This is a genomic window from Pseudomonas sp. MLB6B (assembly GCF_054508135.1).
Genome location: NZ_CP199313.1, coordinates 1372640 through 1428941 on the forward strand (window position 1 = coordinate 1372640; position 56302 = coordinate 1428941).

General features: G+C 64.9%; 52 protein-coding genes (2 of these 52 cut by a window edge). 22 read left to right on the forward strand and 30 right to left on the reverse strand.

The annotated features are described in order from the left end of the window. The 6 genes from ACSMEV_RS05955 to ACSMEV_RS05980 form a co-directional block, all read left to right on the forward strand. Positions 1–1000 carry the 3' portion of a septal ring lytic transglycosylase RlpA family protein gene (locus tag ACSMEV_RS05955; protein WP_459207618.1) on the forward strand. The gene continues 14 nt to the left of window position 1, outside the view, so only the last 1000 of its 1014 coding nucleotides appear in the window; its start codon lies off the left edge, out of view; its stop codon occupies positions 998–1000. Between the two features lie 176 nt (positions 1001–1176). Next, positions 1177–2337, forward strand: a complete 1161-nt coding sequence (locus tag ACSMEV_RS05960) for a D-alanyl-D-alanine carboxypeptidase family protein (RefSeq protein WP_314494329.1) — start codon at positions 1177–1179, stop codon at positions 2335–2337. Positions 2338–2410: 73 nt separating this feature from the next. Next, complete coding sequence (locus ACSMEV_RS05965; protein WP_028695514.1) at positions 2411–2686, forward strand: DUF493 domain-containing protein; 276 nt, start codon at positions 2411–2413, stop codon at positions 2684–2686. After that, positions 2686–3333, forward strand: a complete 648-nt coding sequence (gene lipB / locus ACSMEV_RS05970) for a lipoyl(octanoyl) transferase LipB (protein WP_459207619.1) — start codon at positions 2686–2688, stop codon at positions 3331–3333. The genes ACSMEV_RS05965 and lipB overlap by 1 nt, the downstream gene beginning before the upstream one ends. A gap of 2 nt (positions 3334–3335) precedes the next feature. Next, on the forward strand, positions 3336–4349 hold the full coding sequence (gene lipA / locus ACSMEV_RS05975) for a lipoyl synthase (RefSeq protein ID WP_296269293.1): 1014 nt from the start codon (positions 3336–3338) through the stop codon (positions 4347–4349). An 86-nt stretch (positions 4350–4435) separates the two neighbouring features. After that, the gene (locus ACSMEV_RS05980) at positions 4436–5377 is read left to right on the forward strand and encodes a S66 peptidase family protein (RefSeq protein WP_459207620.1); all 942 of its coding nucleotides are present in this window, start codon (positions 4436–4438) and stop codon (positions 5375–5377) included. A 187-nt stretch (positions 5378–5564) separates the two neighbouring features. On the opposite strand, the gene ACSMEV_RS05985 is transcribed toward ACSMEV_RS05980, so the two are convergent. The 5 genes from ACSMEV_RS05985 to leuS all read right to left on the reverse strand — a co-directional run bounded on the left by ACSMEV_RS05985 (position 5565) and on the right by leuS (position 11542). Beyond that, entirely contained in the window at positions 5565–6881 is a 1317-nt protein-coding gene (locus ACSMEV_RS05985) for a lytic murein transglycosylase (protein ID WP_459207621.1), read from the reverse strand. A gap of 61 nt (positions 6882–6942) precedes the next feature. Beyond that, complete coding sequence (arfA, locus tag ACSMEV_RS05990) at positions 6943–7107, reverse strand: alternative ribosome rescue factor ArfA (protein WP_296269297.1); 165 nt, start codon at positions 7105–7107, stop codon at positions 6943–6945. An 89-nt stretch (positions 7108–7196) separates the two neighbouring features. Beyond that, the gene (gene holA, locus ACSMEV_RS05995) at positions 7197–8234 is read right to left on the reverse strand and encodes a DNA polymerase III subunit delta (protein ID WP_459207622.1); all 1038 of its coding nucleotides are present in this window, start codon (positions 8232–8234) and stop codon (positions 7197–7199) included. A 36-nt stretch (positions 8235–8270) separates the two neighbouring features. Continuing rightward, positions 8271–8876 carry an LPS-assembly lipoprotein LptE gene (locus tag ACSMEV_RS06000; RefSeq protein WP_459207623.1) on the reverse strand — a complete coding sequence of 202 codons (606 nt, stop codon included), beginning with the start codon at positions 8874–8876 and terminating at the stop codon, positions 8271–8273. Between the two features lie 59 nt (positions 8877–8935). After that, positions 8936–11542, reverse strand: a complete 2607-nt coding sequence (gene leuS / locus ACSMEV_RS06005) for a leucine--tRNA ligase (RefSeq protein WP_459207624.1) — start codon at positions 11540–11542, stop codon at positions 8936–8938. A gap of 226 nt (positions 11543–11768) precedes the next feature. Between leuS and ACSMEV_RS06010 the strand changes: the two genes are divergently transcribed. Next, the gene (locus ACSMEV_RS06010; protein ID WP_459207625.1) at positions 11769–12083 is read left to right on the forward strand and encodes a hypothetical protein; all 315 of its coding nucleotides are present in this window, start codon (positions 11769–11771) and stop codon (positions 12081–12083) included. A 133-nt stretch (positions 12084–12216) separates the two neighbouring features. After that, on the forward strand, positions 12217–12978 hold the full coding sequence (locus ACSMEV_RS06015; protein WP_459207626.1) for a YdcF family protein: 762 nt from the start codon (positions 12217–12219) through the stop codon (positions 12976–12978). Between the two features lie 54 nt (positions 12979–13032). Here ACSMEV_RS06015 and lnt read toward each other — a convergent pair whose 3' ends face one another. Genes lnt through ACSMEV_RS06035 form a run of 4 tightly spaced genes read right to left on the reverse strand, consistent with a single transcriptional unit; the run spans position 13033 to position 16880 of the window. Continuing rightward, on the reverse strand, positions 13033–14550 hold the full coding sequence (gene lnt, locus ACSMEV_RS06020) for an apolipoprotein N-acyltransferase (protein WP_459207627.1): 1518 nt from the start codon (positions 14548–14550) through the stop codon (positions 13033–13035). Positions 14551–14558: 8 nt separating this feature from the next. Beyond that, entirely contained in the window at positions 14559–15398 is an 840-nt protein-coding gene (locus ACSMEV_RS06025) for an HlyC/CorC family transporter (RefSeq protein WP_296269304.1), read from the reverse strand. A gap of 5 nt (positions 15399–15403) precedes the next feature. Beyond that, on the reverse strand, positions 15404–15892 hold the full coding sequence (gene ybeY / locus ACSMEV_RS06030) for an rRNA maturation RNase YbeY (RefSeq protein WP_459207628.1): 489 nt from the start codon (positions 15890–15892) through the stop codon (positions 15404–15406). Continuing rightward, positions 15885–16880, reverse strand: a complete 996-nt coding sequence (locus ACSMEV_RS06035; protein WP_459207629.1) for a PhoH family protein — start codon at positions 16878–16880, stop codon at positions 15885–15887. Before ACSMEV_RS06035 ends, ybeY begins: the two co-directional genes overlap by 8 nt. A 239-nt stretch (positions 16881–17119) precedes the next feature. Between ACSMEV_RS06035 and ACSMEV_RS06040 the strand changes: the two genes are divergently transcribed. Further along, the gene (locus ACSMEV_RS06040; RefSeq protein WP_313740780.1) at positions 17120–17446 is read left to right on the forward strand and encodes a DUF1820 family protein; all 327 of its coding nucleotides are present in this window, start codon (positions 17120–17122) and stop codon (positions 17444–17446) included. Between the two features lie 7 nt (positions 17447–17453). Here ACSMEV_RS06040 and ACSMEV_RS06045 read toward each other — a convergent pair whose 3' ends face one another. The 4 genes from ACSMEV_RS06045 to ACSMEV_RS06060 all read right to left on the reverse strand — a co-directional run bounded on the left by ACSMEV_RS06045 (position 17454) and on the right by ACSMEV_RS06060 (position 20880). Then, the gene (locus tag ACSMEV_RS06045) at positions 17454–17999 is read right to left on the reverse strand and encodes a tetratricopeptide repeat protein (protein ID WP_459207630.1); all 546 of its coding nucleotides are present in this window, start codon (positions 17997–17999) and stop codon (positions 17454–17456) included. A gap of 141 nt (positions 18000–18140) precedes the next feature. Beyond that, entirely contained in the window at positions 18141–19424 is a 1284-nt protein-coding gene (hemL, locus tag ACSMEV_RS06050; RefSeq protein WP_459207631.1) for a glutamate-1-semialdehyde 2,1-aminomutase, read from the reverse strand. Positions 19425–19441: 17 nt separating this feature from the next. Then, on the reverse strand, positions 19442–20065 hold the full coding sequence (gene thiE, locus ACSMEV_RS06055; RefSeq protein WP_459207632.1) for a thiamine phosphate synthase: 624 nt from the start codon (positions 20063–20065) through the stop codon (positions 19442–19444). A gap of 17 nt (positions 20066–20082) precedes the next feature. Then, the gene (locus ACSMEV_RS06060) at positions 20083–20880 is read right to left on the reverse strand and encodes a hydroxymethylpyrimidine/phosphomethylpyrimidine kinase (protein ID WP_459207633.1); all 798 of its coding nucleotides are present in this window, start codon (positions 20878–20880) and stop codon (positions 20083–20085) included. Between the two features lie 340 nt (positions 20881–21220). Between ACSMEV_RS06060 and amn the strand changes: the two genes are divergently transcribed. Then, complete coding sequence (gene amn / locus ACSMEV_RS06065) at positions 21221–22684, forward strand: AMP nucleosidase (RefSeq protein WP_459207634.1); 1464 nt, start codon at positions 21221–21223, stop codon at positions 22682–22684. Positions 22685–22690: 6 nt separating this feature from the next. Further along, entirely contained in the window at positions 22691–23320 is a 630-nt protein-coding gene (locus tag ACSMEV_RS06070; RefSeq protein WP_459207635.1) for a pseudouridine synthase, read from the forward strand. A 25-nt stretch (positions 23321–23345) separates the two neighbouring features. On the opposite strand, the gene ACSMEV_RS06075 is transcribed toward ACSMEV_RS06070, so the two are convergent. Together ACSMEV_RS06075 and ACSMEV_RS06080 are read right to left on the reverse strand one after the other, a co-directional pair. Then, positions 23346–23549: a DUF2788 domain-containing protein gene (locus ACSMEV_RS06075; protein ID WP_314494292.1), complete on the reverse strand. Its 204-nt coding sequence runs from the start codon at positions 23547–23549 to the stop codon at positions 23346–23348. 58 nt (positions 23550–23607) lie between these two features. Further along, entirely contained in the window at positions 23608–24084 is a 477-nt protein-coding gene (locus ACSMEV_RS06080; RefSeq protein ID WP_296269314.1) for an Lrp/AsnC family transcriptional regulator, read from the reverse strand. A gap of 396 nt (positions 24085–24480) precedes the next feature. Here ACSMEV_RS06080 and ACSMEV_RS06085 point away from each other — a divergent pair, with 396 nt between their 5' ends. Continuing rightward, a complete protein-coding gene (locus ACSMEV_RS06085; RefSeq protein ID WP_459207636.1) occupies positions 24481–25392 on the forward strand; it encodes a DUF6515 family protein in 912 nt (303 codons plus the stop codon). A gap of 310 nt (positions 25393–25702) precedes the next feature. Here the strand turns inward: ACSMEV_RS06085 and ACSMEV_RS06090 are convergent, their stop codons facing one another. Beyond that, a complete protein-coding gene (locus ACSMEV_RS06090) occupies positions 25703–26974 on the reverse strand; it encodes an Hsp70 family protein (RefSeq protein ID WP_459207637.1) in 1272 nt (423 codons plus the stop codon). Positions 26975–27137: 163 nt separating this feature from the next. Between ACSMEV_RS06090 and cbpA the strand changes: the two genes are divergently transcribed. The 3 genes from cbpA to ACSMEV_RS06105 all read left to right on the forward strand — a co-directional run bounded on the left by cbpA (position 27138) and on the right by ACSMEV_RS06105 (position 28862). Then, complete coding sequence (cbpA, locus tag ACSMEV_RS06095) at positions 27138–28094, forward strand: curved DNA-binding protein (protein WP_459207638.1); 957 nt, start codon at positions 27138–27140, stop codon at positions 28092–28094. A gap of 2 nt (positions 28095–28096) precedes the next feature. Further along, positions 28097–28402 carry a chaperone modulator CbpM gene (locus ACSMEV_RS06100; RefSeq protein ID WP_459207639.1) on the forward strand — a complete coding sequence of 102 codons (306 nt, stop codon included), beginning with the start codon at positions 28097–28099 and terminating at the stop codon, positions 28400–28402. A gap of 97 nt (positions 28403–28499) precedes the next feature. Further along, complete coding sequence (locus ACSMEV_RS06105) at positions 28500–28862, forward strand: hypothetical protein (protein ID WP_459207640.1); 363 nt, start codon at positions 28500–28502, stop codon at positions 28860–28862. Positions 28863–28869: 7 nt separating this feature from the next. Here ACSMEV_RS06105 and ACSMEV_RS06110 read toward each other — a convergent pair whose 3' ends face one another. Further along, on the reverse strand, positions 28870–29388 hold the full coding sequence (locus tag ACSMEV_RS06110; protein WP_459207641.1) for a GNAT family N-acetyltransferase: 519 nt from the start codon (positions 29386–29388) through the stop codon (positions 28870–28872). Positions 29389–29596: 208 nt separating this feature from the next. Beyond that, positions 29597–36622 carry a Tc toxin subunit A-related protein gene (locus ACSMEV_RS06115; RefSeq protein ID WP_459207642.1) on the reverse strand — a complete coding sequence of 2342 codons (7026 nt, stop codon included), beginning with the start codon at positions 36620–36622 and terminating at the stop codon, positions 29597–29599. A 545-nt stretch (positions 36623–37167) separates the two neighbouring features. Here ACSMEV_RS06115 and ACSMEV_RS06120 point away from each other — a divergent pair. Continuing rightward, the gene (locus ACSMEV_RS06120) at positions 37168–37368 is read left to right on the forward strand and encodes a hypothetical protein (protein WP_459207643.1); all 201 of its coding nucleotides are present in this window, start codon (positions 37168–37170) and stop codon (positions 37366–37368) included. 51 nt (positions 37369–37419) lie between these two features. Here the strand turns inward: ACSMEV_RS06120 and cycA are convergent, their stop codons facing one another. The 11 genes from cycA to cbiE all read right to left on the reverse strand — a co-directional run bounded on the left by cycA (position 37420) and on the right by cbiE (position 48649). Further along, positions 37420–38811 carry a D-serine/D-alanine/glycine transporter gene (cycA, locus tag ACSMEV_RS06125; RefSeq protein ID WP_296269324.1) on the reverse strand — a complete coding sequence of 464 codons (1392 nt, stop codon included), beginning with the start codon at positions 38809–38811 and terminating at the stop codon, positions 37420–37422. A 216-nt stretch (positions 38812–39027) separates the two neighbouring features. Next, positions 39028–40389 (reverse strand): PepSY-associated TM helix domain-containing protein, encoded by a 1362-nt coding sequence (locus ACSMEV_RS06130; RefSeq protein ID WP_459207644.1) that lies wholly within the window; start codon positions 40387–40389, stop codon positions 39028–39030. A gap of 138 nt (positions 40390–40527) precedes the next feature. Continuing rightward, positions 40528–42585 (reverse strand): TonB-dependent copper receptor, encoded by a 2058-nt coding sequence (locus tag ACSMEV_RS06135; protein WP_459207645.1) that lies wholly within the window; start codon positions 42583–42585, stop codon positions 40528–40530. A 61-nt stretch (positions 42586–42646) separates the two neighbouring features. Continuing rightward, positions 42647–43111 (reverse strand): DUF2946 domain-containing protein, encoded by a 465-nt coding sequence (locus tag ACSMEV_RS06140; protein WP_459207646.1) that lies wholly within the window; start codon positions 43109–43111, stop codon positions 42647–42649. A 19-nt stretch (positions 43112–43130) separates the two neighbouring features. Then, a complete protein-coding gene (locus tag ACSMEV_RS06145) occupies positions 43131–43613 on the reverse strand; it encodes a copper chaperone PCu(A)C (protein WP_459207647.1) in 483 nt (160 codons plus the stop codon). Between the two features lie 47 nt (positions 43614–43660). Beyond that, complete coding sequence (locus ACSMEV_RS06150) at positions 43661–44047, reverse strand: DUF2946 domain-containing protein (protein ID WP_314493888.1); 387 nt, start codon at positions 44045–44047, stop codon at positions 43661–43663. A 128-nt stretch (positions 44048–44175) separates the two neighbouring features. Further along, a complete protein-coding gene (locus ACSMEV_RS06155) occupies positions 44176–45027 on the reverse strand; it encodes an SPFH domain-containing protein (RefSeq protein WP_459207648.1) in 852 nt (283 codons plus the stop codon). A gap of 25 nt (positions 45028–45052) precedes the next feature. Beyond that, positions 45053–45490, reverse strand: a complete 438-nt coding sequence (locus tag ACSMEV_RS06160; RefSeq protein ID WP_314493885.1) for an NfeD family protein — start codon at positions 45488–45490, stop codon at positions 45053–45055. A 144-nt stretch (positions 45491–45634) separates the two neighbouring features. Then, complete coding sequence (locus ACSMEV_RS06165; protein WP_459207649.1) at positions 45635–46354, reverse strand: cobalt-precorrin-6A reductase; 720 nt, start codon at positions 46352–46354, stop codon at positions 45635–45637. Continuing rightward, complete coding sequence (locus tag ACSMEV_RS06170) at positions 46351–47445, reverse strand: cobalt-precorrin-5B (C(1))-methyltransferase (RefSeq protein WP_459207650.1); 1095 nt, start codon at positions 47443–47445, stop codon at positions 46351–46353. The genes ACSMEV_RS06165 and ACSMEV_RS06170 overlap by 4 nt, the downstream gene beginning before the upstream one ends. Beyond that, positions 47438–48649, reverse strand: a complete 1212-nt coding sequence (gene cbiE, locus ACSMEV_RS06175) for a precorrin-6y C5,15-methyltransferase (decarboxylating) subunit CbiE (protein WP_459207651.1) — start codon at positions 48647–48649, stop codon at positions 47438–47440. Before cbiE ends, ACSMEV_RS06170 begins: the two co-directional genes overlap by 8 nt. 132 nt (positions 48650–48781) lie before the next feature. On the opposite strand from cbiE, the gene cobG reads away from it, so the two are divergent. The 6 genes from cobG to ACSMEV_RS06205 all read left to right on the forward strand — a co-directional run bounded on the left by cobG (position 48782) and on the right by ACSMEV_RS06205 (position 54682). Continuing rightward, the gene (gene cobG / locus ACSMEV_RS06180; RefSeq protein WP_459207652.1) at positions 48782–50113 is read left to right on the forward strand and encodes a precorrin-3B synthase; all 1332 of its coding nucleotides are present in this window, start codon (positions 48782–48784) and stop codon (positions 50111–50113) included. After that, positions 50106–50732 carry a precorrin-8X methylmutase gene (locus ACSMEV_RS06185; protein WP_459207653.1) on the forward strand — a complete coding sequence of 209 codons (627 nt, stop codon included), beginning with the start codon at positions 50106–50108 and terminating at the stop codon, positions 50730–50732. Before cobG ends, ACSMEV_RS06185 begins: the two co-directional genes overlap by 8 nt. Next, on the forward strand, positions 50729–51463 hold the full coding sequence (locus tag ACSMEV_RS06190; protein ID WP_459207654.1) for a precorrin-2 C(20)-methyltransferase: 735 nt from the start codon (positions 50729–50731) through the stop codon (positions 51461–51463). The genes ACSMEV_RS06185 and ACSMEV_RS06190 overlap by 4 nt, the downstream gene beginning before the upstream one ends. Continuing rightward, complete coding sequence (gene cobJ, locus ACSMEV_RS06195; RefSeq protein ID WP_459207655.1) at positions 51451–53154, forward strand: precorrin-3B C(17)-methyltransferase; 1704 nt, start codon at positions 51451–51453, stop codon at positions 53152–53154. Before ACSMEV_RS06190 ends, cobJ begins: the two co-directional genes overlap by 13 nt. 94 nt (positions 53155–53248) lie before the next feature. Then, complete coding sequence (locus ACSMEV_RS06200; protein ID WP_459207656.1) at positions 53249–53947, forward strand: hypothetical protein; 699 nt, start codon at positions 53249–53251, stop codon at positions 53945–53947. A 147-nt stretch (positions 53948–54094) separates the two neighbouring features. Then, positions 54095–54682 carry a hypothetical protein gene (locus ACSMEV_RS06205; RefSeq protein ID WP_459207657.1) on the forward strand — a complete coding sequence of 196 codons (588 nt, stop codon included), beginning with the start codon at positions 54095–54097 and terminating at the stop codon, positions 54680–54682. 44 nt (positions 54683–54726) lie between these two features. On the opposite strand, the gene ACSMEV_RS06210 is transcribed toward ACSMEV_RS06205, so the two are convergent. Then, positions 54727–56302, reverse strand: partial view of a hybrid sensor histidine kinase/response regulator gene (locus ACSMEV_RS06210; RefSeq protein WP_459207658.1) — the 3' portion only. The gene runs 1184 nt beyond the window's last position; 1576 of the gene's 2760 nt are visible here — the last part of the coding sequence; its start codon lies beyond the right edge, outside the window; its stop codon occupies positions 54727–54729.

Genomic DNA, 56302 nt, shown 5'->3' on the forward strand with positions numbered 1-56302 from the left:
CACAGCGAACACTTTGAAAGTCCTGGGCTGCCTGACCGCCGCGCTGGTCTTGGCGAGCTGTTCTTCCAGTCGCCCCAGCACCGCCGCGAAAGCGCCCAAGGGCGGTGCGATCGTCCGCGCCCAGCCGGGCCTGGACATCAACCGCGCGCACAAGGACGGCGCGCCCTGGTGGGACGTGGACGTCAACAAGATTCCCGACGCCACGCCGACCCTGCACACCGGCCCCTACAAGGCCAACCCCTACACGGTGTTGGGCAAGACCTACTACCCGATCCAGCAATTCAGCAACTACCGCGCCGAGGGCACGGCGTCGTGGTACGGCACCAAGTTCCATGGCCAGAACACTGCCAACGGCGAGGTCTACGACCTCTACGGCATGAGCGCGGCGCACAAGACCCTGCCGCTGCCGGCCTATGTGCGGGTGACCAATCTCGACAACCAGCGCAGCGTGATCCTGCGGGTCAACGACCGCGGGCCGTTCTATTCCGACCGCATCATCGACCTGTCCTACGCCGCCGCCAAAAAGCTCGGCTACGCCGAGATCGGCACCGCGCGGGTACGCGTCGAGGGCATCGATCCGCAACAGTGGTGGGCCCAGCGCGGGCGATCGGCACCGCTGGTGCTCAAAGAACCACAGGTCGCGCAAACCCAGCCGCTGCCGGCCAGCACCGGTGGCGTCGAGCAGTGGACGCCACCGCCGCAGCAGCACGCGGCCGCCGTGGTGCCGGTACAGGTGGCGAGCAACCCCGCCCCTGTAGGCAACGGCGCGATGTTCCTGCAGGTCGGCGCCTTCGCCAACCCGGACGCGGCCGAACTGCTGCGCTCCAAGCTGAGCACCATGGTCAGCGCGCCGGTGTTCATCAGCTCCATCGTGCGCAACCAGCAGACGTTGCACCGCGTGCGCCTGGGGCCGATCGGCAGCCAGGGCGAAGTGCAGCAGATGCAGGACAGCGTGCGTCTGGCCAACCTCGGCCAGGCCAAGCTGGTCACGGCAGACTGAGCCGATCGGTCGGTTTTGTCATGAACCGGCGGGCATGGCCATGTACAATGGCCGCTTTTGCCCGCCAGCCCCTCCCAGGGCGCTGAACATTGATGTGGGGGCGTGGCCCGGATAGCCGGCACCTGTGCCGATTGCGGCCGCGAACATCAGACCTTCAAACGATTTACGAGAGACGGATGAACATCACCAAACTAGCCCAACGCCTATGCCTGCCCGTGCTGCTGCTGATCATGCCTGCCGCCTTCGCGGCGGAGCAGATGGTGCCAGCGGCCCCTCAACTGGCGGCCAAATCCTACGTGCTGATGGATGCCGCAAGCGGCAACGTGCTGGTCGAGAACAACGGTGACGAGCGCCTGCCGCCTGCCAGCCTGACCAAGCTGATGACCGCCTACATCGCCACGCTCGACATCCGCCGCGGGCAGATCGGCGAGAACGACCCGGTCACCGTCAGCGAAAACGCCTGGCGCACCGGCGGCTCGCGCATGTTCATCAAGGTCGGCAGCCAAGTCACCGTCAGCGATCTGCTGCACGGCATCATCATCCAGTCGGGCAACGACGCCTCGGTGGCCCTGTCCGAGCACATCGCCGGCAGCGAAGACGCTTTCGCCGACATGATGAACAAGACCGCTGCGGACTTGGGCATGAGCAACAGCCACTTCATGAACCCCACCGGCCTGCCGAACCCCGAGCACTATTCGTCGGCCCACGACATGGCCCTGCTGGCGCGCGCGATCATCAACGAAGATCCGGCCCACTACGCCATCTACTCGCAGAAAGAGTTCTTCTGGAACAACATCAAGCAGCCCAACCGCAACCTGCTGCTGTGGCGCGACAAGACCGTCGACGGTCTGAAAACCGGCCACACCGAAGAGGCCGGCTACTGCATGGTGTCTTCCGCCGTGCGTGACGGCCAGCGCCTGATCGCCGTGGTCTTCGGCACCAACAGCGAACAGGCCCGTGCGGCCGAAACGCAGAAACTGCTGACCTACGGCTTCCGCTTCTTCGAAACCCAGACCTTCTACCAGAAGGGCACCGAGCTGGCGCAGGCGCCGGTATGGAAGGGCGCCACCTCGCAAGTCAAGGCGGGCTTGGCCAACGACCTGACCATGACCATGCCCAAGGGCCAGCTCAAGCGTCTGCAAGCGTCGATGACCCTCAACCCGCAACTGACCGCCCCCATCGCCCAGGGCGATGTGATCGGCAAGGTCGAGGTCAAGCTGGACGACAAGGTGGTGCACAGCGCCGACCTGATCGCCCTGGAAGCCGTCGAGGAAGGTGGCTTCATCCGCCGTATGTGGGATAGCATTCGTCTATTCTTCTATGGCTTGTTCAACTGACACGTGACCCCGGCAAGCCCCCGCCCACGGTGGGGGCTTCGTTGTTGCCACGGCTAACGAGGCCGTTACCGCCATGAGCGAAGCAGACGTCAAGTCGCACAAAATCGAATTTCCCTGCGCCGACTACCCGATCAAGGTCATCGGCGACACCGTGGTCAATTTCCGCGACACGGTCATCGAAATCCTCAAGAAACACGCTGAAGTCGACCTCTCGACCCTGGCCGAGCGCCAGAGCAAGGAAGGCAAGTACACCACCGTGCAGCTGCACATCGTGGCGACCAGCGAAGACCAACTGCACGACATCAACAGCGCTCTGCGTGCCACCGGCATCGTGAAAATGGTGCTGTGATGCCTGCCTGCCTGGGGTTTCGCGTGCTTGGCCTGCAACCGTACGAACCGGTGCTCGAGGCCATGCGGCGTTTCACCGGGCAGCGCACCGACGCCACGCCGGACGAAGTCTGGCTGGTCGAGCACTTGCCGGTGTTCACCCAAGGCCAGGCCGGCAAGCCCGAACACCTGATGTTCACCGGCGACATTCCAGTGGTGCAGACCGAGCGCGGCGGCCAGGTCACCTATCACGGGCCGGGTCAGCTGGTGGCTTACCTGCTGCTGGATGTACGCCGCCTGGGCATCGGCGTGCGCGAGCTGGTCAGCCGCATCGAAGCCAGCCTGGTGGCGCTGCTGGCCAGCTATCAGGTACAGGCCGCCGCCAAGCCCGATGCCCCGGGCGTCTACGTCGATGGCGCGAAGATCGCCTCGCTGGGCCTGCGCATCCGTAACGGCTGCGCCTTTCACGGCCTGGCGCTGAACGTCGACATGGACCTGGCGCCGTTTCGCCGAATCAACCCCTGTGGGTACGCCGGGCTGGCCATGACCCAGCTGCGCGACCACACAGGCCCGATCGAACTCGACGAGGTCAGGACGAGGCTGCGCGAACAGCTGGTCAAGCACCTCGACTACGCAGAGCAGACGACCCTCACGGGCGGAATCGACTGAATATGACTACTGTGCAAGAAGCCGTGCCGAACCTCATCGCCAGCGACGCGCCGCGCCGCCAGGCGCCGAAGAAAGTCGAAGCCGGCGTCAAGCTGCGCGGCGCCGAGAAGGTCGCGCGCATCCCGGTGAAGATCATCCCCACCGAAGAGCTGCCGAAGAAGCCCGACTGGATCCGCGTGCGCATCCCCGTTTCGCCCGAGGTCGACCGCATCAAGCAACTGCTGCGCAAGCACAAGCTGCACAGCGTCTGCGAAGAGGCGTCCTGCCCGAACCTGGGCGAGTGTTTCTCCGGCGGCACCGCGACCTTCATGATCATGGGCGACATCTGCACCCGTCGCTGCCCGTTCTGCGACGTCGGCCACGGTCGTCCGCGCCCGCTGGACGTGGACGAGCCGAAGAACCTCGCCGTGGCCATCGCCGACCTGCGCTTGAAGTACGTGGTGATCACTTCGGTCGACCGCGACGACCTGCGCGACGGCGGCGCCCAGCATTTCGCCGACTGCATCCGCGAGATCCGTGCGCTGTCGCCGGGCGTGCAGCTCGAAACCCTGGTGCCGGACTATCGCGGGCGCATGGACGTCGCGCTGGAAATCACCGCCAACGAGCCGCCGGATGTGTTCAACCACAACCTGGAAACCGTACCGCGCCTGTACAAGGCTGCGCGTCCGGGGTCGGACTACGACTGGTCGCTCGACCTGCTGCAGAAATTCAAGCAACTGGTGCCGCACGTGCCGACCAAGTCCGGCCTGATGCTGGGCCTGGGCGAAACCGATGAGGAAGTCATAGAGGTCATGCACCGCATGCGCGAGCACGACATCGACATGCTCACCCTCGGCCAGTACCTGCAACCTTCGCGCAACCACTTGCCGGTGCAGCGTTTCGTACACCCCGACACCTTCGCCTGGTTCGCCGAGGAAGGCTACAAGATGGGCTTCAAGAACGTTGCCTCCGGGCCGCTGGTGCGTTCGTCCTACCACGCCGACCAGCAAGCGCACGAAGCCAAGATCAAGCTCTGATCGCGACACGTGCCGACAGTGCCGATGTGTATCGCAGGGTACCATCGGCATTTTTCGTTCAGGGCCATGGCCTTTGAGGAGTGAAGATGCGCGGTCTGCAACCCGTTACCCAATTGCCCCGAGCGCTGCGCGCCGATGCCTGTTTCGCCGTGGTGGCCCCGGCCGGGCCTGCGCGACTGGATGTGGACAAGGCCCAACAGTGGTTCGCCGAGCGCGGCTACCGATGCCGTTTGTACCCTAGCGTGACGTCGGCCGAAGGTTATCTCGCCGGCAGTGACGCACAGCGCCTGCAAGACCTGCACGACGCCTTTGCCGACCCGAGCATCGACGCCATCCTGTGCATGCGCGGCGGTTACGGCAGCATGCGCCTGCTCGACGGCCTGGATTTCGAGCTGATCCGTCGCCACCCCAAACCATTGATCGGTTACAGCGACATCACTGCGCTGCACACTGCGCTGCAGCGCCATACCGGGCTGGTCACCTTCCATGGCGCAATGCTCAACGCCGACCTGCTCGGCGCCAAGGCCGAGCCCACCGAGGCCTCGTTGTTCGAGCAGTTGAGCGGGCGGTTGCAGAGCGGTACGGCAATTGCCCATCCCGCCGCGTGGCCGTTGACCGGGATCGTTCCGGGGTCGGCCAGCGGTACATTGCTGGGGGGCAACTTGTCGATGATCGGCGCAACCGTCGGCACGCTGGCGCAGGCCGATCTTACGGGCAGCATCCTGTTCATCGAGGACGTCAACGAACCGCTGTACCGGGTCGACCGGCTGCTGATCCAGTTGCGTCTGGCCGGCATGTTGCAGGGTGTGAAAGGCGTGCTGGTGGGGGATTTCGCCGGTATCACCGTAGCGGCGCTGACGCCATTGTTGCGCGACGTGTTCGAGCCGTTACGGATTCCGGTACTGGCCGGGTGGCGCAGCGGGCATTGCGATCCGAACGTATGTCTGCCGCTGGGTGCACGGGTCAGGTTGGACACTCAGGCACGCACGCTGGTCCTGGAGCAAGCATTGTTCGAGCACCATGTTTGATGCAATAGCGACAGGTGAGGGGGTAAAGCCATGTCCGCAGACCGTGGCCCATCGCTGGCCTGTGCGGCAGCACAAAAGGGTAGCGGGCGCTTCGGTTCGCCCGTGATGGGCTGCGGGGCAGCCCATTAGAGCGGGGGTGCGTCAGGGCTATACGCATGCGCCGCACCAAGTGCGCATTTGCCTCACCTCAACGGCTGCGCAGGCTATCGAGCAGCTTGTGCGTCGGATACCCATCTGCTGGCCAACCCAGCGCCTGTTGCGCGGTGCGAATGGCCTTGCGGGTGTTGGCGCCGATGATGCCGTCGGCATTGCCGGCTGGGTGGCCGCTGGCATTGAGCAGGTTCTGCAATTCCATGCGCTCGCTGCGGCTCAGGGGCGTGTCGTCTTTCGGCCAACTGCCGGCGATGAAACCCCAGCCGGAGAAGCGGTCGCCCAGCAGGCTTACCGCCAAGGCGTAGGAAGAAGAGTTGTTGTATTTGAGTATGGCGCGGAAGTTGTCCAGCACCAGGAACGCTGGGCCACGGGCGCCTGCGGGCAACAGCAGCGCCGCGGACAGCTCGTTGCTGCCGGCCGGTAGCTGGGTGCCGGCGGGCAGGGTGACGCCCATCTGCAACCATTCGCTGACCGGCTTGCGCTGGCTGCCATCGGCCTGCCAGTAGTCGAAACCTGCGGGCACCTGAACCTCGAAGCCCCAGGGCTGGCCGCGCTTCCAACCCGAGCTTTGCAGGTAGTGGGCGGTGGAGGCCAGGGCATCGGGCGTGCTGTTCCAGATGTCGCGGCGGCCATCGCCGTCGAAGTCGACGGCGTGGGTGTTGTAGGTGGTGGGAATGAACTGGGTCTGGCCCATGGCGCCGGCCCAGGAGCCGCGCATGGCGTCGGGCTGGATGTCGCCGTTCTGCAGAATCTGCAAGGCGGCGATCAACTGGTCCTGGGCAAACTGCGGACGCCGGCCTTCGTAGGCCAAGGTGGCCAGCGAGCGGATCACCGACTTGCTGCCCTGGAACTGGCCGAAATTGCTCTCCATGCCCCACACCGAAACCAGTATCTGCCGATCGACGCCGTAGCGCTGTTCGAGCTGGGCCAGCAGGTCAGCGTGCTGTTGCAGCAGGCGCTTGCCGTTGCGTACCCGCAGCGGCGACAGCGCGCCGTCGAGGTATTCCCAGACCGGGCGGCTGAACTCGGGTTGGCTGCGGTCGGCCTTGATCACGTCCATGTCGGGCGTGACACCGGAGAAGGCGCGGTCGAACAGGCTGGCGCTGATACCGGCCTGCAAGGCTTGTTCACGGAAGCCCGCCTGCCATTGCGCGAAGGTCTGTACGGGTTGGATTTCGCTGCCGGCATCCACGTCGGCCGTGGCAAGCCCGACGACGGGCACAGGTTGCGCGGGTGCCAGGGGCACGGCATCGGCGGCAGTGGGTTTTTCCGCACAGGCGACCAGCAGGACGAGGCTGGATGCTGCGATCAATTGGCGGGAATGCCAGCGAGGGAAAAGACTGGGAAGCATGCACAGATCCAGGGATTGCAGGACAGGCGATGACCATATCATGCCTGTGCCGCGATTGCTTTCATGCCGCCAGAAAGGAAGAAGCCTCCCAATCTTTCGATTGGAAGGCTTCGCGTTGATAGCTGCCTTTGCCTTTGCCGGGGCGTTCCTGGCGACAGCGGAACAGCGGCTGGGCGACGATGGATTTGGCTTTGTTCGGGCCGTGCTTTTGGGGCCTTTTGCTCATGGCGATTTCCTCAAGCGATTGGGGGAAAGCGCGCACTTTAGGACCAGGGTGGGACCGGGGCCAATTGAATGTGTCAATCGGCGCACGGCTCACTGCGCCGGCAATGCCAGACGCTGTCCGGCCATCAACAGCGTCAGGCGGCTCAAGCCTACCCAAGGGCAGCCTTCGGCCTGGCCCTTGATCTGCGCATCGATACGCTGGGCATCCTGCAACAGCTGCGCCCAACGTTGCGCACTGAGGCGTTGCAAGGCTTTGCTGACCAAGGGCCGGCGTTTGTCCCAGATCGGTGGTTTGGCCTGGCTGAAGGCCTTGTCCAGCGGCACGCCCTGGCTGAACTGTTGCGCCAGCCCGGCCAGCGAGCGCAGTTCACGGGCCAGCGCCCAGAGAATCACCGGTGGCTCGACGCCCTCACCGCGCAAGCCTTCGAGGACACGCAAAGCATGCCCAGCGTCGCCGTTGAGGATGGCATCGACCAGACCGAACACGTCGAAGCGGGCACTGTCGGCCACGGCAGCCTGAACGGTCTCCAGGGTAATCTGATTGCCCTCGGCCAGCAGCTTGAGCTTCTCGATCTCCTGGGCCGCAGCCAACAGGTTGCCCTCGACCCGTGCGGCAATCAGCTCGACCGCCTCGCGCTGCGCGGACAGCCCTGCTTGGGCCAGGCGTTGATTGATCCAGTTGGGCAGTTGCTGGACATCGACCGGCCAGATCTGCACGAACTGGCACTGCGGCCCTTCGAGCAGGGCTTTGCCCCACTTGCCACGCTGGGCGCTGGCATCGAGCTTGGGCAGGCTGATCAGCAGCACGGTATCTTCGGCAGGTCGGGCACAGTATTCGATCAGCGCGGCAGCGCCTTTGTCGCCGGGCTTGCCCGATGGCAGGCGCAGTTCCAACAGGCGCCGCTGGGCGAACAGCGACAGGCTGGCCCCGGCTTGGAGCAGGGTGCCCCAGTCGAAGTTGGCATCGGCGCTGAACACCTGGCGTTCGTCGAAGCCCTGCCGGCGCGCGGCGGCGCGGATGGCATCGGCGGCTTCCTGGCACAGCAGCGGGTCATCGCCACTGACGATATAGACCGGTGCCAGGTCGCCTTGCAGGTGTTTGTTGAGCTGGGCGGGAGCGAGCTTCATGGGGTAGGGCGGGGCACAGGCGTGCCCCGTTCAGGCTCAGTTGGCCGGGATTTGCATCGGCGATTGCTGGGGCGTGGCGTCTTGCGCACGACGCGCGGCATCCAGGGCTTCGGCTTCGGCCTTGGCGCGCAGGTCGGCTTTGCGCTGCAGCTCATCGAGGCGCGAAGGCGTCAGTTGCTGCAAACGTACCACCAGGCGTTGCACCAGTTCGTTGCGCATTTCCTTGCGCACCTTGGTGGCTTCCTGACTGGAACCGATGACGTTGTTGCCGTCGCGTACGTAGACCTTGTTCACTTCGATCTTGTCTTGCAGCAGCGTGGCGTCGTTCAAGCCTTTCACCGCGTAGTCCACTGTGGTGGTCAGCTCGTATTCGGCCGTGCGCGAGCCGCCGGTGTAGCTGGCCGCACGCTGGTCTTCCCGCTCGTTGAGCAGTACCAAATGGTAAGGCGCGCCGCTGTAAAGCTTCACGCCGCTGTTTTCCAGGGTGTTGCGCAGTTGCTTGACCGTCTCGCCATAGGCGTTGCGCGCCGTGACGTCCAGTTCCTTGATGCTCAGGTCGTTGGTGCCAGTGCCGCGCAACTGGAAACCGCAGGCGCTGAGCATGACGGCCAGGCCCATCACCAGCAGATTGCGTTTGATCATGTTGTAGCTCCCTTGTGGGCCGATTCCGCCTGCCCGCCCTCGGCGCGCAGGCGTTGCCATCAGTTGGCGACGATGTTGACCAGCTTGCCCGGTACCACGATGACCTTGCGAATCGTCAGGCCATCGATGAAGCGCAGGACGTTTTCGTTGCTGCGGGCCGCGGCTTCGACTTCCTCGCGGCTGGCGGCGGCAGGCATTTCCACCTGGCCACGCAGCTTGCCGTTGACCTGCACCACCAGCACGATGCTGTCCTGCACCAGCGCGGATTCGTCCACGACGGGCCAGGCGGCGTCGATCACCGCGCCGTCATGGCCGAGGTGATTCCACAGCACGTGGGAGATGTGCGGGGTGATCGGTGCCAGCAACAGGCTGACGGCCTCCAGGCCTTCGTGCAGCAAGGCACGGTCCTGTTCGCTGGCTTGCGGGGCTTTCTCCAGCACGTTCATCAGGGTCATCACCTGGGCGATGGCGGTGTTGAACTTGTGGAACTGGCCCACGTCGGTGCCGGCCTGGCGGATCGCCGAGTGGATGGCGCGGCGGATGGTCTTCTGCGCATCGTCCAGGGCGGCGATGTCGAGCGCGCCAGGCAGACCCTGGGCGACGTGGGCCTGGGCCAGGCGCCAGACGCGGCGCAGGAAGCGGCTGGCACCTTCGACACCGGAATCGGACCATTCCAGGCTGGCATCGGGTGGCGAGGCGAACATCATGAACAGGCGGCAGGTATCGGCGCCGTAGGCGTCGATCATCGATTGCGGGTCGACGCCGTTGTTCTTGGACTTGGACATCTTCTCGGTGCCGCCGATTTCCACCGGCTGACCGTCGCTTTTCAGGCGTGCGCCGATGATCTTGGCCTTGGCGTCGCGCTCCAGTTCGACATCGGCCGGGTTGAACCAGTCCTTGCCGCCGTTGCTGGCCACGCGGTAGTAGGTCTCGGCGACCACCATGCCCTGGGTCAGCAGGTTCTTGAACGGCTCGTTGGAGGTGACCAGGCCTTCGTCGCGCATCAGCTTGTGGAAGAAGCGCGCGTACAGCAGGTGCAGGATGGCGTGTTCGATGCCGCCGATGTACTGGTCCACCGGCAGCCAGTGGTTGGCCGCTTTCGGATCGACCATGCCGCCTTCGTAGTTGGGCGAGGCATAGCGGGCGAAGTACCAGGACGACTCGACGAAGGTGTCCATGGTGTCGGTTTCGCGCTTGGCCGCGCTGCCGCACTTGGGGCAGACGCATTCGTAGAACTCGGGCATGCGCGCCAAGGGCGAGCCGGCGCCATCGGGCACGACATTTTCCGGCAGGGTGACGGGCAGTTGGTCTTCGGGAACCGGCACGTCGCCACAGGTGGCGCAGTGGATGATCGGGATCGGGCAACCCCAGTAGCGCTGGCGGCTGATGCCCCAATCGCGCAGGCGGAACTGGGTGCGCGACTTGCCGAGGTTCTTGCCGATCAGCACGGCTTCCATGGCGTCGAAGGCGCCAGCGAAGTCCAGGCCGTCGAACTCGCCGGAGTTGATCAGTTGGCCGTGCTCGCCGTAGGCGTCCTGCCACTCGCTGCCGACTTCGTCGCCCAGGCTGGTGCGCACCACGGCCTTGACCGGCAACTGGTACTTGCGGGCGAATTCGAAGTCGCGCTCGTCGTGGGCCGGCACGGCCATCACCGCGCCGTCGCCGTAGTGCATCAGCACGTAGTTGGCGACCCACACCGGCAACTTCTCGCCGGTCAGGGGGTGCTCGACGTGCAGTGCGGTCGGCATGCCTTTCTTTTCCTGGGTGGCCATGTCGGCCTCGGCCACGCTACCGGCCTTGCAGGCGTCGATGAACGCTTGCAGCTCGGGGTCGTTCTGCGCCGCCTGGGTGGCCAGCGGGTGCTCGGCGGCGACGGCCACGTAGGTGGCGCCCATCAGGGTGTCTGGACGGGTGGTGAAGACTTTCAGCGTGCCGTTGTGGCCGATGCTGGCCTGGTCGTACGGGAACTGCACTTCCATACCGCGCGACTTGCCGATCCAGTTGCGCTGCATGGTCTTGACCTGCTCTGGCCAGCCCGGCAGCTCGTCGAGGCTTTCCAGCAGCTCGTCGGCGTAGTCGGTGATGCGGAAGTAGTACATGGGGATTTCGCGCTTCTCGATCAGCGCGCCCGAACGCCAGCCGCGGCCATCGATGACCTGCTCGTTGGCCAGCACGGTCTGATCGGCCGGGTCCCAGTTCACGGTGCCGTTCTTGCGGTAGATCACGCCCTTTTCGAACAGGCGGGTGAACAGCCATTGTTCCCAGCGGTAGTAATCCGGCTTGCAGGTGGTGACTTCGCGCGACCAGTCGATGGCCAGGCCCAGGCTCTTGAGCTGGGTCTTCATGTAGTCGATGTTTTCGTACGTCCACTTGGCCGGTGCGACGTTGTTCTTCATCGCGGCGTTTTCCGCCGGCATGCCGAAGGCGTCCCAGCCCATGGGCTGCAGCACGTTCTTGCCGAGCATGCGCTGGTAGCGGGCGATCACGTCGCCGATGGTGTAGTTGCGCACGTGCCCCATGTGCAGCTTGCCGCTCGGGTACGGGAACATCGATAGGCAGTAGTAGGTGTCTTTGCCTGGCTGTTCGTTGACGGCGAACGACTGTTGCGCGTCCCAGAAAGACTGGGCGGCGGCTTCGATATCACGGGGCGTGTATTGTTCGTGCATGGCTACTTTTTGCTGAGAGAGGAAAGACCCTGTTCCAGGCAGCGCGAGCTCGCTGCGTCCGGTACTCCGGCGTCGATAGAGTGAGCGCCGTAGCATACATGAGCGTCGCCGCCGGTGGCTAACCAATCTATGCCGGGGGCCGTTGGTCGCGGCGGCCTGCTGCTTTGGCGAGTGACGCTAAGCTCAGGGCTGGGGGAGATGCCGTTATCTTCGAAGAGGTGAGTAGATGGGAGATTCGCAGCTAAGCAAGACCAAACCTGAGGTCTACGAACGGTTGATCGGCCGCCTGGGACTGGCGCTGGAAACGGCCAGAACCGCAGCTAGACTGCGCGATCAGGTACCTGCCGAGCTGGAATTGCGTGGCTTGAGCCAAGCCGAGTTCGAGGTGATCAAGGCCTGGTTGAAAGTCCACGCGCAGGGCCGCTTGGAGCAGGCCGGCAGCGAGCCGCAAGCGGCCACCGGCACGGCCAGGATCGTCTGGCTCAAAGACAGGAAACGCCCTGACGTCGCCGCCCGGCCGCGTGCGCCGACCTTCAGGTAGACACGGCCTTCCACGGCCTTTCCAGCCCGCCTCCGGGCCTTCATTACACGCTCTCGACTTGATCGGCGTCCGTTGCCCTTGAGGGCCGGCGCCGATCCTCCTAGTCTGCATGCCTTGCCACGAGGTATGCGCCATGCCCCTTCGCTTTTTCATCAAACAATGGCTGTTGCCGCCCGGTCTGTTGATCCTCTTGCTGCTCTTGGGCTGGTGCCTGCGCGGGCGCTTCCCGCGGCTGTCGACCCTGTGCTTCGTCATGGGCCTGGCTGGTCTGTGGCTGATGAGCCTGCCGCTGGTGGTGCAGCAGAACGCGCGCCTGCTGGAGCGCGAAGCGCCGCTGGCGGTGCAGGCCTGGCCGCAGTTGGCGCAGCAGGCGGACGCCATCGTGGTGCTGGGCGCCGGGCGCGAGCGTGGCGACCCGGCCTGGGGCGCAAGCGACCAGCCGAGCTTGCTGGCGCTGGAGCGCATGCGCTTCGCGGCGAACCTGGCCAAGGCCTGTGGCTTGCCACTTCTGACCAGCGGTGGCCTGCACTTCGGCGAGCCACCTAGCGAGGCGCAGTTGATGGCCGAACGTCTGCAAGCGGACTTCGGTATCGCCGTGACATGGCAGGAAGGACGCAGCCGCACCACCTGGGAAAACGCCGTGTACAGCGCCGAGGTGCTGCAACCCCTGGGCAAACGCCGGATCGTACTGGTGACCCAGGCCTGGCATATGCCGCGTGCGCGTTGGAGTTTCGAGCGTGCAGGCTTTACGGTGATCGCGGCGCCGATGGGCGCGCTCGGCAGCGCCGAGGGCCGGCCCTTCGCCGGCCTGTTGCCGGAAAGCCGGGCCATCGGGCAGAACGCGCAGTTGTTGAACGAGGCGTTGGGGTTGCTGGCGTATCGGTTGCTCTATTGAGGCACCTTGTAGGTACGGCCGATCGACCGCGCCTACAAGGTCGCAGTGCGAGGCTTACAGCGCCCGCGTCTTGCGTCGTGCCAGCAGGGCCCATCCGAGCAGCAGCGCACACACTGTACCGAGCGGCCACGAACGCCATTGCAGGTAAGGCGTCAGTTGCTGCATCGGCACCACTTTCCCGTAGAGAATCGCCTGCTCGAACTGCGGCACCTGCGCGGTGATGCGGCCCTGTGGGTCGATCAGCGCCGTCACGCCGTTGTTGGTGGCACGGATCATCCAGCGGCCGGCTTCGAGTGCGCGCATCTGCGCCATCTGCAAGTGTTGCAGCGGGCCGATGGAGGTGCCGAACCAGGTGTCGTTGCTGATGGTCAGCAGCAGGTCGCTGCGCGCCGCCAGGCCTGCGGCGAATTCCGGGTACACCACCTCGTAGCAGATGTACGGCGCGATCCGGTAGCCCTTGGCCTGTAACAACTGCTGGTCCGCCGGCCCGCGAGCGAAGTCGGACATCGGCAGGTTGAAGAACTCGATGGCGCCTCGCAGCAGGTCTTGCAGCGGCACGTACTCGCCAAAGGGCACAAGTTTCTGCTTGAGGTAGGTGCCGCTGCCTTCGCCAGTGGCGGTCACGCCGTTGTAGAAGCGGCGCTGCCCGTCGACTTCCTCGCGCACCGGCACGCCGGTGATCAGCGCCGAATGCCGACCGCTGGCGAAACCGCCCATCATGTCGATGTAGCCCTGGGCCTGGTCCTTGAGGATGGGCACGGCCGTTTCCGGCCAGACCAGCAGGTCCACGGGCTTGGCGTTCAGGCTCAGGTCGCGGTACAGCGCCAGTTGCGCATTGATGTGCGCCGGGTCCCATTTCAAGTCCTGCTCCACGTTGCCCTGGATCGCCGCCACGCTCAGCGGCTCGCCCGCAGGGCGGGTCCAGGCATGGCCTTTGAGGGCCACACCTACGATCCAGGGCGCGACCAGCAGTAGCGCACCCAGGGCAAGCGCCTTGGGTTGCGCGCGCAGGCGATACAGGTTGCACAGCAGCGCCGCGCTCAAGGCCAGGACGAACGACACCAGCCACACACCGCCCACCGGCGCCAAGCCCGCCAAGGGCCCGGCCAGTTGGCTGTAACCGGCATATAGCCAAGGGAAACCGGTGAGGAACCAGCCGCGGAATGCCTCTTGCAGCAGCCACAGCGCAGCAAAGCTCAAGGCGTCGGCCAGCGGCGCGTCGCGGCGGCGCAGCCAGCGCGCCCAGACCCAGGCGGGCAGGGCGAAGAACCAGGCGACGCCGGCGAAGAACGCCACCAGCAGCAATACCGCCAGCAGCGGCGAGGCGCCGCCGTAGGTGGTCATGCTGACGTAGATCCAGCTGGTGCCGGCGCCGTACAGGCCGAAGCCGAAGCACCAGCCACGGCCCATGGCCTGGCGCGGGCTCAGCTCGCGCAGGCCGGCGTAGAACAGCGCGATAGACAACAGGGCCAGCGGCCAGAAGTCGAAGGGCGCCAGGGCCAGCAGGGTCGAGGCGCCGGCCGCCACGGCCAGCAGATTACCGGGCCAGCCGGGACGGGTGATCCAGCGCATGGGAATCCTTAACGGTTGATCGGGGTCAGGCGCAGCAAATGGATGCGTCGGCTGTCGGCATTGAGGATACGGAAGCGCCAAGTGCCGATTTCCGTGGTCTCGTTGCGCTTGGGCAGGTGGCCGAAGGCCGTCATGACCAGGCCGCCGACGGTGTTGAAGTCTTCGGTGGAAAACGCGCCGTCGAAGAACTCGTTGAAGTTGTCGATGGGCGTCAGCGCCTTGACCAGGAAGTCGCCGTTGGGCAGCGGCTTGATGTAGCTGTCTTCCTCGACGTCGTGCTCGTCTTCGATGTCGCCGACGATCTGCTCGAGCACGTCCTCGATGGTCACCAAGCCCGCCACGCCGCCGTATTCGTCGACCACGATGGCCATGTGGTTGTGGTTGGCGCGGAACTCGCGCAGCAGCACGTTGAGGCGCTTGGACTCAGGCACGAAGGTGGCCTGGCGCAGCAACTGCTTGATGTCGAAGCTGTCGCCATTTTCCTTGAGGATCAACGGCAGCAGGTCCTTGGCCAGGAGAATTCCGAGCACATCGTCGTGGCTCTCGCCGATCACCGGATAACGCGAATGCGCGGCGTCGATCACCGCAGGCAGGAACTCGCGGGGCGTCTGGCTGGCCTTGATGCTGATCATCTGCGAGCGCGGCACCATGATGTCGCGCACCTGCAGGTCGGCGACCTGGATGGCGCCTTCGACGATGGCCAGCGCTTCGCTGTCGAGCAGCTTGTTCTGATGGGCTTCGCGCAGCAGCTCGAGGAGCTCCTGGCGGTTTTTCGGCTCATGGGCAAAAGCCTGGGTCAGTTTACCCAGCCAGGACTTCTGCCCGTTGCTCGATCGGTCTTCGCTCATGGCGGTTACTCGTGTTCCTTGCAGTGGTCGGTGTGTGAGTGGTCGTCGTCGGCGTAGGGGTCGGGGTGGCCCAGCTCCGCCAGTAGCGTGCGTTCCAGGGCTTCCATCTCCTCGGCTTCCTCATCGTCGATGTGGTCGTAGCCGAGCAGGTGCAGGCAACCGTGGATCACCAGATGCGCCCAGTGCGCGTCGAGCGCCTTGCCTTGCTCGCGGGCTTCGCGCTCGACCACCGGGATGCAGATCACCAGGTCGCCCAGCAGCGGAATATCGAGCAGTTCGTCGGGCACGTCGGCGGGGAAGGACAGCACGTTGGTGGCGTAGTCCTTGTGCCGCCAGGTGTGGTTCAGCTCGCGGCCTTCGGCTTCGTCGACCAGGCGGATGGTCAGCTCGGAGTCGGCGCTGCGCTGGCGCAGCGCCAGTTCGCACCAGCGGCGCAAGTCGGCGTCGTCCGGGGCCGCCGCGCTGGAGGCCCGCTGTAGATCGAGTTCAAGCATCTTTGCCAGGCGCCTCGGCGGCTTGCAGGGCTTCGAAGCGGTCGTAGGCTTCGACGATGCGTTGCACCAGCGGGTGGCGCACCACGTCCTTGGGCTCGAAATGAGTGAAGCTGATGCCTTCGACGTCCTTGAGCACGTTGATCACGTGCGCCAGGCCGGACTTGGTGCCGCGCGGCAGGTCGACCTGGGTGATGTCGCCGGTGATCACCGCCGTGGAGCCGAAGCCGATGCGGGTGAGGAACATCTTCATCTGCTCGAGCGTGGTGTTCTGGCTCTCGTCGAGGATGATGAAGCTGTTGTTCAAGGTGCGACCGCGCATGTACGCCAGCGGGGCGATCTCGATCACCTGGCGCTCGATCAGCTTGGCTACGTGCTCGAAGCCGAGCATCTCGTACAAGGCGTCGTACAACGGACGCAGGTATGGGTCGATCTTCTGCGCCAGGTCGCCGGGCAGGAAGCCGAGCTTTTCGCCCGCTTCGACCGCCGGGCGCACCAGCAGGATGCGCCGCACCTGTTCGCGCTCCAGCGCGTCGACCGCACAGGCAACGGCCAGGTAGGTCTTGCCGGTACCGGCCGGGCCGACACCGAAGTTGATGTCGTTGGCGAGAATCTTCTGCACGTAGCGCTGTTGATTGACCCCACGCGGACGGATAGGGCCTTTGCGCGTGCGCAGGGAAACGCTGACCTCGTTCACGGCCGGGTTGTCGATGTGTTCCACCGAGGACTCCTGCAGATACAAGTGGACGATTTCAGGGGACAGTTCGGTGACCTTCGCCTCGCGGTAGAGGCGGCGCAGCAACTGTTCGGCGTTGGAGGTGGCTTTGGCTTCGCCAATCAGTTCGAACTGATTGCCGCGGTTGCGGATTTCGATGCCCAGACGTTGTTCGATCAGCCGCAGGTGCTCGTCGAACTGGCCGCTCAAGTTGGCGAACCGATGGGCCTCGAAAGGCTCGAGGAGGAAACGATGGGGAGGCGTGGGTGCGTTCAAGGTGGTTTTTGGCCGCTCGACGGCAATGGATGTGGCTGAAGAATAACCCTTGAATGACAGCGACGAAAGCACTGAAACGATCAAGGGTCGGTGAAAGGCGATCCCCGTCCCGGCTGGCGATCCGGGTAACGGCGGTAAAGCCTTGCTGGCATTGGCAATACTGCCCAGCGGCCAATCCGCGGGGGCGTGGCTCTGCTATGATGCCGGCCCTTTTTCCGCCTGTACTTTCCTAATCGACCATGAGCAAGCCCGAACCTGCCATCTACAAAGTGATCTTCCTCAACCAGGGCCAGGTCTTCGAACTGTATGCCAAGCAGATCTTCCAGAGCGACCTGTGGGGTTTCCTGGAAATCGAGGAAATCGTCTTCGGCGAGCGCAGCCAGCTGGTGGTCGATCCAGGCGAAGAAAAGCTCAAGGCTCAGTTCGAGGGGGTGATCCGCAGTTTCGTTCCCATGCAGTCGATCGTGCGCATCGACGAAGTGGAGCGTCTGGGTACGGCGAAGATCAGCGAAGCCAAGGGCTCGGGCAACGTCATGCCGTTCCCGATGCCGGCGCCGGAGCGCTAGGGCTGACTCAAGGCAGGGGCGCGAACGGCGAGCGCCCTTCGGCGGTCTGCAGTTCCAAGAGGTATTTGCGGAAGATCTGCCCCAGCACCTGCGTGGCATGCTCCAGCTCTTCGCGCGGCATCTGTTCGGTGACCTCGTCGGCCATGTCCAGCGCATCTTCGGCGCCGTTGACCGCTGCCATCTTCAGCAGAATGTAGGCTTGTACGTGGTTGGCCTTGACCCCTTCACCCTGGAAGAACATGCCGCCAAGCCGATACTGGGCCTGGGCGTGGCCTTGCAGCGAGGCCTTCTGGAACCAGTCGAGGGCCTTTTGCAGTTGTTGCGGGGACTGGGTGTAGAAGTACTCGCCCAGTTCGTACTGCGCCTCGGCCTCGCCGGCTTCGGCCAGGCGCTCGCAGGTGTGTAGCGCCTGCTTGAGGTCTTGGGGCTGGGTGTTGAGCGTGCAGCGGCCCGTGGCTGGGATCAGCAACGAGTTGCCTTCCTCTGCCAGCGACAGCAGGGGCGTGGTGAGCAACAGGCACCCCAGGGTCAGGGCGCGGCCGGTGCGGTTCATGGGGATAGACTTACCTCTGCAAAGCTACGGCCAATGTCTCTGGTGGCACATTATGGGATAAGCGAGGCAAACCTTACAAAGATTTACGCGAAATTCTATAACGGGGACGCGAAGTGGCGTCCCCGCCGTCTTGCGGTCTACTTATTTGAGCTTCGCGAACGCGCGCTCGGCAGCATCCAGTGTGATCTGCAGCTCGGCGTCACCATGGGCGATGGAGGTGAAACCGGCCTCGAACGCGCTCGGCGCCAGGTACACGCCGCCCTCGAGCATCAGGTGGAAGAACCGTTTGAAGCGCTGCGCATCGCTGGCCATGACGTCGTCGAAGGTGACGATGTCATCGGCGCCGCTGAAGTACAGGCCGAACATGCCGCCCGCCTGGGTGGTCACGAACGGAATGCCCGCCGCATCGGCACGTTCCTGCAGGCCATCGAGCATGCGGCTGGTGTAGGCCGCGAGTTCAGTGTGGAAGCCTTCGCGGCTGATCAGGCGCAACGTGGTCAGTCCCGCCGCCATGGCCAACGGGTTACCCGACAAGGTGCCGGCCTGGTAGACCGGGCCCAGCGGGGCGATGCATTCCATGATCGCGCGCTTGCCGCCGAAGCAACCGACCGGCATGCCGCCGCCGACGATCTTGCCGAAGGTCGAAAGGTCCGGGGTGACGCCATAGTGGCCCTGGGCACCGCCGAGCGAGACGCGGAAACCGGTCATCACTTCGTCGAAGATCAGCACCACGCCGTGCTTGTCGCACTGCTCGCGCAAGCCTTCGAGGAAGCCCGGTGCGGGCGGTACGCAGTTCATGTTGCCGGCCACCGGTTCGACGATGATGCAGGCCACGGTCTGGCCCACTTCGGCCAGGGTCTTCTCGACTTCGGCCAGGTCGTTGAAGGGCAGGGTCAGGGTGTGCTTGGCGAAGTCGGCCGGCACGCCCGCCGAACTCGGCACGCCCGAGGTCAGCAGGCCGGAACCGGCTTTCACCAACAGGCTGTCGGAGTGGCCGTGATAGCAGCCTTCGAACTTGATGATCGCATCGCGCCCGGTGTAGCCACGGGCCAGGCGAATGGCGCTCATGGTGGCTTCGGTGCCGGAGCTGACCATGCGCACCATCTCCATCGACGGCACGATCGAGCAGACCAGGTCGGCCATCTCGGTTTCCATCGCCGTCGGCGCGCCGTACGACAACCCGTGCTGCAACTGCTTGCGTACCGACTCCAGTACGTCCGGGTGGCCGTGGCCGAGGATCATCGGGCCCCAGGAGCCGACGTAGTCGACATAGCGTTTGTCGTCCTCGTCGATCACGTAGGCGCCTTCGGCGTGCTTGAAGAACAGCGGCGTGCCGCCCACGCTGCGGAAGGCGCGTACCGGCGAGTTGACGCCACCGGGAATGTGTTTCTGGGCTTGGGCGAACAGGTCTTCGGAACGGGACATGGGTGAACTCTCTTGAATCAGGAAACGAACAGGGCGTTGAAGGCGCGGGCGCGGCGGGTGACATCCTGCGCGCTGTCGGCACCGAACAAGCCGTGGATCACCGCCAGCAGGTCGGCGCCATGGGCGACCAGCGGGGCGGCGTTGTCGAGGGTGATGCCACCGATCGCGGCGATGGGCAGCTTGACCGCGGCGCGGGCCTGGGCCAGCAGGTCGAGGCTCGCTGCTGGTGCGCCGGGCTTGGTGACGGAATTGAAGAAGCGGCCGAAGGCCACGTAGCTGGCGCCTTCGGCGGCGGCCTGGGCGGCCAGCGCCAGGCTGGCATGGCAGGTGGCGCCGACCACCGCTTTGGGCCCGAGCAGCGCCCGCGCGGGATTCAGCGGGCCGTCGGTCTGCCCCAGGTGCACACCGACGCCCAGACGCGCGGCCAGTTCGGCGTCGTCGTTGATGATCAACTGCGTGCCGTAGCGCTCGCACAAGCGCAGCAAGGACTCGGCTTCCTTCATGCGGCGGCCGGCGTCGTCGCTCTTGTCGCGGTACTGCAACAGGCACACGCCACCGTCGAGCGCCGCCTCGACATACGGCAGCAGGCGCCCGGCCAGCAGGTGGCTATCGGTGATGGCGTAGAGACCGCGTAGGGCCATGGCAGACCTCGTGCTGTTCAGGAACAGAAATCCAGGGGCAGACGGCGCGGCACGAACTGGCCGCGGCCTAGCTGCTCGGCGTCGCGCAGGGTGCGCCAGGTGTAGTCGAGGGCGCTGGGCACTGCGCTGTGCAGTCGCTCACCCTGGGCCAGGCGGCCGGCGAGGGCGCTGGCCAGGGTGCAGCCCGACCCGTGGTAGCTGCCCGGCAGGCGCTCGCAGATCCAGGTCAGCGTCGCGTCGTCGCGGCGATACAGGCGGTTGTGGATCTGCGCTTCGTCGCCATGCCCGCCAGTGATCAGGAGATTGCGGCAGAACGGCAGCAACACTTCGGCGCACTCGTCGGCGCTGCCTTCGGGTAGCTCGGCAAGGATGCGCGCTTCGGGCAGGTTCGGCGTGGCGATCAGGGCCAGCGGCAGCAGGCGCTCGCGCAGCGCATAGCCGACTTCGTCCTTGCCCAGACGGCCGCCGCCGCCGGCGCGCAGCACCGGGTCGCAGACCATGGGCAGGTGCGGATGGGCAGCGAGCAGTTCGGCGACGGTGTCGACCATCTCGACGGAGCCGAGCATGCCGAGCTTGACCGCGGCCACTTCGGAGTCGGCCAGCACGGCGTTGGCCTGGGCCAGCACCCATTCGCGGTCGAGCACGCGGAAATCGGTGACGTTGACGGTGTCCTGCACGGTCAGCGCAGTCACGGCCGGGGCCGCATGGCAACCTTGCGCCAGCAGGGCTTCGATGTCTGCCTGCAAGCCGGCGCCGCCACTGGGGTCGTGGCCGGAGAGACAGAGGACAACAGGGCGGGAGCTGTAGATATTCATGGTCGGCGAGCTTAACACCAAACCGCCTGGCGCGAAGCGGCCGGCACGGGTTTGTATGACGAGCGTGTCGGGTGCGCCCACCGAGCAGGCGCATCGCTTTGGTCGTGCCTGCCAGGCCGTTGCCCGAAACGCGCGACGAGACGCAGGCTCAAGGATTGGCCGACAGTTGCCGGATCGTCAGCGCGCACGTTTACGGCGTATGGGCAGGCCTTCGACGGCGCGGTACGGGTGGCGCCAATGCCACGCCTGGCATACCAAATCTTGGCACATGCCCGGGGGTGTATTTCCGGCGCAACCGAGGCAAGATGGCTGCCTGCATGTCCCAGACAGGAAGCACAGTGTGAGCCACGCGTTTGAAGTCGTAGATACCCCCGAACAGGCCGTCGACCGTCTGGCGGCCTTGCACCAACAGGCCACCGGGGCCCTCAGCCAGGCCCTCAAGCGCTACCTCAAGGACCGTACCGAACCGACCGCCGCCGAGCGGGCGCTGTACCGTTACCCGGCCATCCGCCTGACCTACGCCAGCCAGGGCGAGGTGGCGGCCACCACGCGGGCCTACGCCAAGGTCCAGGTCGATGGCGTCTACAGCGTCACCGTGACCCAGCCCGAGGCCTTCCGCGGCTACCTGCTCGACCAGTTGCAGCCGCTGATGAACGACTACACCGTCACCGTCGAAGTGGGCATGAGCGAGCAGAGCATTCCCTACCCCTACGTGGTCGACCAGGGCGACGAACTGGCTGGCAGCGGCATCACCGCCGCTGCCCTGGCGCGGGTGTTCCCCAGCACCGACCTGTCCGCCGCCACCGACGACATCGCCGACGGCCAGTGGGACTGGGGCAACGCCGAGGCTCTGCCGCTGGCGTTGTTCGACGCCACCCGCGTGGACTTTTCCCTGCGCCGCCTGGTGCACTACACCGGCAGCGACTGGCGCCACGTGCAGCCGTGGATCCTGCTGACCAACTACCACCGCTACGTCGACCAGTTCATCGCCCACGGCCTGGAAAAGCTGCGCGAAGACCCGCGCTTCGTGCGCCTGGTACTGCCCGGCAACGTGATCGTCGACAAGGCCATGGACGAAGTGCAGACCCAGGCCTTGGTCGCCAGCGTGGTCTGGCACCGCTACCAGATGCCGGCCTATCACTTGATCGCCGCCGACGGCGACGGCATCACCCTGGTCAACATCGGCGTCGGTCCGTCCAACGCCAAGAACATCACCGACCACCTGGCCGTACTGCGCCCGCACTGCTGGCTGATGATCGGCCACTGCGGCGGCCTGCGCCAGTCGCAGACCATCGGCGACTACGTGCTGGCCCATGCCTACATGCGCCGCGACGGCATTCTCGACCGCGTGGTGCCGCCGAACATTCCGATTCCGGCCCTGGCCGAGGTGCAACTGGCCTTGCAGGAGGCTGCGGCACACGTCACCGGCGAGCGCGGCGACGAGCTCAAGAAACGCCTGCGCACCGGCACCGTGCTGACCTACGACGACCGCAACTGGGAGCTGCGCTGGGCCCAGGAACGACCGTTGATCAACCTGTCGCGGGCCGTGGCGGTCGACATGGAAAGCGGCACCATCGCCGCCCAGGGCTACCGCCTGCGGGTGCCCTACGGCACCTTGCTGTGCGTGTCCGACAAGCCGCTGCACAGCGAGATCAAGCTGCCGGGCTCGGCCAATGCCTTCTACAACCGTGCCGTAAGCCAGCACCTGAAGATCGGCATCGCCGCCCTGGACCTGCTGCGCACCGAGCTGAACGCGCTGCACTCGCGTAAACTGCGCAGTTTCGACGAGCCGCCGTTCCGCTGAGGTTGCATGCCCCCGCCATCCCGTTCCACCCCGCGCCGTCCCTCGGCGCGGCCCGCCGCGACACGGCGCCCGCCCAAGGCGCCACCGGCCGAGCCGCGGCTGGTCCTGCTGAACAAACCCTTCGACGTGCTGACGCAGTTCAGCGACGGCGAAGGACGCGCCACGCTCAAGGACTTCGTCGACATGCCCGGCATCTACCCGGCCGGGCGGCTAGACCGCGACAGCGAAGGCCTGCTGCTGCTGACCAACGACGGGCGCTTGCAGGCGCGCATCGCCGACCCCAAGCACAAACTGGCGAAAACCTACTGGGTACAAGTCGAGGGCGAGGTCAGCGAGGCGCAGTTGCAGCAGTTGCGTGAAGGCGTCGTGCTCAACGACGGCCCCACCTTGCCGGCCGAAGCGCGCGCGCTCGACGAGCCGGCGCTGTGGCCGCGCACACCGCCCGTGCGCTTTCGCAAGAGCGTGCCGACCTGTTGGTTGGAACTGGTCATCCGCGAGGGGCGCAACCGCCAGGTACGGCGCATGACGGCGGCGGTCGGGCTGCCGACGCTGCGCCTGGTGCGGGTGAGGATCGGCGATTGGACCCTGGACGGGTTGGAGCCAGGCGCATGGCGCGAGGTGCCGGTGCCGCGCTAGGCATATTGCGTGGCTTGTCGCTGCGTCACACGCCTTCGATCAACGCCACCGCAACCGTCTTGACGACGAACGCCATCACGCCCAGGCCCAGTACGAAAAACAGGATCAGCGTGCCCAGGCGTCCGGCCTTGGACTTTTTTGCCAGGTCCCAGACGATGAAACCCATGAAGCCGACCAGCGCGCTGACCAGGCCGATCATCATCCACTCTTCGAACACCGCCGGGTCCATCGCTGCGCTCCTTCAAGGTCGATTCGCACGGCGAGCATAGCCCACCGGTCGCTGGCATTCAGCGCAGGTGGGTCAGCGGCATCTCGGTGCTGGCCAGTACCTGGTTGAGCACGAAGCTCGAACGCACGCTGGTGACGCCTTCGATACGGGTCAGGCTGCCGAGCAGCAGTTTCTGGTAGTGGTCCATGTCGGGCACCACGACCTTGAGCTGGTAGTCGGCGTCCATGCCCGTCACCAGGCTGCATTCGAGCACCTGCGGCAGGCTGCGGATCACCGCTTCGAAGCTTTCGAAGCGCTCGGGGGTGTGCCGGTCCATGCCGATCAGCACGTAGGCGGTAAGGCTCAAACCCAGTTTCTTGCGATCGAGCAGGGCCACCTGACGGGAAATGTAGCCGTCGTCTTCGAGCTGCTTGACCCTTCGCGAGCAAGGCGAGGGCGACAGGCCGATGCGTTCGGCCAGTTCCTGATTGGAAATGCGTGCGTCGCGCTGCAGTTCTTCGAGGATGTTCAGGTCGTAGCGGTCGAGTTTGCTCATGTTCAAGGCCTTGTCTATGCAGATTGCGGCGAATTATCGAATCAGAGTTAAAAATTGCGCAAGCAGTATTTGAGTCAGCAATATTCGCAATCTTATGTCGGGCCGCTTGCTCTATCGTTATCAACAGAATCACTGCCCGGACAACAGTCCACGGCGAGGCGCCTCAGACAGGCGCTCGCGGCCAGGCCATCCCACCGGATCCGCCAGGCCCCCGGGCTACACCCAGTCCAGAAGACCGGGTGAGGTGAGCCGACGTTATCCACGTCGAGCACGGACGACCATTCGAGAGGGAGGCCCCAGCGGCCTCCCTTTTTTAATGAGCGCGATTTACCGCCCGGGGGCAGGGTGCGGGTAGACTCGACGGTGTTGATGCCAATGTCGGTCGAGGGTGGTGCGATGAAGTCAGGTTTCGCTCGGTGGGCGTGTGTGGGTGTGATGTGCATGGGACTGACTGCGCCTGTGCTGGCCGCGCCTCTACCAGCCGAAGGACCGTCGCCGGCAGCCGGGCTGAATGAAGGCGCCGCCGCGCAGAACCCGCCGGGCCATTCGCCGCTCAATTCCCGTGACGAAGTCTGGCAGACCCAGCCGGCACGCCCCGGCTTTTACCGCGACATCCCCCGTCGTGAGGGCGACTATGACCCCTGGCAAGCCGGCGGTCCTGGCCAGCGCCCCGGCGGCGATTGGCCGGGGCGGCCTCATGGGCAGGGCAACGGCTGGGGCGGCGGCCCGCAGTTGCGGCCTGGGCAGCGCATCGACGGTTTCGCCGAACGACACTGGAAGATTCCCTACCACGGGCAGGACTACTTCTATTCGGGCGGGTACTGGTATCGGCCGTACGGCAATGCCTATATGGTCGTCACCCCACCCTACGGCTTGCAGGTCGACGGGCTGCCGGACTATGCCCAGGAGGTATGGCTGAACGGGCAGCCGCTGTTCATCGTGGCCGGCACCTATTACCAGTATCTGCCGGACATCGGCCAGTATCGGGTGGTCGACCCGGCGGCGATGCAGCCGCAGACCGCGCCGGCGCCGCGGCCCATGCCAGGCCAAGCGCCCCAGCCCATGCCAAGCCTTCCGTCGCAGCCGTCAGCGGGTGCCGCTCCGGCCATCGACGTTGAGCCGCTGTACGGGCAAGGCCCACAGCAGCAACAGCAGGACGGCGCCCAGTGTTATCAATGGGCCGTCGGCCAATCCGGCTTCGACCCCGTCAATGCGCCCTATGCCCCCGCCCAGTCGGTCTGGCAGGTCTACCAGCAGGCGCTGGGCGCCTGTCTGCAAGAACGCGGCTATCGCCTGCAACCGCGATAAGCCTGGGTATGGCCGTTCGCCGCGCCACAGCAAGCGTCATGTCCGTCGATGAAAAGGCGGCCTACTGGGGCCGCTGTGCGGCCCATCGCGGCTGAAGCCGCTCCCACACGTCTGTGCGTACCTGAGCAACACACGTTTCCTCTGTGGGAGCGGCCGGTTCGGCGTTCCGATCAGCCGCGATGGCCGGCGACGCCGACCTATTGGCCCCAACGCGTTGTGACAAGGACTGCACAGTATTCAAGTCGCCAACCGCATCGCACGCCCGTGCGAATGAACCCAAATCCCGGCCGCTCACCCTCGAACGCTGCGGTCAAACCGTGCCATAGCGCTTGCGCGCCTCAATCGCCAGGCCGCTGCCGATGCTGCCGAAGATGTTCCCCTCCACATGCCGCGCGTTGGGCAGCATGGCCGCCACGCTGTTGCGCAGCGCGGGAATGCCGCTGGAACCACCAGTGAAGAACACCGTGTCCACCTGCTGCTCGCTCACCCCGGCCTTGGCCAGCAGTTCGCGCACGCTGCCGCGCACCCGCTCGAGCAACCCATCGATGGCGCTTTCGAACAGCGCGCGGGTCAGCTCGGCGCTCAGCTCCGGCTCGACGCGGCTCAGGTCGATGCGCCGCGAAGGCTGCTCGGTCAGGTCGATCTTGCTGGCTTCCACTTCCATCGCCAGCCAGTGCCCGGCGCGCTGTTCGATCAGGTTGAACAGCCGGTCGATGCCCAGCGTGTCTTCGATGTCGTAGCGCATGCTGCCCAGGGCCAGTTGCGACTTCTTCGAGTACAGCGCGTTGATGGTGTGCCACGTGGCGAGGTTGAGGTGGTAGCTGGTCGGCATCAGCGCCTGGCTCTTCATGCGGCTGCCATAGCCGAACAGCGGCATGACGCCTTGCAGGCTCAACTGCTTGTCGAAGTCGGTGCCGCCGATGTGCACGCCGCCCGTGGCGAGGATGTCGCTGTGGCGGTCGTCGAGCAGATGGCGCTCGGGCGACAGGCGGATCAGGCTGAAGTCGGACGTACCGCCGCCGATGTCGACGATCAGCACCAGTTCCTCACCCGCGATGTTGGCTTCGTAGTCGAAGGCGGCGGCGATCGGCTCGTACTGGAACGACACGTCCTTGAAGCCGATCTTGCGCGCCACCTCGGCCAAGGTGTCCTCGGCCTCCTGGTCGGCGGCCGGGTCTTCGTCGACGAAGAATACCGGCCGGCCCAGCACCACCTGCTCGAAGCTGCGCCCCGCCTCGACCTCGGCGCGCTGCTTGAGTTCGCCGATGAACATGCCCAGCAGGTCCTTGAACGGCAACGCGGTGCCCAGCACGCTGGTGTCGTGCTTGATCAGCTTGGAACCGAGCAGGCTTTTCAGCGAGCGCATCAGCCGGCCTTCGTAGCCTTCGAGGTATTCGTGCAGGGCCAGGCGGCCATACACCGGGCGGCGCTCTTCGAGGTTGAAGAACACCACCGAGGGCAGGGTGATCTTGCCGTCTTCCAGCGCGATCAGCGAATCGACGCCCGGGCGGTGCCAGCCGACCGTGGAATTGGAGGTGCCGAAGTCGATGCCGCAGGCGCGGGCCGGGGAGAGGTCAGACATGAAGAAAAGCTTCCGGAGGCAAAACGGCCGCGCAGTGTATGCGAGTCGGCAGCTAAATCAAGACCGGTCATCCGTTGCAAGAAGCGCCCAAGCGGGCCTTGAACGGCTATCCTTGGGCCTTATCTTCAGTTGCAACATGTAACTTCACATTGGTGACCCTTGGATGGACTTCAAAGACTACTACAAGATATTGGGCGTCGAGCCGAGCGCGGATGACAAGGCCATCAAGGCCGCCTACCGCAAGCTGGCGCGCAAGTACCACCCCGATGTCAGCAAGGAGCCCGGCGCCGAAGACAAATTCAAAGAGGCCAACGAGGCCTATGAAGTGCTGGGCGATGCGCAGAAACGGGCCGAATTCGACGAGATCCGCAAATACGGTGGCCAGCATGGCCGGCCGTTCCAGGCCCCCCCTGGCTGGGAGAATCGCGGCGGCGGTGGCGGCGGCTTCGACAACGGCGATTTCTCCGATTTCTTCAGCTCGATGTTCGGCGCCCGTGGTGGCAGCCCCTTCGGCCGTGGTCAACAGCAGCAGCGCAGCGCCGGGCGCCGAGGGCAGGACGTGGAGCTGGAACTGGCGATCTTCCTGGAAGAAACCCTGAGCAAGGACGCCAAGCAGATCAGCTTCCAGGTGCCGCAGAGCAATGCGGCCGGCCAGCGCACCGGCTTCACCACCAAGACCCTGAACGTGAAGATTCCCGCCGGCGTGACCGACGGCGAGCGCATCCGCCTCAAGGGCCAGGGTGCTCCAGGCCTGGGCGGCGGTGCCAACGGCGACCTGTTCCTGACCTTGCGCCTGGCGCCGCACCCGCTGTTCGACGTCGAAGGCCACGACCTGGTCATCACCGTACCTCTGGCGCCTTGGGAAGCCGCGCTGGGTGCCAAGGTCGCGGTGCCGACCCTGACCGGGCGCATCAACCTGACCATCCGCCCCGACAGCCAGAGCGGCCAGCGCCTGCGGGTCAAGGGCATGGGTCTGACCAACAAGCAGGGCGAGCGCGGCGACCTCTACGCGCAGCTCAAGGTGGTCATGCCCAGCCAGTCCGACGCGAAAGCGCGCGAACTGTGGAGCAAACTTTCCGAACAGGCCGCCTTCGACCCGAGGGCCAACTGGAGCAAGTGACCATGAGCAGCAGCCTGATCGTGCAACTGGACCTGCACACCCTTTGCCGCGAGGCCGATGTGCCCGCCGACTACGTGATCGCGATCGTCGAGCACGGCATCGTCGAGCCGCGGGGGCGAACGCCGAAAGACTGGTTGTTCGACGATCAGGCGCCGCTGCGCGCTCGGCAGGCGGTCAGGCTGCATCGGCAGTTGCAGCTGGAATGGGAGGGCGTGGCGTTGGCGCTGGAACTGCTCGACGAGGTACGGCAACTGCGTACCGAGAACGCCCGTCTGCGCCAGCAATTGGGGCGCTTCATGCAGCGGTGAATAAACTGACACCGACATTTTTGTCAGTAGACGGCATGGTTGGCGGTTTTCCATAGTGCGAGCCTGACCTGTCTTACCAGACGAAGAGGGCTTCGCCATGAGCATCGAGATTGCCGAAGATAAACAGGATTACGCCGGGCCCATTTCCAAGCAAGGCGTGGTCGTCATCGAAGTCTATAAAGTGTCAGGCAGAGCCAGCCCGGCGGTCAGTGCCTACATGAAGCAATGGTCAGCGCATGCCAACTCTGCGATCACCTTCCTGAGGGTGCCACTGGAGCTGGCCATGGCCGACCCCGACACGTTCGATGGCCTCGCCAGTGCCCCAGCCGTGTGCTACTTCAAAGGTGGCAAGTGCGTACTGCAGGTGCTGGGCAATTACGTCAACAGCAACTACACGCTGCGCACGGACCCTGCCCAGGGCTGGTACGAGAAAAAGCTGGCCGACGTACTGCGCGGTTGAGGGCGCGTCAGTGTGCGGGGTTGGCATCCTCATCCAGTTGCAATTGCATGAGCGTCAGGTCGAGCCAGCGGCCGAACTTCACACCGACCTGGGCCATTTGCCCCGTCACGGCGAACCCCAGACGCTCATGCAGGCGAATCGAAGCGGCATTGCCGCTCTCGATGGCCGCCACCATCACATGCTTGCCACAGGCGCGAGCCCGCTCGATCAGTTCGGCCATCAGGCGTGGCGCCAGGCCTTTGCCACGTTGGTCGTGGCGGATGTACACCGAATGCTCAACCGTCAGGCGAAAGCCTTCGAACGGGCGCCAGTCGCCGAACGAGGCGTAACCGAGCACGCCCGTGTCGTCGACCGCTACCAGGATCGGATAGCCCTGTTGCGCCCGTGCTTCGAACCAGGCCTGGCGATTGGGCAGGTCTACCGGATTTTCGTTCCAGATTGCCGTGGTGTTGCGCACTGCGTCGTTGTAGATGTCGAGGATGCCCTGCACATCGTTGGACAGGGCATCGCGTATTTTGTAACTCATGGCAGCGTCTCGCAGGGGGTGTTTGCACGTTAAGTGAATACCAGACCACGCACACATTCAGCCTGGATGTTTTCGCCATGGCTGTGCCGCACGAAAAGCTCGCTTTAGAAAGGGCATGCGAGGTGTGACGTGGCGGTCGAGCTTGGCGCCTGAAATATTGGCGTACGTAGGATTGGGGCCGTACAGCGGCCCCAATCCCATCACCGCGTCAGCTTTTGTCCTGAACTGCGGATGCGCTTGCTGCTTTGCGAATTTTTCCTATCTCCTTGACGAACGCGTCGTCACCTGCCTTGGCCGTGTACACCATGTTGAACCGTATGTCGTCGATGATCGAAAGGTCCTTGAGCAGTTCCTCGTTGCCCAGTAGCTCCAGCGTCCATTGTGAGATGGCGCCTGTGCCTTCGAACGGCAAATAACGGCCATCGTGGAACATCAACTCATACACCCAGGTACCTGCATCGTACCCAAGCCCATCTTCGGCCACGGTCGACGACAACGCGATCTGCTGGTTTTCGCGGGGGTTGCGCATGACCAGTTTGGGGTTCTCACGCGCGGCCGTTATCGTTTCATCGCTTTCTTTGCCTGGGTAGAACGAGCGGGCCGCATCCTTGTCGGCCTCAAGCAGCGTAGCGCTACCGGTCTGCTTGAGGATTGCATACAACTCTTCCACCTGTTTCTCTGCCTTGGCGACGAGCGTGACGGACACGTATTTCAGTTGGCGCAGGTACTGACCCGGGTAGCCTTTGTCGAAATCCTCTGCCTTGAATTCGAATGTGTGGGTCAGCGCAGTAGTGCGATTGGCGTTCTTTTTGAAAATGCCGGCCCACTTTTCTTCGGGCTTGGTTGCAACACTGTCCAGTTGGTTCTTGAGGCTGAAGGACTTCTTGATCGTCAATCGCCGCTCGTTTCTGGCCAGGTACTCATTCTCCATCTGCTGCAGGTTCACGAGCAGCGATTCGCCCACCAGCATGCCTTTGTATTGGTCGCGCCAGGCACTCGTATCGATGAAGCTGTCGCGCCGGTAGTCACCGATTTCATAGCGCCAGGCGGCCTCTACCCCCATGCACAGGGAGCGTACGGCATCGTAGGCCGCCCCATAGATAGACTCCTGGCGTGCCACCAGCCAGTTATAGACGGGAATGATGGTAAACCCGGTAGTCATGGACACGTAGGCTTCCTTCAGGTTGACGAGGTCCTGTCGGCACTGGTCAAGGGCGATGGTACTGGCATTGAGTTCGATGTTGGTTTCGGCCAGTTGTTGGTTGAGGATCTTCAGATCCCATTCGACCTGGCTTTTGGCAAATACCCACTCCGCTGCGCGGCGGTTGTAGCCTGCCTGCACCGTCAACTCGTCGGCGATCATTTTTGAAGCCTCGGCTGCGGCAGACAAGGCCTGGGCGGTTCTGGCCATGGGGGCTGCCGGTTGGTTGCCGCCAATCGCCATGCCGTAAATGGTAGGCACCGCGACTTCCAAACCGCCAGCCAGGTATTGGAAGGGAATGCCGAGCAGCGTTGTCGCATTGGCGGTCCACGTGAGCGCGGTGGCGGCCTCTTCTTCCAGGGATCGACCGACGTCGATGAGGTCGCTGAAATACGTTTCCTGCGCCGATAATTTATCGCGGCTGATCAGCAGTCCTTTTTTCTTCGCCTCAATGTTGGCAACCGCTTCTCTTTGCAAGCGAATGGCGAACTCGGCCATCCCGATATCCTGCGCTTTCAATTGCACCGACAGGCTGGTGTTGAACTCTTCCTCCATCAAACTCATGTAGTGTCGGCCGAAATCCGACAATTGTTGCGCCGCTACTTTGGCGAGGGGCAGCAATTGGCGGAAGCGGTAGTGCGGGATATCGACCTGGCCACTGCGGTAGGGGATGGGCAGATTGCTCACGCCGCCTTGCCCATTGTCGAAAGCGTCCACACTTTCGCTGCTCCAGTCCAGCGCTGGAAGCTTTTTGCCATCCAGGGTAAGGCCGTTGCGCAGGTTGTACAGGCGGCTTTGCAAGGTTCGGTGCAGGTCAAGCACCCGGCCATTGATTGGCCGGCGGAAGTTGCCGTCGTCGACCGACGCCAAGGCCACCACGTTCCAGCGCGAAGCACTGCTACCTGCTGGTAGCGGGCCAAGCAGCTGCTGCGCCTGCTGGTAGCACAGCCAGGCCTGGTTCAGTGAGCTGAGGGTGAGCTGGCGATAAAAGTGGTCGCCCTGCAACTGCCAGTTCTCCAGCAGCGACAGGTAGATCGCCTGTTGGTAGTGACGCGACAGGGTGAACACCCGGCTGATGGGGTCGACACCCTTGCGCAGGGCTGAACCCAAGGTCCCGACCTGGGCTAGGGGGCAGGTACCCCAAGGCGCGGGGCGGCCATGCGCATCAGCTTCGGTCCGGTAAGGGTTGAACAGGTAACGCAGGTACCAGTCTTCTGCCTCTTCGAACTGTTGTTGCTCGGTCAGGCGCATGGCCACCAGGGCGGGCACATGCAGGAACAGCTCACGGAAATACAGAGCGTTGGCGCCGTGGAAATCCATGTCTACCGGCTCGTCGGACTCCAGGCCCGGCTCTTGCAGTTTCTGCGTGTCCCACGCCAGCACCTGCTCGACCCCTTGGCTGGCGCGTGAGACGAGGTTCTTACCGAACAGCGTATTGAGGCGAATCTTATGCGTTGGCCAGATCGGTTCGAGTTTCGCTACCTGGCTAAGGTCGAGGTACTGTGCCTGCTTGGCATTCGAGGCAATCGAAATAGTCCAGAGCTCGTCATTGTCGGTGATGTTCTGTACTTCAAACGTTGCGGTCGTTACATCTTCTTTATATGTGCTTCGGGGGCTGTGGTCGAGTTTTACTTCTATTTTTTTATAAGTTTTTGCGTCTATTTTTAATATTAGGGAATAAGTGTCTTTGTGTATGAAGCAATTCTCTCCGCGTATGAGGGCAAAATTACCGCGGAGTGATTCGCCGTCTGCGAAGATCTCTACGGAATAGCTTATTTTAGGAAGGTCCATAGAGAGTGGTTCTGAAATATTAGGGGTTTTCTCAAGATCAATGGGCCCTTGTAAAGTTATCTCGATCTCATGCTTTTGGGGTGAAGTATATTTTGCAGTAATACCAAACTGCTTTCTATTTGTCTTTGACGTAGTGAGTACCAAGTGTGTGGGGCTGCCGTCGTAAGGGTGCTGTATCGCGTGCGCATTACTGTAAGAGGCCAGCAGTGAGGTAAAGAGCGTATCAGCCTCTTCATCGGTGATCGCCTTGTTTTCCAACAGCAGGAGGTCCCGTGCTTCGAGGTAATAGTCCGTGCCCCGGGTGAGCCCATCGGTTTTTGTAACTGTTCGAGCGCTGTCATACAGGACGGCAGTCAACCATAGATCCTGATTGCTGGACTCTTGCACGACCACGATCAAACCCGGCATGAAATCCCGGTTTTTTGCGCGGTTTTCGTCCCACCGTCCTTCTTTATAGCCATCCAGGCAGAACAGTTCATTGCTGGTGCTCCAGCTACCGTCGCTCTGTTGGAATACGAAGTTCACTGACAGCTTGCGTTTGTTAGGCAAGGTCCGGTTCTGTTTTTCGCGGTCCGGTAAATCGGTGCTGCCTCGCTCCACCCAGAATACATAACGGCGCCCGGCGATGACCACCGGCCGGACGGTGTCATGAAGTTTCCCATCGGATTGGCTTTGTGCGATTTCGCCCGTCGGTGCCAGATCGATTTTCTCCCATTCGCTCCAGGCAAGCGGGCTTAGCCGGTTCTGGTTGTCACGCAAGCTGATATCCAGTGTCCGCCAGTAATACTCCTGCGGTGTGGTATTGGTCTTGGCGATGAAGTGATAGGTGTCCTGCTTGGGGTCATGCCCATCCATGTAACCGCTGATGACTTGCAGGTTGCTGACCCGTTCGAACTTGGCCAGGTAGGTGCAGATGGCGGTGTGCAGGAGCGAGGTGTCCATCTTGCCTTGGTTGAGGGCCACCTCCAGTTCCTGAAACGCCACGCTCTTGTTGGTCCGGTTGGCGTAGTAGATGAGGTTGGCCGGGTGGTTGGCGCGCTCGATCAGGCGTTTCCAGGTGCGATACTGCCCCAGCCCATTCTGCCATTCGGCCTGAGCCTCGCCGGCTGGGCTGGCATTGCCGTAACCGGGTTCGAGCCGCGCAAACAGCCGTGAAAGGTAGTGCTGCAAGGTGCCGATGGCCTGGTTGAGCGGCGTAGTGGCGACCTCGCTGGCGACCCGGATATCGGTCAGACAATAACTCGACAGGTCATCGAAGGAGGTCACGCCGGGCTGGGCATCAGGCTCAGGCGCTGCCCAATGCGAGATCAGGTAGCCGGCCAGTGCGTCGCGCCAGCGTTCACGCATCTGTTTGTCTACTACTTCGCGTAGCGCGTCATCGATGCTGGCCATCAGCAGTTGGCTGGCACCCTCGTACTCCCGGTATGGCGAGGTCTCGTCGAGCTCGCTGAGGCTCAGCAGCGAGTTGCAGGCCAAGCCGGTTTTCTCGCAGAGCCGTTTCAGCCGCAGGATGGAGTCGATGTCGCTGATGGTGCAGGGCACGCACGGCGTTCCGACCAGACGATTGACCGTTCCAGGCCGGTCGGCGAGTGCTTCCATTGCAATTGGCAAGTAGGCAGCTGAAGTATCTGTTTCTTTACTTTCCCACGACTTTCGCCATTCATCAGGTTTATATGCTTTGTTGTACTGTTCCTGAGTAAGTAGCAGCGGCCCAGGATTTTGCTTGAGAAATGCATTTAACTTGTCCACAAAGCCTTGAAATTTAGCGTAGGAATTGTACCCCACGTAGCGCACTACAAATTGCCTTAAGGCGGACTTGATTCCGATGTAATTGTAGTGGCCCCGTTCTGCTTCGGAGAGCGTTTCCAGGAAGTCGTCAAAGGTCGGCCTTGCGTCTTCTACCACGCCTACTTTCATAATGCTCGGGCAGGCCTCTTCCACTTCACGCTCATCCCACCCTAACAAGGTGCCTAATGCCTTGGACGCTTGGGCGATTTTTTCCGGATCCGTGGAGAAGCGGTGTTTGGTCAGATAATCGATGACGTCACGTTCATCGGCGCCATTGGCCCTGCTCACCTCGACCCAAACCCGGAAGCGACTGAGCTGATAGCACAGATCGAGATTAAGGGCCTCGTCCGGGGTCTTTTCCAAGTCGAACCATTCCGGATGGTCACAAAGTGCCCTTAACACACCGGGGCTTACACGCAGCAGGCCAACAAGAGCGCAGCGGCGCTCGGCTTTGGACCACACCAGGCTTGATTCCCACCGGTCAGCGGCCTTGGTCTTGCTGTCCTGATCGAGGATCGTTATCGCTGCATTCAGCAGCTGTGTCGCTGTCGTACCGGGCCAGTCCAGCAGTGCCGTCATATGTGGCAGGCTGAGGTCGAGCTGAGTCCGCTGATTGCTAAAAACGACCATCAACAAGTTTGCTGCCGCCTCTTGCTGATCGCTTTCAGTCGCCTCAGGGAGCAGAGCTTTCCTGATAGATTCGCCATGCGTCTGGAGGGCACTCTGCAACGAGCTGCCCACCGCTATCTCCGCTGCAGGTACTGGCGCCAACGTCGTTAGCAGAACACTGGGCAAAATCTGCTGTTGATGCAGCCACTGGTCGAGGTTGCCAAGTGCGACCAGAATGTCGAGCACATCGCTGGTACCTGAGACAACGCTGATCAGCGGCGTGCTCGCCAACTGGGCGACCACATCGGTGCCTGTCGTTGCCAACAGCTCGACCAGCGCACTTGCCTCCCGGGCGGAACGCTTGAACAGGCGATGCAAACGGCCAAGGCGATACAGCGCACTGATCAGCGACAGGGAGACAGTGAGCGTCTTCAGCCCTTGCGCCTGTTTGACCTGCGCCAGATACACCTGTGTCGCCTGCTCATCCACGCCCAATGCCTTGGCCAGCGCTGGTACGACCTTGAACTGGCCATCCTCGCCGTCGGCCGGGTCGAATGCGCGGTCGTCGAGGATCAGTGGGTTGGGTGTGTCGAGCTGGCCTGCACCTGGGCCATCGAGTATCCGGTCCAGCATCGGTGCTTGCTCGCCAACCCCGAACGGGTTGATTTCGCACACCAGGGCGGCGAACTGTTCGGCGCTGATACCGTAAACTTCGTTCAGGTAGCGGAAAACGCCCATGGCACGGATAGTGGACGGCGACAAATGCCAGTTGCCGACCTGACCTTCGGCACGCAGGATCGACATCAACAGCAGGTCGACGTCCTTGAAAGGTAGCGCCAGCGCCCGTTGCAGGTGGATCATCTGATACATACGCGACAGGCAGTCGTAATCCATCCAGTCAAACTGCGGTTTGATACCCGCACCGGCCAAGGCATCCTTGATCGTGAGTGGCGTTTTTCGACGCGCATTGATGTAGGCCGCGCCGTGATGGAAATTGTTCAGCACAGGCTTGCCGGTGGGACGGTAAGCATTGGATCTGTGCACCAGGCTGTAGCTGGCTGCAGTGTTGTCATCGATCCCGGCCACGGCCAGCATTTCCAGGATCTGCTCGAAACTCAGCCCGGTTCGGCGGCCGAATGTTTCTACATCGAGCAACGATGCGATGGCCTTTTTAGCGTCGATATCGGCCATGCCGTACCACTGACGCCATCCGTTGCCGGACGCGCGCAGGGGCTTTTCTTCTAGTAGCAACGCTTGCAAGGCGGGGCTGAAGCCGCTGGCGTTACGCATGACCTGGCGCAACTCATCGCTGCACAACCCTTCGTAGCAGAAGCTGGGGTAGCTGTGCTGCGTCTGCAGCAGCAGTTCGAACGGCGGGATTTTTTTGTGCGAGAGCACGGCCTTGGCCTGCTCGTGGGCATAGTTGAACGGCAGTTGGGCATACTGGCCCGCGCTTGCCAGGGTTTCGGGCAAGTAAGCCGTTGGCCCGGAACGTTCCTGGGCGTGATGGGTGAGGACGCGAATGGCCAGGGTCAGAGCGCTGACGGGTTGCTCCAGCTTGCTGGGGTCGAGCAGCAGGGCGCCGATATCCGGGCGACGTTGCGCAAGCGTCAGGCGGTCGGTCTTGGTGCTGGTGTTCTCAATTTCAATGGCTTTCTGGTAGAGCGCATGCAGATAAGCGATGTGCCCGGTGTTCGATTCGGGAGCATCGGGGCTGCACGGGTTGGACAATTGTTCAGGGAATAGCTTGGCGTAAGTATGCGCGGTAGTAGATTGTTCGGTCATGCGGGCATGCTCCCTGACGGGTGAGGATGGTCGTTGCCATACATCGAGGCCAGGGGGCATTTCAGACCCAATACGGGGTTGCCACAACTGACAAAAATATCAGTGGGCATTGGACAAATGTTCGTAAACAGCTGTGATGACCGGTGCGGCACGCTGGGCGCTTTTGACACTTGAGCGGTACTTGAGTACCGTGCGGCACCGCAGTAGATTCTGCGGCACGGGATTGGCGTCCCGTTGTCGGAAATTGGACACCGCTCACGTACGAGCGCCGTGTCCCGCAAGGCTGTACCCGTTATGGGCGGAGCCGTGTGTGGGAGCCTTCGGGCTCACCGGACTCCGACCGGCAACGCCAACCCGCACGGCTCCGTCCACCCATATTGGCGTATGGGCACGGAGTGACATTTCGGAAGCGTTGCAAGGAGTCGCACCATGTCCAAAAAGATCGTCCCGGACCCACCCTGCCTGTCGTTCGAATGCCTCTTTTACGCCCAAGAGGTACGCCCATGACCTTGCCATCTGACACCCCTCCCAATCCTGAAGCTCCTCGCCCAGTCACCGCCTGTACAGCCTTCGGCACCTGCAACCATGCCCACGAGCCTACGTTCATGGTTCGCCAGGGGATCGACGCTGAAGATGCGCTGGTATGCGCAGTCGCGGCGCTGAAAGCGGCCTACGAAACCAACGCCATCGCGCTGGAGAAAGCGGTCGAGCCGATGCGCAGCCTGCTGGCGGCAACGGAAAACTCGCTAGAGAAAGGTCTGGCCTTAACCGAGGCCGTTCTACAGGGCATCGAGGCCGATCACTGAAAGGAAAAAGGGCGCCCTTCAGGTCTGAAGTGCGCCCTCATCGCCATGCGCTCAGCGGCGCAATTGCCGTTTGCTGCGCACGAACCGATACGTCACCGCCAACACCACGAACCAGATCGGCGTCACCACCAGCGCCGAACGGGTATCGGCCTCCAGGCTCAACAGCACCAGGATGAAGGCGAAGAACGCCAGGCACACGTAGCACATCGCCCGGCCGCCCGGCATCTTGTACTTCGACGCCTGGTGCAGGGCGGCACGGCGTTTGCGGTATGTCAGGTACGACAGCAGGATCAGTGTCCAGACGAACATGAACAGCACCGCCGACACGGTGGTGACCAGGGTGAAGGCCTCGACCACGTCCGGCACCAGGTAGATCATCACCGCGCCCAGCATCAGACAGATGCACGAGAACAGCAGGCCGTTGGCCGGCACGGCGCGGCGCGAGAGTTTTTCGAAGGCTTTCGGCGCGTCGCCTTCCTGGGCCAGGCCGTAGAGCATGCGGCTGGTGGAGAACACGCCACTGTTGGCCGAAGAGGCCGCCGAGGTCAGCACCACGAAGTTGATGATGCTCGCCGCCGCCGGCAGGCCGGCCAGCACGAACAGCTCGACGAACGGGCTTTTGCCCGGCACCACGTCGCGCCATGGCGTCACGGCCATGATGGCGATCAGCGCCAGCACGTAGAACACGATGATGCGGATCGGGATCGAGTTGATCGCCCGTGGCAGGGTGCGCTCGGGGTTCTTCGCTTCGGCGGCGGTGGTGCCCACCAGCTCGATGCCGACGAAGGCGAACACGGCGATCTGGAAACCGGCGAAGAAGCCCATCAGGCCATGGGGGAACATGCCCTCGTCGTTCCACAGGTTGGCCAGTTGCGCGGTGCGCCCGCTGGGCGACTCGAAGCCGGTGACCACCATGTACAGGCCGGTGGCGACCAGACCGAGGATGGCCACGATCTTGATCATGGCGAACCAGAATTCGGTTTCGCCGAACATCTTCACCGTCACCAGGTTCAGCGACAGCAGCACCGCCACGCAGGTCAGCGCCGGTATCCACTGCGGCAGATCGGGAAACCAGAACTGCGAATAGGCAGCGATGGCGATGACGTCGGCGATGCCGGTGATCACCCAGCAGAACCAGTAGGTCCAGCCGGTGAAGTAGCCAGCCCAGGGGCCGAGCAGGTCGGCGGAAAAGTCGATGAAGGATTTGTAGTTGAGGTTCGACAGCAGCAGCTCGCCCATCGCCCGCATGACGAAGAACAGCATGAAGCCGATGATCATATAGACGAAGATGATCGACGGGCCGGCCAGGCTGATGGTCTTGCCCGAGCCCATGAACAGGCCGGTGCCGATGGCACCGCCAATGGCGATGAGCTGGATGTGGCGGTTGTTCAGGTTGCGTTGCAGGTGCTGGTCATCGGGCGGAGCTTGGGTGGTCCGGGTCATGGTCTGCATTCCATTAGGGGCCGTCCTCTGAGGAGACGTAGCCGCGTAGGCTACCACGGCCTCCACCCGGCGTAGCGCGACAGATCGACACGAGGAATGCGCAGCAGGGATTTGCCGTACCGTCATGTTGACGACGGTCAACGCCACCGGCCCGAGCGTACGCGCCTTGCGCCAGTGACGTTGTCCGCACAGGCGCAGGCGCATCCCGCAGTCAGCTTAAGCGCCGACGGCCCGCTGCCGCCGCACCACCAGGCTGTCGACCGCCCACAACACCAGCATCGACACCCCCACCAGCGGGAACACCACGCCCAGCACCAGCATCACTGCCACCGCGACCTTCCACCGCGGCAGATCGTGGCGCAGCGGCGGTACGCCCAGGCCCCGGCTCGGACGGCGCTTCCACCACATCACCAGGCCGCTGACCGAGCCCAGCAGAATCATCAGGCACACCAGCAGCACGATGATCTGGTTGGCCGCGCCGAACATCATGCCTTCGTGCAGCTTCACGCCCAGTTCGGTGGCGCGGGCGGCGGCGTTGTAGTCGCGCCAGCCGACGTCGGCCAGGACGCGGCCGTCGTACTGATCGATGTGCAGAGTCGCGTCGTTGCGCGGGTCGTCGGCGAATACCGAGACGGTGAACACGCCTTCGGCACCGGTGGGCAGGGTGATGCTATAGCCGGGTGCCACACGCTTGGCGGTGGCGATGTCCTCGACCTGCTGCAGGCTGACCTGCGGCGCGGCAGGGCCGCTGGACATCATGTGGTGGCCGGCATGTTCGGCGTGGGCACCCGACTGCGGCATGGGGGTGTTCTCCACCGCCCAGGGCACGGTCTGGCGGTGGGCCTGGTTCAGCTCGCCGGCCTGGCGGTTGGACTGCGGCACGTCGGTCCACATGGCGGCCGGAAAGCGGTTCCACAGTTCGGCGTACTGCTTGCCCCAGAACCCGGTCCAGGTCATGCCGCTGAGCAGCATCACCAGCAGCAGGCCGGCGCCCCAGAAGCCGCTGACCGCATGCAGGTCGCGCCACCACAGGCGACCCGTGGCGGCCTTGCGCAGCCACAGCACGCCGCCACGCCGCCCGCGCGGCCACCACAGGTACAGGCCCGAGACCACCAGCACGATGCCCCAGCCGGCGGCCATTTCGATCAGACGGTCACCCAGGGTGCCGATCATCAGTTCGCTGTGCAGCGCCCGGGCGATGGCCTGCAGGTTGCGTTTGCCGTCCTGCTCGCCCAGCACCGTGCCGCGGTAGGGGTCGACGAACACGTTCAGTTCGCGTCCGGCATCGTGCACCACGAACTGCGCGCTGCGGTCGGCGGCAGGCGGGGGCAGGTATTGGGCGACATGGGCCTTGGGGTAGGCCTGCTGCACGGCGGCCAGCAACTGGTCGGCGTCCTGGCGGTGGTGCTCGGCCTGCACCACCAGCAGAGCGCGGTACATCAGCGGGTCGAGCTGGGGTTTGAACAGGTAGACGATGCCGGTCAGCGCCAGCAGGATCATGAAGGGTGCGACGAACAGCCCGGCGTAGAAATGCCAGCGCCAGGCCAGGGAATAGAAGGATGTACGGGGTGCACGCAAGAGAACCTCCAAAGATGGGCATGTGGGCGTTGGCGCTTGGCACCAACGCGTTGCATGCGCATCCCAACGCATCAGGGCAGAGAGTGGGCGCGATTCGAACCGCGCCCCTATTGTTTGGGTCAGCCTAAGCAACCACCGTCAGAAGCTGATATCGACCTTGGTCCACAGCGTTCGTCCCGGTTCGTTGACCGCTTGCGGGTCCAGCGCCGGGTAGCCGAAGCCGGCGTTGCCGGCCAGGTTCAGGTGCTCGGAATAGGCCTTGTCGAACAGGTTGTCCACCCCCGCGCTGAGCTTGAGGTTGGCGTTGACCTTGTAGGCACCGTTGACCGAGAACACACCGAAACCTGCGCTCTGGTCGTAGTCCTTGCCGACCACGTTGCCCTGGTTGAGGGCCACGCGGTGCTGCGCGGAGGCCAGGCGCCAGAGGCTGCCGACACTCCAGCGGTCTTGGCTGTAGGTCAGGCCCAGGCGGCTTTCCAACGGCGGCATCTGCGGCAAGGCGCGACCGTTGCTGCTGTTCTTGCCCCAGGCGTAGGCCAGGGTGGCGTCGGCTTTCCAGTGTTCGGTCAGGGCGTAGGCCGCGCCCAGCTCGCCGCCCATGATGAGGGCGTCGACGTTGCGCGCCTGGCTGGCGCCCATCATGGCGCCGGCGTAGTCGAACAGGATGTAGTCGCGCACCTGGCCCGCATAGGCCGATGCCCAGGCTTCCAGGCGCTCGCCGCGGTACTGGATGCCGGCATCGAGCTGGGTGGTCTTCTCGGGCTTGATGGCGTCGAAGGCGTTGACCGAGCCCTGCGGGCCCATCTTCGGCGAGAACAGCTCCCAGTAGTCTGGGAAACGCTGGGCATGGCCCAGGCCGATGTAGGTAGTGGCGTTCAGCGCGGCCAGGTCGTGCTCGTAGCGTACGAAGCCGCTGGGCAGGGTGTCGGCGCGGGTGTCGCCGCGGGTAGCCAGGCCCTGGCGGTAGTCCTTGGCCGAGGCGCGGTCCAGGCGTGCGCCGCCGATCAGTCGGTCGTCGCCGCTGGCGTACCAGGTCAGTTCGCCGAAAGCGCCGTAGTTGTGGAAGTCGGCGTCCTTGGTCCAGGGCTGGGCCTTGTGCGCATCGACGCCCATGCCGCCCCGCTTGCGGTGCTCGTTGGTCTGCGCATCCAGGCCGCCGATCAGCTGCACGTCTTCCCAGCGCCAGGTGGCCTTGACCCGCCCGCCCAGGGTGCGGCGGTCGACGTTGCTGACCATGGGCATGCCCATCATGCCGCTGCCCGAGGGGCGGCGCAGGCTGTAGTTGTCCATCACGTGGTCGGCGTAATTGTAGTAAGCCTGGGCTTCGAGCTTGTCCAGTACGCCGCCGAGGTTGGATTTTTCGAAACGCAGGCCCAGGCTCTCGCGCTTGAACTGCGAGCCGTCCATGCCGCGTCCAGCATAGCGCGACTCGCCGTCGCCCTTGCCGGCAGTCAGCTCCAGCAGGGTGTCGGTGTCGGGCGTCCAGCCCAGGGCGACATCGCCGTTCCACTTGTCCCAGCGCGACGGCACGCGGTCGCCGTGGCCGTCGTCGTAGTCGCCGGCGCGCGACTGGTTGCCGACGAAGCGCGCGTAGCCCTCGCGATTGCCGGCGGCAGCGTCCAGCACCTTGTCGAAACGGCCGTTGGAGCCGGCCAGCAGGCTGGCATTGACGCGGCTGCCGAGCGTACTGAAGTGTTCCGGTTCACGTTCGAACAGCACCGTGCCGGCCGAACCGCCCGGGCCCCAGACCACGCTCTGCGGGCCTTTGATGACGGTCAAACGGTCGTAGGTTTCCGGGGCGATGTAGGACGTAGGCGCGTCCATACGGTTGGGGCAAGCGCCGAGCATCAGGCCGCCGTTGGTGAGGATGTTCAGGCGCGAACCGAACATGCCGCGCAGCACCGGGTCGCCGTTGGTGCCGCCGGCGCGGATGGCGGAAAAGCCGGGAATGGTCTTTAGGTAGTCGGCGCCGTCGCTTGCCGGCACCGGCTGGCGCGGGTCCTTGGGGTTGGTGGTGACGGTCAGCGGCGAGCTGGGCGCCACCGCGGTGATAACCGTGGGGCTCAGTTCGCCCTCGGCGGCCGGTGGTGTGGGCGCAAGGTCGGCGGCCAGGGCCATTGGCGCGATGAGCGAGCCGCAGAGCAGGGCGATGCTGCCGCGCAGGGACAAGGCGGAAACGGGGATACAGCCAGACATAATGATTCCAGTCGATCAGTCAGTAGTGGGCGCGAAGCACAGGGCTTCGGCGGTATAGGCGTCAGACGATCGACAGGCTGGGCGGCGCGCGGCTGCGTGCGCCTGGGAACACGGCCTGGCGGCCATGCCCGCTGCGCACGGGCGCCGCCACGTGCAGCGGGGCGGGTACGTGGCTGAAGGTGAGGGGGCTGAGGGTCTGCGGCAGGGCCGGGCAGTTGAACAGCAGGCTGCAATAGCCGCATTGCTCCCACAGCACATGCAGGTGACCGTCGTTGCCCGTGCCGTGGCTGGCATGGGCGCCGTGGTCGGGCGTGGCGGCTTGCCCGGCCGCGGGCATGTCCATGGCCATGGACATGTGCGCCGGCATCGGCATGGCCATGCCGGCGTGATGGTTCATCGGCATCGACTGGGAAACCAGCGGGCCGATGAAGATCATCCACATGGCGAACAGGCTCAGCCAACTGCCACCGACGCGCCTGCGGGCAGGGCGGGTGGTACGGCGGGGCCTGTGGCGCGAAAAGCTCATGGAGGGCGCGGGCTAGCGATCAGTGGGCGTGGTCGTGGCCTTGTTGCGCGGCCGGCGCCTGCTGCTGCACCGCGACCTGCACGGTGACGTTCCCGGCGCGCTCGAAGTGCAGCGTCAGCGGGAAGCGCTGGCCGGCCACGAGCAGGCTGCGGTCGCTGGGTTGCAGGATCATCACGTGGTAGGCGCTGGGGGCGAAGACCAGGTCCTGGCCGGCCGGCACGGCGACGCTTGCGACCTGCTGCATGCGCATCGCGCCGCTGCCCGATTGCACGTGCTCGTGCAACTGCGCTTGGCTGCCGACGGGTGTGTCCACCGACAGCAGCCGGTCGTCGCGCTTGCCGTTGTTGTGCACCACGAAATAGGCCGCCACGTTCGGCGCGTTGGGCGGCAGGGCCAGGGACCAAGGATGGGCGATGTGCAGGTCGCCAACGGTGTATTCATGGGCATTGGCGAAGGCGCAGGGCAGCAGCAGGGCGGCCACGACGAGGGCTTGCTTGAGCATGGTGAAGCTCCGATCGATTGAGGTTCGGGCAGGTGGTACTGGAACACTCAAGCGACAGGGGAGGCGCGGGGATTGATGCCGGGCCAGAGCTGGCGCGGTGTGGGTCGATAGGTGGGGTGTTCTTCGAGCGCGCCGAGGAGGCGTTGCGGCGGGTGGCGCATGTGCAGTGGCTGGCCGCCCAGGGCCAGCAGTGGCGCCGCGCCCGAACAGCACCAGCAGTGCTGCATGTTGGAATGTTCGTCGTGGGGCTGGCCAAGGTCGATCTTGGCCAGCCCTTGCACTTCGACCAACGCCTTGCCGGCGCTGGAACAGAACGCACCCCACAGCAATGAGTCCGCCGAGCTTTTGGGCGTGGCGGCGGACAGCGGCATGGCCAGCATATTGAACAGCACTGCCAGGCAGGCGATCCAGGCGATGTGGCGACGTGGGGGCATGGAGAGATCCGGTCAGGAATCAGCGGCGTATTGTACGGCGCAGTATAGGGAAATATCGCCGGGTGCGGTGATGTGCCGCAGCGGCGCTCTTACCAGGCGCATCGATACCTGACCGAGGGTGGGTGGCCTCAGGCCTTGCGCCCCATCAGGCCGCGCACGGTTTCCTGCAGGTCGGCCGGCAGTACGACGATCTTGGCGTTGCTGCTGGCGGCCAGGGTTTCCATCGCGCCGATGTAGCGCTCGCCCAGTAGGTACATGGCCGGCGTGGTTTCGTTACCTACGGCATCGCGCACCAGGGTGATGGCCCGCGCCGAGGCTTCGGCCAGGTTGATCTGCGCTTCGGCGTCCAGCTTGGCCGACTGCTGCCGCGCCTGGGCTTCGAGGATCGCCGCCTGCTTGGCGCCTTCGGCGCGGGTCACGTCGGCTTTACGTTCACGCTCGGCGGCGGCCTGGCGCTCCATGGCCAGCTGCATGTTCTGCGATGGCTTGATGTCCTGGATTTCCACCGAGCGTACGGTCACGCCCCAGTCTTCGGTCTGCTCCGACATCGCCTCACGCAGACGCGCCTTGATCTGCTCGCGGCTGGACAGCGCTTCGTCCAGGTCCATGGCACCGATGATGGCGCGCAACGAGGTCATGGTCAGGCTGGTGACGGCGAAGGAGAAATCCTGCACGCCGTAGGAGGCTTTCTGCGGGTCGACGACCTTGGCGAAGCACAGGGCGTTGGCGACGATCACCGCGTTGTCGCGGGTGATGATTTCCTGCTGCTGCACATCGAGGATGATGTCCTTGGTCGGCAGGCGGTAGGCGACCACGTCCATGTAGGGGATGAGGATGTTCAGGCCAGGCTTGAGGGTGCTGTGGTAGCGGCCCAGGCGCTCGACGATCCACTCCTCGCCTTGGGGCACGATGCGCACCCCCTTGAACAGGGTGACGAGAACGAACAGGGCAAAGGTGATGGCGACGATCAGGCTGGTCATTGGGGGGCGTCCTTTTGCTGTGGATTCAAGCTCGGCTGATGCGGGCGGTGTTGCCTTCGATGGCGGTCAGGCGTACGCGCTCGCCGACGGCGATTTCGCTGTCGGCGACACAGATCCATTCTTCGCTGCCCAGGATCGGCTTCTGGAAGCGCACGCGGCCTTTCTGGAACTCCGAGACGGCGGCGGTCAGCAGGCCCACTTCGCCGATCACGCTGTCGGCGGTCCAGCGCACGTCGGGTTTCTTGCGGCGGAATATCTTGAACCAGAGCAGGGTGGTGACCGACGAGAACAGCACCCACAACAGCACCTGCATATCCAGGTGCAGGCTGGGGACGACGAGGGCGGTCAAGGCGACCAGAACGGCGCCGATGCCGAACCAGAGAATGAAGAAAGTGGGCAGGAGCAGTTCGAGCAGGATCAGGGCCACGCCGAAAACGAGCCAGATCCACCATTGCATGTCCATATGGCGGTCTTCCAGAAAGGGGTTGCGCAGTTTACGGCAGTGGCGCAGCCAGCCGCCATTGGCCCTGCGGCTGAAACGATGCGGGAAATGTCCTCGCTACCCCTCAGACGAAACTGTGCTCCTTCGCCCCGCTACAACGGGCGGTCAGCGCGCCAACGCCGCCAGCAGCGACGCCACGTCGAAGAACTCGCAGTCCGCCGCCGGCAACGGCGGGCGTTTGAGCACCAGCACCGGAATGCCCCGCTCGCGCGCCACTTCGAGTTTGGGCTCGGTGGCGACACTGCCGCTGTTCTTACTGACCAAGACGTCGATCTGCCGTTGAGCGAACAGTGCGCGCTCGTCGGCTAGCTGAAACGGGCCGCGCGCGCCGATCACCTCGCAGCGCTCGTTACCAGGGCAGGCATCGAGGGCGCGCAAGGTCCAGAACTGCCGCTCGGGGATTTCGTCCAGGTGTGCCAGCGGTTCGCGGCCCAGGGTGAACAAGGGCCGTACGAAGGGGTCGAGTGCGGCGATCAGTTCAGGCCAGTCGGCGACCTCGCGCCAGTCGTCGCCGGGTTGGGCCTGCCAGGCCGGTCGGCGCAGCGCCCAGCAGGCCACGCCAGCGCTGCGCGCGGCCTGCACGGCGTTGGCGCTGATCTGTGCGGCGTAGGGGTGAGTGGCGTCGACCAGCAGCGTGATGCCCGCCTCGCGCAGGTAGCGCGCCAACCCTTCGGCACCGCCATAGCCGCCCACGCGCACCTGGCAGTTCAGGTCGTGCGGCACCCGGCCGATGCCTGCCAGGCTGTAGACATGCTCGGGCCCCAGGCGACGGGCGATGGCCAGCGCCTCGGTGACGCCGCCCAACAACAGGATGCGCGGGTTCATAGGCGCCCCGCCGTGCCGACGATGCCGCCCTGGCGGTCGATGGCGAACACCTCCACCTGCACCTGCGCCGGCACTACGCTGCGGGCGAAGGCCAGGGCGTGGGCGCACACCGCATCGCCCAAGCCGATGCCGGCCGCATGGCTCAAGGCCAAAGCCTGCTGGCTCGTGTTGGCGCCAAGGATGGCCTGTTGCAGCGTGGCGTCGGCGCCGAGGTCGGCGGCCCAGCCGGCCAGTTGCGGCAGGTCGATGCTGGAGTGGCGGCTGTGCAGGTCCATGTGCCCGGCGGCCAGCTTGCTGATCTTGCCGAAGCCGCCGCACAGGGCCAGGCGCGCCATGGGCACGCGGCGCAGGTGCTTGAGCACCGCGCCGACGAAGTCGCCCATCTCGATCAGGGCGATGTCGGGCAGGTCGTAGACCCGGCGCATGGTGTCCTCGCTGGCGTTGCCGGTGCAGGCGGCGATGTGCGTGTAGCCATTGCTGTGGGCGACGTCGATGCCCTGCTGGATGGACGCGATGTAGGCGGCGCAGGAAAACGGCCGGACGATGCCGCTGGTGCCCAGGATCGACAGGCCGCCGAGAATGCCCAGCCGCGGGTTCATGGTCTTGAGCGCCAGTTGCGCGCCGTCGCGCACGTTCACCGTGACTTCGAAACCGCCGGCAAAGCCCAGTTCGCACGCCAGTTGCGTCAAGTGTTCGCTGATCATGCGCCGTGGCACCGGGTTGATCGCAGGTTCCCCGACCGCCAGCACCAGGCCGGGGCGGGTCACCGTGCCCACGCCTTCGCCAGCGATGAAGCGCACGCCGGGCGCGTCGAGCAGGCGCACTTGGCTATAGAGCAGGGCGCCGTGGGTCACGTCGGGGTCGTCGCCAGCGTCCTTCAAGGTGCCGGCTTCAGCCATCTCGCCCTGGACACGGCAGAACTCCAGGCGCATCTGCACCACCCTGCCCTTGGGCAGGGTGATGTGCACGGCATCGCAGCCCTGGCCACTGAGCAGCAGGCGCGCGGCGGCAAGGCTGGTGGCGGTGGCGCAACTACCGGTGGTCAGGCCGCTGCGCAGGGGGGCGGGGGTTTCGCGGGTTTCTTCACGCATCGAGGGGCTTGACCACCTCGAGCAGGGTGATGGGCAGCGCCTGGCGCCAGGTATCGAAGCTGCCCAGGGGTTGCGCCTGGGCCACATGCAGACGGGTCAGGTCGCCGCCATGGCGCTCGCGAAAGTGCGCCAGGGTCAGTTCGCTCTGCAGGGTCACGGCATTGGCCACCAGCCGTCCGCCTGGGCGCAGCGCCGCCCAGCAGCGCTCCAGCACGCCTTCGCGGGTGACGCCGCCGCCGATGAACACCGCATCGGGAGTTTCCAGACCGTGCAGGGCGTCGGGCGCTTTGCCGCGGATCAGGTGCAGGCCGGGCACGCCGAGCGCTTCGCGGTTGAATTCGATGAATGCCTGGCGCCCTTCGTCGGCCTCGATCGCCAGGGCGCGGCAGCTGGGATGGGCGCGCATCCATTCGATGCCGATCGAGCCGCAGCCGGCGCCGACGTCCCACAGCAGCTCGCCAGGGCGCGGCGCCAGGCGCGCCAGGGTCATGGCGCGCACGTCGCGTTTGGTCAATTGGCCGTCGTGGCGGAACGCATGGTCGGGCAGGCCGGCGAGCGGCGACAGTGGCACGGCCTGCGGCCCGGCCAGGCACTCGACGGCCACCAGGTTGAGCGGCGCCAGCGGGCCGTGGGGCCAGGCGTCGGCCCGACCGCACAGGCGGCGCTCGTCGGGGCCGCCCAGGTGTTCGAAGACCTGCAAGCGGCTCGGGCCGAAGCCGCGTTCGGTCAGCAGAGCGGCCAGCGCCGCCGGGCTGTCGCCGTCGTTGCTCAGCACCAGCAGGCGCACACCGCTGTACAGGTGGGCGTTGAGCGCGCTCAGGGGGCGCGCCACCACCGACAGCACCTGCACCTCCTGCAACGGCCAGCCCAGGCGCGCCGCGGCCAGGGCGCAGGAGGAGGGCATCGACAGCACGTGCAGCTCGTCGGCAGGCACCTGGCGCGCCAGGCTCGCGCCGACGCCATAGAACATCGGGTCGCCGCTGGCCAGCACGCATACCGGCTCGCCGCGCTGCGCCAGTACCGGCGCCAGGGAAAACGGGCTGCTCCACGGCACCTGCTGGCCGGTCACGCAGCGTGGCAGCAGCGCCAGTTGCCGCGGGCCGCCGAAAATCTGCCGGGCACCGAGCAGCGCGCGGCGGGCCTGTTTGCCCAAGCCGCTGAAGCCGTCTTCGCCAATGCCTACTACTGTCAGCCAGGGTGTCATGGGGTCCTCTGAAATGTCTGTGCGCCATCATTGCCGGGCGCGCCGACGACGGCCCTCGACCACCGGCTTTTCATGCCGCCGGACAAAGCAGGCATAATACCGCGCCTTCTCCCCCGAAGCGCTCTTCGACGATTGCCGGATACTCCTTTGAAGCAGGCCCAGCCCCTCGACATTTCGCCTCGCCCCTCGGCTTGCCCTGGGTTGTGGCGCATCGTTGCCGCCCGTGACGGCGGCATCTGCCGCGTCAAGCTGCCCGGCGGCGCGCTGTCGGCTGCCCAGGCCGAAGCGGTGGCCGACGCCGCCGAGCGCTATGCGGGCGGCGTGATCGAGGCGACCAACCGCGCCAACCTGCAGATTCGCGGCATCGGCAGCGAGCACCCGGCCCTGATCCAGCACCTGCTCGACGCCGGCCTCGGCCCCCGCGAGGCGGCCGGCGACGACGTGCGCAACTTGATGCTCAGCCCACTGGCCGGTCTCGATCCGCAGCGCGTGCTGGACACCCGGCCCTTGGCCGCGCAGATCCTCGCACTGCTGGAGAACACCCCGGCGTTCCACCAACTGTCGGCCAAGTTCGCCGTGCAACTGGACGGCGGCGAGGCACTGGCGATGCTCGACCATCCCCATGACCTATGGTTGTCCGCGCTGACCCTCGACGGCGAGCCCTGGCTGGGCCTCGGCCTGGCGAGCTCACCGACGGCCGGCCCCGTACTCGGCGCCGTTCGCCCTGAACGTGGCCTGGACTTGGTACGCGCGGTGCTCGAAGGCTTCCTGACGCACGCCCGCGCCGACCAGTCGCGTATGCGCCAGATGCTCGAATGCATACCGGCAGACACCTTCGTACAGGGCCTTGCCCTCGACCTGCGCCGCGACCCCGCGGTGCTGGGCTGGCATCGCGCGCACCTGCCCGTGAGCTGGCTGGGCAGGCTGGCGCAGTCGAGCGGTAGCGCCTTGGGCGTGGCTCCGCCACTGGGCCGGCTGACCCCGGCGATGCTGCGCGGCGCCGCCCGCATCGCCCGTGAGTGGGGTGACGGCAGCCTGCGCCTGACCCCGTGGCAGAGCCTGGTGTTGCCCTCTCTCGACGAAGCGCGGCAGCCCGCCGCCATGGCCAAGCTGGCTGCGTTGGGCCTGCTCTGCGCCAACGACCAGCCGCTGGCGCGCCTGATCGCCTGTACCGGCACCCGCGGCTGCGCCAAGGCCCTGGCCGACACCAAGGCCGACGCCCGCGCCCTGGCGACCCTGCTCGGCCCCGGCGCACCGGCCAGCGTGCACCTGAGCGGCTGCCCGCGCTCCTGCGCCGCCGCCCACGTGGCGCCGGCCACCTTGCTGGCCCGTGGGCCGGGCCGCTACGACCTCTACTTGCGTGACCCGCATGTGCCGGGCTTCGGCCTGCTACGCGGGTCCGACCTTACCTTGAAAGACGCAGGCGCCTTGCTCGCCCTGCAGACGGAGCACCTTGATGATTGACTACATCCGCGACGGTCAGGAGATCTATCGCAATTCCTTCCGAATCATCCGTGAGGAAGCCCGCCTGGAGCGCATTCCCGCCGATCTGGAAAAGCTCGCCGTGCGGGTCATCCATGCCTGCGGCATGGTCGAGGCCATCGACGGTCTGCAATTTTCCGAAGGTGCCGGCCGCGCCGGGCGCGAGGCGCTGCAGGGCGGGGCGCCGATCCTGTGCGACGCGCACATGGTCGCCGAAGGCATCACCCGGGCGCGCCTGCCGGCCAACAACCCGGTCATCTGCACCCTGCGCGACCCCAGCGTGCCGGACTTGGCCAAGTCGGCCGGCAATACCCGCTCGGCGGTGGCGCTGGAACTGTGGCGGCCGCACCTGGAGGGCGCCGTGGTGGTGATCGGCAATGCGCCCACCGCATTGTTCTACCTGCTGGAGATGCTCGACGCCGGCGCCCCCAAGCCCGCGCTGATCCTGGGCTTCCCGGTCGGTTTCGTCGGCGCGGCGGAGTCCAAGGCCATGCTCGCCGCCGACAGCCGCGGCGTGCCGTTCGTGATCATGCAAGGGCGGCTGGGCGGCAGTGCCATGGCGGCGGCGGCGGTCAACGCCCTGGCCACGGAGGTGGAATGATGCAGCCGCGTGGACGCTTGCTGGGCCTGGGCGTCGGCCCGGGCGATCCGGAACTGATCACCGTCAAGGCCCTGCGCCTGCTGCGCGAGGCGCCCGTGGTGGCGTACTTCGTCGCCAAGGGCAAGCGCGGCAACGCCTTCGGCATCATCGAAGGGCACTTGCAGGCGCAGCAGACCTTGCTGCCGCTGGTGTACCCAGTGACGACGGAAGCGCTGCCGGCGCCGTTGTCCTACGAACAGATCATCAGCGACTTCTATGACGAAGCCAGCCTGCAGGTCGCCGCGCACCTGAATGCCGGCCGCGACGTGGCGGTGATCTGCGAAGGCGACCCGTTCTTCTACGGCTCCTACATGTACCTGCACGACCGTCTGGCCGAGCGCTATGAGGCGCAGGTGATTCCGGGCGTGTGCTCGATGCTCGGCGGCGCCTCGGTGCTCGGTGCGCCGCTGGTGTACCGTAACCAGAGCCTGTCGGTGCTCTCCGGCGTATTGCCGGCCGAGGCCCTGAAGCGGCGCCTGGCCGACGCCGATGCGGCGGTGATCATGAAGCTGGGCCGCAACCTGCCGAAGGTGCGCGACGTGCTGGTCGAATTGGGTATGGACGGCCGCGCGCTGTACGTCGAGCGGGCGACCATGGCCAACCAGCGCATCGTGCCGCTGGCCGAGGTCGATCCGCAGTCCTCGCCGTATTTCTCGCTGATCATCGTGCCGGGGGAAAAATGGCAGGGTTGAACCTCATGGCGCCGGCCATCGTCGTGCTCGGGCCGGGCAGCCTGGCGACCGCGCGCCGCGTGCAGGCCTGTTATCCACAGGCGTCGATCCACGGCTTGCAGGGACGGGTGGACGGCGTCGACCAGCCGTTCGAATCGTTCGGTGAGCACTTGCGCGCACTGTACCGGCAGGGCATGCCGATCCTGGCCCTGTGCGCTGCCGGCATCGTCATCCGCAGCCTGGCCGGCGTGCTCGGCGAAAAGGAAACCGAGCCGCCGGTGCTGGCCTTGGCCGAAGACGGCAGCGCGGTGGTGCCCTTGCTCGGTGGGCTGAGCGGCGTCAACCGCATGGCCCGCGAGCTGGCCGCGCACTTGCAGGTGCAGGCGGCGATCACCACCAGCGGCGAGCTGCGCTTCGGTACCTGCCTGCTCAACCCACCGCCGGGTTACGTGCTGGCCGACCTGGAGCAGGGCAAACGCTTCGTCTCCGATCTGCTCGCCGGTGAGCGACTGCGCATCGAGGGCCAGGCACCTTGGCTCGATGCCGCGCAACTGCCGTGCAGCGAGCAGGCGCAGCGCATCTTGCATGTTGGGTGGCAGGCGCGACCGAACAACCGCGACGAACTATCGATCCACAGCCGCTGCGTGCTGGTGGCGGTCGGTGCGGACACGGACGATCTGGTCGCGCAGGTGCGCCACGCCTTGCAGATCGCAGGCGTTGCAGCGCCGGCCCTGGCATGCCTGCTGGCGACCGACGCACAAATGGCCGACCCGGCTCTGCATGCCGCCGCCGACGCCTTGCAGGTCCCGTTGCGCTTTGCCGCAGGCGCCGACGGCCTGGAGCAATGGCTGGCCAGCGCGCTGCCCGAGGCGACCTGCCAGCGGATCGGCACGCTGCACGTGGTCGTGGCCCCGGCGCCGCTTTCGGTCGAGCGGATCGGCGTGCGCCGCGGTCGTCTGTCGGTGGTGGGCCTCGGCCCCGGTGCCGCGCAGTTGATGGTGCCGGCAGTGAAGCAAGCCCTGGCCGCCGCCCAGGACGTGCTCGGCTACGAAACCTACGTGCGCATGGCCGGCCCGTTTCGCGACGACCAGCGCCTGCACTGCACCGACAACCGCGAAGAGCTGCAACGTGCCGGACATGCCTTCGAACTGGCCGCTCAGGGTCGTTCGGTGGTGGTGGTGTCATCGGGCGATCCTGGCGTATTCGCCATGGCCGCCGCAGTGCTCGAAGCGCTGCACGCTTCGAGCGAGCCGAGCTGGCACCGGGTCGAATTGGAGATACTGCCCGGCGTTTCGGCGTCGCTGGCCACCGCGGCCTGGGCCGGCGCCCCGTTGGGGCACGACTTCTGCGTGATGTCGCTGTCGGACAACCTCAAGCCCTGGTCGATCATCGAGACCCGCCTCGACCTCGCGGCCCAGGCCGACCTGGTGCTGGCCTTCTACAACCCGATCTCCAAGTCCCGCCCGCATCAGCTGGGGCGGGCGCTGGAGGTGGTACGCCGACACCGCGCGGGCGAGACGCCCGTGGTACTGGGGCGCGACGTCGGCCGGCCCGGCGCGACCCTCAAAGTGGTGAGCCTTGAGGAATTGACGCCCGACATGGTCGACATGCGCACCATGGTCCTGGTCGGCTCTTCGACCACCTGCGCTTTCCCGCGCGCCGACGGCAGCCAATGGGTCTACACCCCACGCTGGTACCCCACGCCGCCCTGAGCCAGGGAAACGTTTCGAGCCGCCATCTTCGCGCCGGTCTTTCTAGAGTGGGCCCCCCGTCCAGAACGGACGGGCTTACTTGAGGAAACCAGCCATGAACGATACGTCCAAAACCCCCACCACCGAAAATACGGCCGCGTTGGTCGACACCGTCGTCACCACCTACCGTGCCGGCATGTCGACCCAGAATCGCCTGGATGCGCAGAACAGCTTCCAGTTCGCCGCCCTGGCGGCCAGCGCCGAGTTCAGCCGCAAGGAGCAGCGCGAGGAGTGGTTCGAGCGCATGCTGGAAGTGATGCGCACGTGCGGTTGGAGCGTGCAGGAGCGCGCCTATGACAAGCAGACCGCTTCCAATACCAGCATCACCGTAGGCTCGGTAGCCTTGAATGTCTTTGGCGCAGTGGGCCGCGCAGCATTGGGCGGCCCCATCGGCCAAGCCTTGGGTGCGTTGGCCGAGCAAGCCTTCAGTGGCCTGGAAGCCATGACCAAGGACGTCGAAGTGTTCTTGTCCAAGAGAAAGAACACGCTGCACGGCCTGACCGGCATCGTCGGCTGCGTCGAGTCCGAGGGCTCGCTGTACATGGTGGTCAGTGCCGTGGACGTCAAGACCCCGGACAACGACCTGGATGTGCTGGGCATCAACGTCCACATCGAAGGCAACGAGTTCTACAAGGGCACTGCGGTGCTGACGTTCAACGCTGCGGTCTATGCCAACGTGCGCGAAGACATCCTCGGCAAACTGGGCGCCCATGCCACCCAAGGTGTCTTGGCCATCAAGCTGCCTCAGCTCTGAGCCACGCTTTTTCGGGTCTGCGGGCGCAGGCGCCTGCCAGGCATTCCCGCTTCACTGAATAGACGACGCAGCACGCCCTGTGCTGCGCCGGAGGTGCATATGGATACACCAGGGGCTGCCGTAGTGGGCAGTAGCATCGTTTCATTCATGCCACACATCGACCAGACTCGGCGCGAGTCGGTCATGCTGGCGCTGTTGATGGCCGAGCAGAGCACCGCGCAGGCGCACAAGGAGGGGGTGGTCACGGATTGGTTCGACTACTACCGCAGGCAGTTGCAGTTCTACGGGTGGGATGCGCTCAGCGCCGAGCAGGTGCACTGGCCGGACGAGCAGCGCAAGCGCATACGCGACAAGGCGCTGATGGCGATCGGGCAGGTGGCCGGCGAGCAGCATGTCGACGCCATGCGCCTGGCCTACGCAGGGTTGCACGGCGCGCCGCCGACGCTGTTGCAGTTCGAGCGCAGCGCCATCGAGTGCGGCAGCTTCCGCCTGCTGCCCTGCGCGCCGAGCGGCGGAGGTCGGGTCGACATGGTGCTGTGCCATGAGACGCTGACGGCACAGTCCAGCACGCTCGGCTTTCTCTTCGACGAACAGCGTAAGACCCGCGTCAGGGCCGAGTTGGTCAGGTTCAACGTACGCTTGTTCGAACAACAGCATCGGACGAAAGTCGCCAAGGCCTTGGCCGCTCAGCAAAGTCGGCAGATCCGTGAGTTTCGGCTCGAGCCTTCGACTTGAATCCCAGCCCCTCTTCGGCGACGGTGCCCGACGGGTACGCAGACCTAGGCGCCGTCGGCGGGCGGCTTTTGTCCGGCCCAGCGCTGGATCAACTCGCGCAACTGCGAGAGCTCGACGGGTTTGGCCATGTGTCCGTCCATGCCCGCCGCCTTGGCCCGTTCCTTGTGCTCGCTGAGGATGTGCGCGGTCAACGCCACCACGGGTGTGCGGGCGCGCAGGTTCGCGGTCTCCCAGGCACGCAGCTGTTCGGTGGCGGAGAAGCCGTCGAGCACCGGCATTTCGCAGTCCATCAGCACCAGGTCGTAGCGCTGCGACTTCATCGCCTGTAGCGCTTCGTCGCCATTGCTGGCGGTATCCGGCTCCAGGTTGAGCTTGCCCAGCATGCCGCGGATCACCTTGGTGGAGATGCTGTTGTCTTCGGCGACCAGAATGCGGAAGTCGCTCGGCAGCGCCAGTGTCGCCCCAGGGCCGAGCGCCGGCGCCGGTCCGGACTGCTCGCGGCCGCGCTGGGCCAGCTCTTCGGCCAGGGTGGTCTTCAGCGTGTAGCCGGCCACCGGTTTGGCGAGGATGCGCTTGATCCCGGCATTGCGCGCGATGATCTTGCTCGGCGCGTTGCTGATGCCGGTCAGCATCACCACCAGGATGTCGTGGTTCAGGCTCGGGTCTTCCTTGATCTTGGTGGCCAGTTGCATGCCGGTCATGCCGGGCATGTTCTGGTCGAGCAGGACCGCGTCGAAATAGTCGCGCAAGTGCGCCTTGGTACGCAGCAACGCCAGCGCTTCCTTGCCCGAAGGCACTGCGCTGACGTTCATGCCCCAAGCGGTGCACTGCTGCACCAGCACCTTGCGGCAGGTGTCGTTGTCATCCACCACCAGCACACGGGCGTCGCGCAGCGGACCATCGAGGTCGGTGGTGGGCTGCTCCAGGCGCGCTGGGTCCAGCGGCAGGGTCAGCCACAGGTTGTTGCCGACGCCGGTACTGGTCTTGATGCCGAACTCGCCGTCCATCAGGCCGATCAACTGCTTGGCGATGACCAGGCCCAAGTGGCCGCCAAGCTTGTTGCTCGAGAGGAACTGATGGCTGTGCAACTCGGCCTGCAGCAAGGCTTCGCGTTCGGCGCGCGGCATCGGTTCGCCGCTGTCCTGCACGGTGATGCGCAGGCGCGGTTGCTCGCTGCGCTGATCGAGCGCGACGACCAGCAACACCTCACCCTGTACGGTGTTCTTCACGGCGTTTTCCAGCAGGCTCGACAAGGCCTGGCGCAGCCGTGTCGGATCGCCGCTGATCACCTGTGGCACTTGCGGATGGACGAAGCTGATCAGCTCGATGTTCTGCTGCTCGGCCTTGCCGCGGAAGATGTTCAGGCAGTCTTCCACCAAGGCGTTGAGGTCGAACTGCACATCGTCCAGTTCGATCTGCCGCGACTCGAGCCGGGACAGGTCGAGAATCTCGTTGATCAGGGTCAGCAGTTCGTTGCCGGCGCTGTGGATGGTCTGCACGTAGTCGCGCTGTTTGACCGACAAGGGGGTGCCGAGCAGCAGTTCGGTCATGCCCAGCACGCCGTTCATGGGTGTGCGGATTTCATGGCTGATCTTGGCCAGGAACTCGGCCTTGGCATTG

Bases quoted from the DNA above. Each gene is read 5' to 3' on its own strand.
- ACSMEV_RS06165 (WP_459207649.1), bottom strand. From the start codon at position 46,354: ATGAACCCGCGCATCCTGTTGTTGGGCGGCGTCACCGAGGCGCTGGCC.
- ACSMEV_RS06070 (WP_459207635.1), top strand. From the start codon at position 22,691: ATGCCCCCGCCATCCCGTTCCACCCCGCGCCGTCCCTCGGCGCGGCCC.
- ACSMEV_RS06115 (WP_459207642.1), bottom strand. From the start codon at position 36,622: ATGCCCCCTGGCCTCGATGTATGGCAACGACCATCCTCACCCGTCAGG.
- ACSMEV_RS06010 (WP_459207625.1), top strand. From the start codon at position 11,769: ATGGGAGATTCGCAGCTAAGCAAGACCAAACCTGAGGTCTACGAACGG.
- ACSMEV_RS06140 (WP_459207646.1), bottom strand. From the start codon at position 43,111: ATGAGCTTTTCGCGCCACAGGCCCCGCCGTACCACCCGCCCTGCCCGC.
- ACSMEV_RS06155 (WP_459207648.1), bottom strand. From the start codon at position 45,027: ATGACCAGCCTGATCGTCGCCATCACCTTTGCCCTGTTCGTTCTCGTC.
- cbiE (WP_459207651.1), bottom strand. From the start codon at position 48,649: ATGACACCCTGGCTGACAGTAGTAGGCATTGGCGAAGACGGCTTCAGC.
- ACSMEV_RS06060 (WP_459207633.1), bottom strand. From the start codon at position 20,880: ATGAATATCTACAGCTCCCGCCCTGTTGTCCTCTGTCTCTCCGGCCAC.
- ACSMEV_RS06085 (WP_459207636.1), top strand. From the start codon at position 24,481: ATGAAGTCAGGTTTCGCTCGGTGGGCGTGTGTGGGTGTGATGTGCATG.
- ACSMEV_RS06135 (WP_459207645.1), bottom strand. From the start codon at position 42,585: ATGTCTGGCTGTATCCCCGTTTCCGCCTTGTCCCTGCGCGGCAGCATC.
- ACSMEV_RS06040 (WP_313740780.1), top strand. From the start codon at position 17,120: ATGAGCAAGCCCGAACCTGCCATCTACAAAGTGATCTTCCTCAACCAG.
- ACSMEV_RS05985 (WP_459207621.1), bottom strand. From the start codon at position 6,881: ATGCTTCCCAGTCTTTTCCCTCGCTGGCATTCCCGCCAATTGATCGCA.
- ACSMEV_RS06105 (WP_459207640.1), top strand. From the start codon at position 28,500: ATGAGCATCGAGATTGCCGAAGATAAACAGGATTACGCCGGGCCCATT.
- ACSMEV_RS06160 (WP_314493885.1), bottom strand. From the start codon at position 45,490: ATGGACATGCAATGGTGGATCTGGCTCGTTTTCGGCGTGGCCCTGATC.
- ACSMEV_RS06025 (WP_296269304.1), bottom strand. From the start codon at position 15,398: ATGAGCGAAGACCGATCGAGCAACGGGCAGAAGTCCTGGCTGGGTAAA.
- ACSMEV_RS06150 (WP_314493888.1), bottom strand. From the start codon at position 44,047: ATGCCCCCACGTCGCCACATCGCCTGGATCGCCTGCCTGGCAGTGCTG.
- ACSMEV_RS05980 (WP_459207620.1), top strand. From the start codon at position 4,436: ATGCGCGGTCTGCAACCCGTTACCCAATTGCCCCGAGCGCTGCGCGCC.
- ACSMEV_RS06120 (WP_459207643.1), top strand. From the start codon at position 37,168: ATGGTTCGCCAGGGGATCGACGCTGAAGATGCGCTGGTATGCGCAGTC.
- hemL (WP_459207631.1), bottom strand. From the start codon at position 19,424: ATGTCCCGTTCCGAAGACCTGTTCGCCCAAGCCCAGAAACACATTCCC.
- ACSMEV_RS06170 (WP_459207650.1), bottom strand. From the start codon at position 47,445: ATGCGTGAAGAAACCCGCGAAACCCCCGCCCCCCTGCGCAGCGGCCTG.
- arfA (WP_296269297.1), bottom strand. From the start codon at position 7,107: ATGAGCAAAAGGCCCCAAAAGCACGGCCCGAACAAAGCCAAATCCATC.
- ACSMEV_RS06185 (WP_459207653.1), top strand. From the start codon at position 50,106: ATGATTGACTACATCCGCGACGGTCAGGAGATCTATCGCAATTCCTTC.
- ACSMEV_RS06015 (WP_459207626.1), top strand. From the start codon at position 12,217: ATGCCCCTTCGCTTTTTCATCAAACAATGGCTGTTGCCGCCCGGTCTG.
- cycA (WP_296269324.1), bottom strand. From the start codon at position 38,811: ATGACCCGGACCACCCAAGCTCCGCCCGATGACCAGCACCTGCAACGC.
- ACSMEV_RS06100 (WP_459207639.1), top strand. From the start codon at position 28,097: ATGAGCAGCAGCCTGATCGTGCAACTGGACCTGCACACCCTTTGCCGC.
- holA (WP_459207622.1), bottom strand. From the start codon at position 8,234: ATGAAGCTCGCTCCCGCCCAGCTCAACAAACACCTGCAAGGCGACCTG.
- ACSMEV_RS06090 (WP_459207637.1), bottom strand. From the start codon at position 26,974: ATGTCTGACCTCTCCCCGGCCCGCGCCTGCGGCATCGACTTCGGCACC.
- leuS (WP_459207624.1), bottom strand. From the start codon at position 11,542: ATGCACGAACAATACACGCCCCGTGATATCGAAGCCGCCGCCCAGTCT.
- ACSMEV_RS06200 (WP_459207656.1), top strand. From the start codon at position 53,249: ATGAACGATACGTCCAAAACCCCCACCACCGAAAATACGGCCGCGTTG.
- ACSMEV_RS06075 (WP_314494292.1), bottom strand. From the start codon at position 23,549: ATGGACCCGGCGGTGTTCGAAGAGTGGATGATGATCGGCCTGGTCAGC.
- ACSMEV_RS06110 (WP_459207641.1), bottom strand. From the start codon at position 29,388: ATGAGTTACAAAATACGCGATGCCCTGTCCAACGATGTGCAGGGCATC.
- lipA (WP_296269293.1), top strand. From the start codon at position 3,336: ATGACTACTGTGCAAGAAGCCGTGCCGAACCTCATCGCCAGCGACGCG.
- ACSMEV_RS06080 (WP_296269314.1), bottom strand. From the start codon at position 24,084: ATGAGCAAACTCGACCGCTACGACCTGAACATCCTCGAAGAACTGCAG.
- ACSMEV_RS06205 (WP_459207657.1), top strand. From the start codon at position 54,095: ATGCCACACATCGACCAGACTCGGCGCGAGTCGGTCATGCTGGCGCTG.
- lipB (WP_459207619.1), top strand. From the start codon at position 2,686: ATGCCTGCCTGCCTGGGGTTTCGCGTGCTTGGCCTGCAACCGTACGAA.
- ybeY (WP_459207628.1), bottom strand. From the start codon at position 15,892: ATGCTTGAACTCGATCTACAGCGGGCCTCCAGCGCGGCGGCCCCGGAC.
- cobJ (WP_459207655.1), top strand. From the start codon at position 51,451: ATGGCAGGGTTGAACCTCATGGCGCCGGCCATCGTCGTGCTCGGGCCG.
- ACSMEV_RS05960 (WP_314494329.1), top strand. From the start codon at position 1,177: ATGAACATCACCAAACTAGCCCAACGCCTATGCCTGCCCGTGCTGCTG.
- ACSMEV_RS06045 (WP_459207630.1), bottom strand. From the start codon at position 17,999: ATGAACCGCACCGGCCGCGCCCTGACCCTGGGGTGCCTGTTGCTCACC.
- ACSMEV_RS06145 (WP_459207647.1), bottom strand. From the start codon at position 43,613: ATGCTCAAGCAAGCCCTCGTCGTGGCCGCCCTGCTGCTGCCCTGCGCC.
- lnt (WP_459207627.1), bottom strand. From the start codon at position 14,550: ATGCGCTGGATCACCCGTCCCGGCTGGCCCGGTAATCTGCTGGCCGTG.
- ACSMEV_RS05965 (WP_028695514.1), top strand. From the start codon at position 2,411: ATGAGCGAAGCAGACGTCAAGTCGCACAAAATCGAATTTCCCTGCGCC.
- ACSMEV_RS06190 (WP_459207654.1), top strand. From the start codon at position 50,729: ATGATGCAGCCGCGTGGACGCTTGCTGGGCCTGGGCGTCGGCCCGGGC.
- thiE (WP_459207632.1), bottom strand. From the start codon at position 20,065: ATGGCCCTACGCGGTCTCTACGCCATCACCGATAGCCACCTGCTGGCC.
- cbpA (WP_459207638.1), top strand. From the start codon at position 27,138: ATGGACTTCAAAGACTACTACAAGATATTGGGCGTCGAGCCGAGCGCG.
- ACSMEV_RS06000 (WP_459207623.1), bottom strand. From the start codon at position 8,876: ATGATCAAACGCAATCTGCTGGTGATGGGCCTGGCCGTCATGCTCAGC.